The organism is Microbulbifer regidiadema (SeqCode) (assembly GCF_052466995.1).
The window spans coordinates 4,795,001-4,852,671 of the sequence record NZ_CP174297.1 but is presented as its reverse complement, the minus strand read 5'-3'; the positions used below and the strand labels follow the sequence as shown (position 1 = coordinate 4,852,671).

At 51.3% G+C, this 57,671-nt stretch carries 39 protein-coding genes, 1 tRNA gene, 2 rRNA genes and 1 riboswitch (2 of these 43 running past the window's edge); of the genes, 19 read left to right on the top strand and 23 right to left on the bottom strand.

Annotation, left to right across the window (positions count from 1 at the left end; all coding sequences use genetic code 11):
- Both guaA and guaB read right to left on the bottom strand, forming a co-directional pair.
- Nucleotides 1–1,387, bottom strand: the 5' portion of a protein-coding gene (gene guaA, locus ACJJIK_RS21245) for a glutamine-hydrolyzing GMP synthase (RefSeq protein ID WP_444943790.1). Its footprint begins 191 nt before the window's first position; the window shows 1,387 of its 1,578 coding nt (coding positions 1–1,387); it begins with the start codon at nt 1,385–1,387; its stop codon lies beyond the left edge, outside the window.
- A 100-nt stretch (nt 1,388–1,487) separates the two neighbouring features.
- Nucleotides 1,488–2,975, bottom strand: a complete 1,488-nt coding sequence (gene guaB, locus ACJJIK_RS21240) for an IMP dehydrogenase (RefSeq protein ID WP_444931859.1) — start codon at nt 2,973–2,975, stop codon at nt 1,488–1,490.
- A gap of 175 nt (nt 2,976–3,150) precedes the next feature.
- Here guaB and xseA point away from each other — a divergent pair, with 175 nt between their 5' ends.
- Nucleotides 3,151–4,503, top strand: coding sequence for an exodeoxyribonuclease VII large subunit (gene xseA / locus ACJJIK_RS21235; RefSeq protein WP_444943789.1), 1,353 nt, complete (start codon nt 3,151–3,153; stop codon nt 4,501–4,503).
- A 90-nt stretch (nt 4,504–4,593) separates the two neighbouring features.
- Nucleotides 4,594–6,894 carry a transporter substrate-binding domain-containing protein gene (locus ACJJIK_RS21230; protein ID WP_444943788.1) on the top strand — a complete coding sequence of 767 codons (2,301 nt, stop codon included), beginning with the start codon at nt 4,594–4,596 and terminating at the stop codon, nt 6,892–6,894.
- 47 nt (nt 6,895–6,941) lie between these two features.
- Here the strand turns inward: ACJJIK_RS21230 and ACJJIK_RS21225 are convergent, their stop codons facing one another.
- The 3 genes from ACJJIK_RS21225 to ftsH all read right to left on the bottom strand — a co-directional run bounded on the left by ACJJIK_RS21225 (nt 6,942) and on the right by ftsH (nt 13,116).
- A complete protein-coding gene (locus ACJJIK_RS21225) occupies nt 6,942–7,934 on the bottom strand; it encodes an NAD(P)H-quinone oxidoreductase (RefSeq protein ID WP_444943787.1) in 993 nt (330 codons plus the stop codon).
- A 204-nt stretch (nt 7,935–8,138) separates the two neighbouring features.
- Nucleotides 8,139–10,433 (bottom strand): TonB-dependent receptor, encoded by a 2,295-nt coding sequence (locus tag ACJJIK_RS21220; protein ID WP_444943786.1) that lies wholly within the window; start codon nt 10,431–10,433, stop codon nt 8,139–8,141.
- A gap of 691 nt (nt 10,434–11,124) precedes the next feature.
- On the bottom strand, nt 11,125–13,116 hold the full coding sequence (ftsH, locus tag ACJJIK_RS21215; protein ID WP_444943785.1) for an ATP-dependent zinc metalloprotease FtsH: 1,992 nt from the start codon (nt 13,114–13,116) through the stop codon (nt 11,125–11,127).
- Nucleotides 13,117–13,462: 346 nt separating this feature from the next.
- On the opposite strand from ftsH, the gene ACJJIK_RS21210 reads away from it, so the two are divergent.
- Nucleotides 13,463–13,539: transfer RNA gene (locus tag ACJJIK_RS21210), tRNA-Arg, on the top strand.
- A gap of 392 nt (nt 13,540–13,931) precedes the next feature.
- Here ACJJIK_RS21210 and ACJJIK_RS21205 read toward each other — a convergent pair.
- Nucleotides 13,932–14,960, bottom strand: a complete 1,029-nt coding sequence (locus tag ACJJIK_RS21205) for a methionine synthase (RefSeq protein WP_444943784.1) — start codon at nt 14,958–14,960, stop codon at nt 13,932–13,934.
- A gap of 28 nt (nt 14,961–14,988) precedes the next feature.
- Nucleotides 14,989–16,047: a DUF1852 domain-containing protein gene (locus tag ACJJIK_RS21200; protein WP_444943783.1), complete on the bottom strand. Its 1,059-nt coding sequence runs from the start codon at nt 16,045–16,047 to the stop codon at nt 14,989–14,991.
- A 73-nt stretch (nt 16,048–16,120) separates the two neighbouring features.
- Between ACJJIK_RS21200 and ACJJIK_RS21195 the strand changes: the two genes are divergently transcribed.
- The 4 genes from ACJJIK_RS21195 (at nt 16,121) to ACJJIK_RS21180 (ending at nt 19,222) form a co-directional block, all read left to right on the top strand.
- Nucleotides 16,121–17,023 (top strand): LysR family transcriptional regulator, encoded by a 903-nt coding sequence (locus tag ACJJIK_RS21195; protein WP_444943782.1) that lies wholly within the window; start codon nt 16,121–16,123, stop codon nt 17,021–17,023.
- A gap of 98 nt (nt 17,024–17,121) precedes the next feature.
- Nucleotides 17,122–17,541: a nuclear transport factor 2 family protein gene (locus ACJJIK_RS21190; RefSeq protein WP_444943781.1), complete on the top strand. Its 420-nt coding sequence runs from the start codon at nt 17,122–17,124 to the stop codon at nt 17,539–17,541.
- Complete coding sequence (locus ACJJIK_RS21185; protein WP_444943780.1) at nt 17,538–18,389, top strand: M90 family metallopeptidase; 852 nt, start codon at nt 17,538–17,540, stop codon at nt 18,387–18,389. Before ACJJIK_RS21190 ends, ACJJIK_RS21185 begins: the two co-directional genes overlap by 4 nt.
- Before the next feature lie 71 nt (nt 18,390–18,460).
- Nucleotides 18,461–19,222, top strand: coding sequence for a hypothetical protein (locus ACJJIK_RS21180; RefSeq protein WP_444943779.1), 762 nt, complete (start codon nt 18,461–18,463; stop codon nt 19,220–19,222).
- A 103-nt stretch (nt 19,223–19,325) separates the two neighbouring features.
- On the opposite strand, the gene ACJJIK_RS21175 is transcribed toward ACJJIK_RS21180, so the two are convergent.
- Nucleotides 19,326–19,652, bottom strand: coding sequence for a hypothetical protein (locus ACJJIK_RS21175; protein WP_444931871.1), 327 nt, complete (start codon nt 19,650–19,652; stop codon nt 19,326–19,328).
- A 1,244-nt stretch (nt 19,653–20,896) separates the two neighbouring features.
- Between ACJJIK_RS21175 and ACJJIK_RS21170 the strand changes: the two genes are divergently transcribed.
- The 4 genes from ACJJIK_RS21170 to ACJJIK_RS21155 all read left to right on the top strand — a co-directional run bounded on the left by ACJJIK_RS21170 (nt 20,897) and on the right by ACJJIK_RS21155 (nt 26,534).
- Complete coding sequence (locus ACJJIK_RS21170) at nt 20,897–25,048, top strand: RHS repeat-associated core domain-containing protein (protein WP_444943778.1); 4,152 nt, start codon at nt 20,897–20,899, stop codon at nt 25,046–25,048.
- A 32-nt stretch (nt 25,049–25,080) separates the two neighbouring features.
- Nucleotides 25,081–25,458, top strand: coding sequence for a hypothetical protein (locus tag ACJJIK_RS21165; protein ID WP_444943777.1), 378 nt, complete (start codon nt 25,081–25,083; stop codon nt 25,456–25,458).
- 340 nt (nt 25,459–25,798) lie between these two features.
- Nucleotides 25,799–25,981, top strand: a complete 183-nt coding sequence (locus ACJJIK_RS21160) for a transposase (RefSeq protein WP_444943776.1) — start codon at nt 25,799–25,801, stop codon at nt 25,979–25,981.
- A 379-nt stretch (nt 25,982–26,360) separates the two neighbouring features.
- On the top strand, nt 26,361–26,534 hold the full coding sequence (locus tag ACJJIK_RS21155; RefSeq protein WP_444943775.1) for a hypothetical protein: 174 nt from the start codon (nt 26,361–26,363) through the stop codon (nt 26,532–26,534).
- Nucleotides 26,535–27,154: 620 nt separating this feature from the next.
- Here ACJJIK_RS21155 and ACJJIK_RS21150 read toward each other — a convergent pair.
- Nucleotides 27,155–28,141: a transposase gene (locus ACJJIK_RS21150; RefSeq protein WP_444943774.1), complete on the bottom strand. Its 987-nt coding sequence runs from the start codon at nt 28,139–28,141 to the stop codon at nt 27,155–27,157.
- Between the two features lie 317 nt (nt 28,142–28,458).
- Here ACJJIK_RS21150 and ACJJIK_RS21145 point away from each other — a divergent pair, with 317 nt between their 5' ends.
- The 4 genes from ACJJIK_RS21145 to ACJJIK_RS21130 all read left to right on the top strand — a co-directional run bounded on the left by ACJJIK_RS21145 (nt 28,459) and on the right by ACJJIK_RS21130 (nt 31,829).
- On the top strand, nt 28,459–28,788 hold the full coding sequence (locus ACJJIK_RS21145; protein ID WP_444943773.1) for a YceK/YidQ family lipoprotein: 330 nt from the start codon (nt 28,459–28,461) through the stop codon (nt 28,786–28,788).
- A 446-nt stretch (nt 28,789–29,234) separates the two neighbouring features.
- Nucleotides 29,235–29,666 (top strand): DUF6892 domain-containing protein, encoded by a 432-nt coding sequence (locus tag ACJJIK_RS21140; protein ID WP_444930185.1) that lies wholly within the window; start codon nt 29,235–29,237, stop codon nt 29,664–29,666.
- A 392-nt stretch (nt 29,667–30,058) separates the two neighbouring features.
- Nucleotides 30,059–31,270 carry a DUF1624 domain-containing protein gene (locus ACJJIK_RS21135; RefSeq protein WP_444943772.1) on the top strand — a complete coding sequence of 404 codons (1,212 nt, stop codon included), beginning with the start codon at nt 30,059–30,061 and terminating at the stop codon, nt 31,268–31,270.
- A gap of 85 nt (nt 31,271–31,355) precedes the next feature.
- On the top strand, nt 31,356–31,829 hold the full coding sequence (locus ACJJIK_RS21130) for a hypothetical protein (protein ID WP_444943771.1): 474 nt from the start codon (nt 31,356–31,358) through the stop codon (nt 31,827–31,829).
- 60 nt (nt 31,830–31,889) lie between these two features.
- Here ACJJIK_RS21130 and ACJJIK_RS21125 read toward each other — a convergent pair whose 3' ends face one another.
- The 4 genes from ACJJIK_RS21125 to ACJJIK_RS21110 form a co-directional block, all read right to left on the bottom strand.
- Nucleotides 31,890–35,897 carry a translocation/assembly module TamB domain-containing protein gene (locus ACJJIK_RS21125; protein WP_444943770.1) on the bottom strand — a complete coding sequence of 1,336 codons (4,008 nt, stop codon included), beginning with the start codon at nt 35,895–35,897 and terminating at the stop codon, nt 31,890–31,892.
- Nucleotides 35,897–37,696: an autotransporter assembly complex protein TamA gene (locus tag ACJJIK_RS21120; RefSeq protein WP_444943769.1), complete on the bottom strand. Its 1,800-nt coding sequence runs from the start codon at nt 37,694–37,696 to the stop codon at nt 35,897–35,899. Before ACJJIK_RS21120 ends, ACJJIK_RS21125 begins: the two co-directional genes overlap by 1 nt.
- Nucleotides 37,697–37,837: 141 nt before the next feature.
- Entirely contained in the window at nt 37,838–38,215 is a 378-nt protein-coding gene (locus ACJJIK_RS21115) for a hypothetical protein (protein WP_444943768.1), read from the bottom strand.
- A 110-nt stretch (nt 38,216–38,325) separates the two neighbouring features.
- Nucleotides 38,326–40,305 carry an acetoacetate--CoA ligase gene (locus ACJJIK_RS21110; RefSeq protein WP_444943767.1) on the bottom strand — a complete coding sequence of 660 codons (1,980 nt, stop codon included), beginning with the start codon at nt 40,303–40,305 and terminating at the stop codon, nt 38,326–38,328.
- A gap of 165 nt (nt 40,306–40,470) precedes the next feature.
- Here ACJJIK_RS21110 and ACJJIK_RS21105 point away from each other — a divergent pair, with 165 nt between their 5' ends.
- Nucleotides 40,471–41,349, top strand: a complete 879-nt coding sequence (locus tag ACJJIK_RS21105) for a LysR substrate-binding domain-containing protein (RefSeq protein WP_444943766.1) — start codon at nt 40,471–40,473, stop codon at nt 41,347–41,349.
- Nucleotides 41,350–41,383: 34 nt separating this feature from the next.
- Here ACJJIK_RS21105 and ACJJIK_RS21100 read toward each other — a convergent pair whose 3' ends face one another.
- The 7 genes from ACJJIK_RS21100 to thiC form a co-directional block, all read right to left on the bottom strand.
- Nucleotides 41,384–41,857 carry a Dps family protein gene (locus tag ACJJIK_RS21100; RefSeq protein ID WP_444930177.1) on the bottom strand — a complete coding sequence of 158 codons (474 nt, stop codon included), beginning with the start codon at nt 41,855–41,857 and terminating at the stop codon, nt 41,384–41,386.
- Nucleotides 41,858–42,106: 249 nt separating this feature from the next.
- Entirely contained in the window at nt 42,107–42,856 is a 750-nt protein-coding gene (locus ACJJIK_RS21095) for a HesA/MoeB/ThiF family protein (protein ID WP_444943765.1), read from the bottom strand.
- The gene (thiE, locus tag ACJJIK_RS21090) at nt 42,850–44,403 is read right to left on the bottom strand and encodes a thiamine phosphate synthase (RefSeq protein WP_444943764.1); all 1,554 of its coding nucleotides are present in this window, start codon (nt 44,401–44,403) and stop codon (nt 42,850–42,852) included. Before thiE ends, ACJJIK_RS21095 begins: the two co-directional genes overlap by 7 nt.
- Before the next feature lie 7 nt (nt 44,404–44,410).
- A complete protein-coding gene (locus tag ACJJIK_RS21085; protein WP_444943763.1) occupies nt 44,411–45,217 on the bottom strand; it encodes a thiazole synthase in 807 nt (268 codons plus the stop codon).
- Nucleotides 45,218–45,219: 2 nt separating this feature from the next.
- Complete coding sequence (thiS, locus tag ACJJIK_RS21080; RefSeq protein ID WP_444930173.1) at nt 45,220–45,420, bottom strand: sulfur carrier protein ThiS; 201 nt, start codon at nt 45,418–45,420, stop codon at nt 45,220–45,222.
- Nucleotides 45,420–46,496 carry a glycine oxidase ThiO gene (gene thiO, locus ACJJIK_RS21075; protein WP_444943762.1) on the bottom strand — a complete coding sequence of 359 codons (1,077 nt, stop codon included), beginning with the start codon at nt 46,494–46,496 and terminating at the stop codon, nt 45,420–45,422. Before thiO ends, thiS begins: the two co-directional genes overlap by 1 nt.
- A 111-nt stretch (nt 46,497–46,607) precedes the next feature.
- A complete protein-coding gene (gene thiC / locus ACJJIK_RS21070; RefSeq protein WP_444943761.1) occupies nt 46,608–48,518 on the bottom strand; it encodes a phosphomethylpyrimidine synthase ThiC in 1,911 nt (636 codons plus the stop codon).
- Between the two features lie 84 nt (nt 48,519–48,602).
- Nucleotides 48,603–48,701, bottom strand: a riboswitch (TPP riboswitch).
- 329 nt (nt 48,702–49,030) lie between these two features.
- Between thiC and ACJJIK_RS21065 the strand changes: the two genes are divergently transcribed.
- A complete protein-coding gene (locus ACJJIK_RS21065; protein ID WP_444930170.1) occupies nt 49,031–49,894 on the top strand; it encodes an SGNH/GDSL hydrolase family protein in 864 nt (287 codons plus the stop codon).
- A gap of 61 nt (nt 49,895–49,955) precedes the next feature.
- Here ACJJIK_RS21065 and ACJJIK_RS21060 read toward each other — a convergent pair whose 3' ends face one another.
- On the bottom strand, nt 49,956–51,428 hold the full coding sequence (locus ACJJIK_RS21060; protein WP_444943760.1) for a thioredoxin domain-containing protein: 1,473 nt from the start codon (nt 51,426–51,428) through the stop codon (nt 49,956–49,958).
- 877 nt (nt 51,429–52,305) lie between these two features.
- Between ACJJIK_RS21060 and ACJJIK_RS21055 the strand changes: the two genes are divergently transcribed.
- Both ACJJIK_RS21055 and ACJJIK_RS21050 read left to right on the top strand, forming a co-directional pair.
- Nucleotides 52,306–53,451, top strand: coding sequence for an SDR family oxidoreductase (locus ACJJIK_RS21055; protein WP_444943759.1), 1,146 nt, complete (start codon nt 52,306–52,308; stop codon nt 53,449–53,451).
- Between the two features lie 28 nt (nt 53,452–53,479).
- Nucleotides 53,480–54,604 carry a DUF3419 family protein gene (locus ACJJIK_RS21050; protein WP_444943758.1) on the top strand — a complete coding sequence of 375 codons (1,125 nt, stop codon included), beginning with the start codon at nt 53,480–53,482 and terminating at the stop codon, nt 54,602–54,604.
- Nucleotides 54,605–55,082: 478 nt separating this feature from the next.
- Here ACJJIK_RS21050 and rrf read toward each other — a convergent pair.
- Nucleotides 55,083–55,198: ribosomal RNA gene (gene rrf, locus ACJJIK_RS21045) — 5S ribosomal RNA — on the bottom strand.
- 206 nt (nt 55,199–55,404) lie between these two features.
- A 23S ribosomal RNA gene (locus ACJJIK_RS21040) occupies nt 55,405–57,671 on the bottom strand (it continues 629 nt past the right edge of the window).

Here is a 57,671-nt window from a genome sequence, read left to right as displayed (position 1 = left end):
CGTCGCCGACAACACCCACCGACTTCACCGGCAGGAATACAGCAAAGGCCTGGCTGGTTTTGTGGTACCAGTCGGCGTTGTGCAACTCTTCGATAAAGATCGCATCCGCCTCTCTCAGGATATCGGCATACTCCTGTTTGACCTCACCGAGAATCCGCACGCCCAGGCCCGGGCCCGGGAAGGGGTGGCGGTAAACCATATCGTAAGGCAGACCCAGTTCCAGACCGATCTTGCGCACCTCGTCTTTAAACAGCTCGCGCAGGGGCTCCACCAACTCAAACTGCATATCTTCCGGCAGGCCGCCCACATTGTGGTGAGACTTGATCACATGCGCCTTGCCGGTTTTGGCGGCGGCGGACTCAATAACGTCGGGATAGATAGTGCCCTGGGCCAGGAATTTAACTTCCTGTAATTTGGACGCCTCACGATCGAAGATCTCGATAAAGGTGTTGCCGATAATTTTGCGCTTGGCCTCCGGGTCCTTTTCACCTTCGAGGCGCCCGAGGAAATCCTCCTCCGCATCGGCGCGAATAACCCGCACCCCCATATTGTCGGCGAACATCTGCATCACCTGATCGCCTTCGTTTTTACGCAGGAGACCGTTATCCACAAATACACAAGTCAGCTGATCGCCAATGGCCTTGTGTAACAGGGCCGCCACCACAGAGCTGTCGACACCGCCGGACAAGCCGAGCAGCACCTTATCCTCACCCACCTGGGCGCGCACCTTGGCGATAGAATCTTCAATAATATTGGCGGGGGTCCAGAGTTTTTCACACCCGCAAATATCGATCACAAAGCGCTCATAAATACGCATGCCCTGCAGGGTGTGAGTCACTTCCGGGTGGAACTGCACACCGAAGAAATTCTTCTCCGCGCTGTACATACCGGCAATCGGGCAGGAGTCTGTCGATGCCAGCAACTCAAAGCCCTCTGGCATCGCCACAACCTTGTCGCCGTGGCTCATCCACACATCCAACAGGGCGCTGCCATCCTCAGCGACATGATCTTTGATATCGCTCAGCAGCTTGGATTGGCCCTCCACCTTTACCTGGGCGTAGCCGAACTCGCGGACATCGCTGCCCTGCACAGAGCCGCCCAGCTGGTGGGCCATAGTCTGCATGCCGTAGCAAATACCCAATACCGGCACGCCCAGGTTGTAAACGATTTCCGGCGCGCGCGGCGAGCCCTCTTCCGGCACCGACTCGGGGCCGCCGGCGAGAATAATCCCCTTGGGTTGATATGCGCGAATTTCCTCTTCGCTCATATCGAAAGCGCGAATTTCAGAGAATACGCCCAACTCGCGGACACGGCGGGCGATCAATTGAGTGTACTGGGACCCGAAGTCGAGAATGAGTATTCGGCTGGAATGGATATCTTGGCTCATAACTTACTCGATAACTGGATTAAATAACGGCAAACGGACCTTAAAGGTCCGTTTGCTGCTTGCTCTGTTTATGTTTTTTCACCCGGGAAAGGTCGAGGGCTTAGCGGCGGCCCACCGGATAGTTGGGCGCTTCTTTGGTGATCTGTACATCGTGGACATGGGACTCACCCATACCGGCCGCAGTGACCCGTACAAACTCGGGGCGGGTGCGCATAATGTCGATATCGACACTGCCGGTATAGCCCATCGCCGAGCGCAGGCCGCCCATCATCTGGTGGACGATGGCGGACAGCGGGCCTTTATACGGTACGCGACCCTCGATGCCCTCCGGTACCAGCTTTTCAGCGCCCTTGCTCGCATCCTGGAAGTAGCGATCGGAAGAGCCCTGGGTACGGGACATAGCGCCGAGAGAACCCATCCCCCGGTAAGACTTGTAGGTACGGCCCTGGTAGAGTTCGACTTCACCGGGCGCCTCTTCGGTACCGGCGAACATGGAGCCCATCATGACCGATGAAGCGCCGGCAACGATCGCCTTGGAAATATCGCCGGAGTAACGAATACCGCCATCGGCAATCATCGGCACGCCGAATTCTTTAAGGGCTGAGGCAACCTCGGCAATTGCGGTCACCTGGGGTACACCGATGCCTGTTACGATACGGGTGGTACAGATAGAACCGGGACCAATACCCACTTTGACCGCATCCGCACCGGCCTCAACCAGTGCCCGCGCCGCTTCCGCCGTGGCGATATTGCCACCGATCACATCGACGCGGGGATGCATTTCCTTAATGCGGCGCACGCGCTCGATCACATTGCGGGAGTGGCCGTGAGCGGTATCCACAACCAGTACATCAACGCCGGCTTCTACCAGTGCCGCCACGCGATCGTCGGTATCCGGGCTGGTGCCTACAGAGGCGCCAACGCGCAGACGGCCATCGGAATCCTTACAGGAGTTCGGGTACTGCTCCGCTTTGTTAAAGTCTTTAACCGTGATCAGGCCGCGCAGCTCAAAGTTGTCGTTAACAACTAATACTTTTTCGATGCGATGCTTGTGCAGTAGCTCGCGCACCTCATCGGGGCAGGCATCTTCATGGGCCGTTACCAAACGCTCTTTCGGCGTCATAATACTGGCGACACTGACATCGAGATCCGTTAAAAAGCGAACATCGCGACTGGTAACGATACCGACCAGATCTCCACGATTCATTACCGGTACACCGGAAATATTGTGGTGGCTGGTCAGCGCGATCAACTCGCGTACCGTGGCGTCGGACTCAATCGTAATCGGGTCTTTTACCACACCGGCTTCAAACTTCTTCACCGCGCGAACGGCGAGAGCCTGAGCCTCTATCGACATACTTTTGTGAATAATGCCGATACCCCCTTCCTGGGCCAGGGCAATGGCCAGGCGAGCTTCCGTCACCGTATCCATAGCGGCGGACACAATGGGGATGTTCAGGGTAATGTTGCGGGAGAGTTGGGTTTTTAAACTCACATCCTTGGCCGTGACCTCGGAATATCCGGGCACAAGTAGGACGTCGTCAAAAGTGAGGGCTTCGCGCGCGATGCGCAGATTGGATTCAGACATTGTTGACACTCAAACCTCGAAATAGGCGGGATTGGGTATCGGCGCGATTATACCTCTACGCGCCCAAAGCGCAAACACCAATTTACAGAAAAACCAATTTGTAGTGCAAAACGCTTTACCTAAACAGGCGATACTGCAATATTGCTCCGCCAAAATTGCCCGACGAGATTCAGTGATGCAGACAATTCCCCCAAGTCAAAATGCCAAGCGCAGCGTGCTGTCGGTAAGCGACCTGAATCGGGAAGTTAAACATCTCCTGGAAAGCAGTGTGCCACTGCTGTGGATTAGCGGAGAGATTTCCAATTTTTCTGTCCCCAGTTCCGGGCACTGGTATTTTAGTCTCAAAGATGCCCGCGCCCAGGTGCGCTGCGCGATGTTTCGCGGACGCAATCGCAGCGTTGCCTTTCGACCGCAAAACGGCCGCGAGGTTTTAATTCGGGCCAGGGTGAGCCTGTACGAAGGGCGCGGAGAATTTCAGCTGATCGTGGAGCATATGGAGGAGGCCGGCTTTGGCGCTCTGATGCGCCAACTGGAACAGCTCAAAGCAAAATTAAACGCCGAGGGCCTGTTTGACGCCAGCAAAAAACGCCCCCTGCCTTTTTTGCCAACCAATATCGGTATTGTCACCTCGCCCACCGGAGCGGCAATACGGGATATGATCCACGTATTGGGCAGAAGACACCCCTCGGCCACCATTGAACTTTGGCCGGTGGCGGTTCAAGGTCAGGGCGCCGCCGAGCAAATTGCGGCGGCCATTGAAAAAGCCGGCCGCAGTGGCCGCCACGATTTATTAATTGTCGGTCGCGGCGGCGGTTCCCTGGAAGACCTGTGGTCTTTTAATGAGGAAATTGTCGCCCGCGCACTGGCCGCCAGTCCTATTCCCACTATTTCTGCCGTCGGCCACGAGACCGACACCACGATTGCCGATTTAGCCGCCGACCTGCGCGCACCCACTCCCTCTGCCGCAGCGGAAATAGCCAGCGCCAATGCCGCAGAGATTCTACAGCGGCTCGAACAGGCCCAGCGCAGACTCCAGCGCGCGATAGACAATCAATTAAAACACCTGTCCCAACAGGTCCAATTGCGACGCAACCGCTTGCGCCACCCCCGGGAGCAGCTCCTCAACCAGACCCAGCGCCTGGACCACCTGGAAATGCGCCTGACTGCGGCGAGCCAACAGCAGATTCACAAACGCAAAACCCAACTGACCTCTGCCGTGCGGGCCTTTAGCCACAGTCAACCGGCGCGCCGGCTCGATGAGAGCCAGAAAAAATTAATACAGCTACAGGCAAATTTACAGCGCGCCATGCAATTAATTTTACAGCGTAGTGGCGACACACTGGCTCACCGCGCACAGATGTTGCAAAACATCAGCCCACTGGCCGTTTTACAGCGGGGCTACGCCATTGTGCTGGACTCCGACAAACGCGCGGTGCGCGACAGTGCAGACCTGCGTACCGACCAGCAGGTCCAAGTCAGGTTGGCCAGGGGAAGTTTCAGCGCAACAGTTGACGCCGTTTCTGACTAGAAAACCAACTCACTCCCCAGTCGCCAAAGAGTCAAGAGCGCAATTCCCACGACACTATACTTTGCCAGGAAAATGTCAGCGGAGCGCTCTATGGGTAGTGAAGCTACTGCCGTCCACCTAAACCTGTGGGGCTGGCTATTACTTTCTGCACTATTTCTTGCCGCAAGCGCCTGCTCCGAACAAAAGCGCGAGTCCGGTGTGGCCGAGTCAGTCACTATGTCGGCGGCCGAGGCAGGCGACGCGAATAAAGCGGCCAGAGAGCAGCCCGAAATTGCCCCCGCCAAAGAAACGCCGGTTAATTATCTCGAAACCGGTGACCTGCAAGCAATTAAAAAGCACGACACCATCCGCTTTGTTAATCTATCCGGCGCCTCGGAGGATTTACTCCCCCGCGACGGAGTCGTCAGCCTGCGCCACTTTGAACTCGCCAACAAACTGGCCAAACAATTAAAACTGGAGCCCAAGTGGATTAAAGCGGAAACGCCAGACCAAGCGATACAAATGCTAATCGATGGCGAGGCCGATATTATCGCCTACAACTTAACCGTCACCGATGCCCGTGAAAAGGTCATCGAATTTACCGTGCCCGTACGTCACGCACGCCTTATTTTGGTTACCGGCCCAGAGGGACCAGACATTTCAGATGCCCGCCAATTAAAGAATATTGAAATTATTATTCCCGCCGGCTCTGCCATCCGGGAAACCGCCGAAAAAATTGTGGCCGAAAACCCCGACGCCAACCTGACCATCCGCGAACTGGATATTCACGGCAACCGCGATAACCTGATGGACCTTATCAACGCGCAGAAAAATCGCGTGGCCATACTGGAGGACTTTGCCGCAGAAGACCTGCGCAATTATCGCGACGACTTACGCCTGGGTGCCGACGTATCCACAATGCAAAATATTGCCTGGGGCCTACGCAAAAACGCCAAGCGTCTCAATACCACCGTCAATCATTTCCTCACCCGCAATTTGGTCAAAGCCCAAGTGGAGCGCATTACCGACTGGAAGGGCATTAAAAAATCCGGGGTGATCCGCCTGCTGACTTATAACGGCCCCACAACCTACTTTCTGTGGAAAGGGGTATTAATGGGATTTGACTACGACCTGGCACAAGCCTTTGCCAACAAACACAACCTGCAATTACAGGTGATTGTGGTCCCCTATGAGGAGAGCTTGGCCGATTGGCTGAGAGCCGGGCGCGGCGACTTTGCCGGCGCCGAACTCAATATTACCTCCGCCCTTGAGGCCCAGGGCATGGTGTTTACCAAACCCTATGTGGAATCCTCGGACCAGGTTGTCAGCGACAAGGGGCGCCCGCCGATCAAGCAAATCCAGGATCTCAATGGTCGCAAACTCACCCTGCGGGCCTATTCCTCTTTTATCGAGGTAGCAGAGTCCTTAAAAAATGCCGGTATAGATGTCGATATTCGTGTCGCACCACCGGATATTTCCCAGTCGCAAATTTTTTCAATGATTGCCGACGGCCTGATCGATGCCACCATTGCCCACTCGGGCCGCGCCAAAATCGAGACCTCGGTAGAACCCGATCTCACCCTCGGCACCCTGATCGGCGACCCGCGCCCACAGGGATGGCTGGTGCTGCGCAAAAACTGGCACCTGCTACAAAATTTAAATAAATTCTTGCAAAGTTACAAAAAAACCAGCCAGTACAAACAACAGTATCAGGCCTATTTTGAGCCGAATAAACGCTTTATGCGCCGTGTCAGTTCGAGGGTTATACCGGGAGAAAAGCTCTCCCCTTTCGACAAGCTGGTCAAGGAGTCGGCCTTTAAATACGATTTTGACTGGCGCATGATCGTCGCGCAAATGTGGCAGGAGAGCAATTTCAACCCCAAGGCCGTGTCCCCGGTTGGCGCCCAGGGCCTGATGCAGGTGATGCCCGCTACCGCAGAGGAAATGGGGTTCCCCCCGCCACTGTTTGAACCTGAAAGAGGAATAAAAGCGGGCGTAAAATATATGGACTGGGTGCGCGATCGCTTTAATCCCGCCCTGCCCACCGTGAATAAACTCTGGTTTACCCTGGCCTCCTACAATGCTGGATACGGCCACTTGCTCGATGCCCAGCGCCTGGCCAAAGAACTGGGGCTGGACCCCAATGTGTGGTTCGACAATGTAGAGGTGGCCATGCTAAAGCTGGCCCAGCCGCAGTATTTTAAGCGGGCCCGCTACGGCTATGTGCGGGGCTCTGAGCCCGTACAGTATGTGCGCAATATCAGCAAACTGTACAAGGCCTACGTCGAAGTGATGAGCGATACCGTGGCGTTTTACCCCCCGATACAGAGACTCCCCCCCAAAGTCCACTGTGAACCCGGGGACGTGCCAGAGGGGATGGTACACTGGGCGCCCGCTTACTCTTCCCCCTAGACGGCCACAGGGGCCCAATAGGGTTGAGGAGCCCCTGAATAATTCCGTCACGCCCCAGACTTGCAGAGGCTCAACACAATTTTGCCGGTGATACTGCGTGATTCCAGCAGTTTATGTGCCTCCACCACCTGCTCCAGGGGAAACTGGGCGGCAATTTGCGGGCGAACTTTTCCCGCTTCAATCAACGGCCACACCTTCGCCTCCAGCGCTTGTGCAATGCCGGATTTCACCTGCGGCGAGCGGGCCCGCAGGGTTGACCCGCTTAACGTGAGTCGCTTCAACATCACCGGCAGCATATTCACCTCCACTTTGGCGCCAGCCAGGTAGGCAATATTCACGATCCGACCATCATTAGCGGCTACACGAATATTATTATTGATATAACTGCCACCGACCATATCCAAAACAACATCGGCGCCGCGCTCCGCTGTCGCCTCGCGCACAACGGAGACAAAGTCTTCCTCCCGGTAATTAATCGCCCGCTCCGCTCCCAGTGCCACACAGGCTGCACACTTTTCTGCGCTTCCCGCAGTGACAAAAACCCGGGCTGCCAAACTGTGGGCCAACTGGATAGCCGTAGTACCAATACCCGAGGCGCCGCCGTGAATTAAGATCACCTCGCCCGCTTTTAAAGCGGCGCGATCAAAAACATTGCTCCATACGGTAAAGAAGGTTTCCGGCAGGGCCGCCGCCTCAACTGGGGTTAGGTTTGCCGGAATCGGCAGGCACTGCCCCTCTGGGGCGACGGCATACTCGGCGTAGCCCCCGCCATTGGTCAGCGCGCAGACCTTATCTCCCACCTGCCAGCGCGCAACCTTGCCCCCAATCGCGACAACCTCACCGGCAACCTCCAACCCCAGCACTGCCGATGCCCCAGCAGGTGGTGGATAGTGGCCCTGGCGCTGCACAATATCCGGGCGATTGACCCCGGCCGCCGCCACGCGGATAAGGACTTCGTCCGGCCCCGGAGTTGGCCGTTCCATCTCCTGCAACTGCATTACTTCGGGCCCACCAAAGGCAGGCAGATCAATAAACCGCATCGACTTTCCCTTTATTGACTTTCACTTTATGGCCACGCCAGCCACACAAGGTTACCAGAGATTTCCACCCTGTTTTTAATTGCCCTAGCGCCAATAAAAACGGCCAGGACCTCCCGACAAATTTAGATTGCGAGAGGCCCTGGCCGTATCTAGGCCTGGTCAGCTAAAACATCATTCTCCAGACCAATAGTTTATTCGCCGCGCTTAAAGCTCGTAAATAAACTCAACACCCATTACGCGACCTTTATTCAGCGGGGTAAAGCTGGCACCGATACCACCGAGATTGACCGGTAGCTGGGTATCATTGCCCTCGGTAACTTCATCCAGCATATTTTTACCGAATACAGAGAGCGTGTATTGGCCGCTATCGGAGGTATAGCCAATACTGAAGTCCAACATTTCCACTTCAGACAACATACCCCGGTTATCATCACTGTAAGGTGCTTCATCGCGGTGGTTAAAGTTAATGCGGGAAGTCAGGTTTCCGTAGGAGCCCAGGGATAGGTCGTGTACCACGCCAACGCCATAGGTCCAGGGCGCCAGGCGGGGAATCTCAAGACCCAGGTCTACATCATCTACGACACCATCACCGTTCAGGTCGCCGAGTACCTTGTCGTAGTCGCCATCCACATAGCCCACATTGAAGGTCAACAGCAGGTTTTCACTCAGCGCGGCCATAGCCTCAAGCTCGGCACCGCGAATGGTGGCATCAGCGGTGTTGCGAATAATCTGCGCCACGCCGCTCGCCGCATCGGGCATATTCTCCTCCCGCTGCATATCGTCAATCGAGTTGTGGAACACCGCCATATTGGTGCGCAGGCGGCCATTGAACCAATCTACCTTGGCGCCGATTTCGAAGCTGTTCTGCTCCTCCTGATCTGTTGCCTGTGGTTCATAGGGAGTGAGAGGGGGCTGGGTGGGATCTAGACCGGCGTTGCGCAAGTTGTAGCCGCCACTGCGAAAGCCCTTGGTCCAGAAGGTATAGAGCTGGGTCTCGTCGGAAACCGTCCACTGCAAGCCGACTTTGGGCGTAAAGGCATTCCAGCTTTCGCTATCCGTGAAGTCGTATTGAGAGCAGCCATCCAGGGTGCAGGTATTCAGAGGAATAGAGGCAATCTTGACGTCTTTTTCCTCTTGCGAGTAGCGCCCTCCCAAGGTCAGCACCCAGGCCTCATTCAGGTCGATGTCCGCCTGGGTAAAAATGCCATAGGTACTGTGATCCTGCTCACCGCCACCGGTCCAATCGAACAGACCACCGGCCAGCAAGCGATTTTCCAGATAGGTCACATCCTGAGAGAACCAGTAAACACCGCTAGTGATCGCCGTGCGACCGAAGCGACCGGCATAGCGCAGCTCGTTGCTAAGCTGGCTCTGTTCTACATTGGAGTCGGCATGGAAGCCCACTATCGGCAGGGAATCTACATCGGCGAGGCCCTGCGCCTCATAGGTGCGCCAGGCCAGGATATTGGTAATGGTACCGTTACCAAATTCAACGTCTTTATTGAATTCAGTAATAATCTGGCTCCACTCGTCTTTTTGGTAGCCCTCTTCATCCTGGGCAACCTCAAAGGAGTCCTCACTATTGTCCCAGTTAAGAATACCGTACGCCTCAGCAATCTGAGTTGCACTGGGGTATATGTCATAGCCAGTTCCGGTATCAACGACTAAGGCTTCGCTACCACGGTTTTGCGCAACAACCCCATCGGAGTCCATGCGCCCGTGTTCCATTCGCACAATAAGCTCAGCGGTTTCATTGAGTTGAACACTAAAACTCGGGCGAATAAACCAGCTGTCTGAGGCACCGGCATTATCATTGCCGGTGGCGACGTTTTCGAACCAGCCGCGATCATCGTTGTAGTACACCGTCAGGCGGCCGTTGACATCCTCAGAGATGGCACCGTTGATTGAACCTGCGGCTACCATATCCAGATTGTCGGTGGTGGATACCTTAAAGCGGGTAGAGAATTCATCGGTGGGGCGCGCGGTTTTAACCACAACAGCACCACCGGTAACATTGCGGCCGAACAGCAGTCCCTGCGGACCGCGGAGTACTTCGATACCCTCCAGGTCAAACAGGTCGGTGACAACACCCGCATTCACACCGAGGTACATACCATCGACAAAGACCCCTACCGTGGGATCAATCGACGGAATAGAGCTATTGACTCCGAGACCGCGCACCGTAAAGTTTGCCGTGTTTTTTACCGTGCCTACATCCTCCAACTGGACGTTCGGCATTTTGAAAGAAAGACTCTGCAAATCTCGGGTTTGCAGTGCTTCCAGTTGATCGCCAGAATAGGCGGTAGCCGCTACTGGAACATCCTGAAGTAATTCCGCGTCTGCACGCTTGCGGGCGGTAACCTGCACTTCTTCCATAAGGGTGCCGACAGCGCCCTCTGCGGCATAACTGGGGCTGATACCACTGGCTAACCAAAGCGTTGCTACGGAACAGGCGGAAAGCAGAGCAGAGTGCTGCCTGGATTTTGACGGACTTTCCATGTTTTCTCTCCATTGTTTTATTTTTTTTATGTACAACAACGGACTTATCGCAACCGGTACTGCCTGGCCCCACCGCTCCACCTCTAAAAAGAGGTTCCGACTAAGTGAAGCTCCGATTCAAGACCGTGCTGATAAAGAGGCACAAATTTCGCAGTGAATCTGTGACATGGACAGGTTACAGGCTCACAACCCGGTGTGGAAGTCCATTTGCCACAAATGCCGGCAAAATAACCCAATTAGTCGGAAAAGTTCTTTCAAATTGAATAAAAAATTAAAGGAATCTAAAGAAATAAAACCATGCACTGTTTAAGGGCGACCTATTTAAGGCGCCCCCCAACAGCATAAATTGATTACTTTTCAAAAATCCAATGACAATATGTATCTAATCCACCAGAAAAACACAAAATTTTTTGTCTACTTTAAAAGGGATATGCTATTAGGACTTTAGCCGAGCCTCGAAACTTCTAGCGCTCGGCTCGAAGGAAAGAATACCCTGTATTCGATACTCGCTTTGACCGCTCCCCGACAAATTCGCAACCGGCAACCTGCCTAATATAATCCCTCCACCGCCCTTTTTAGCCGCTAACATTTAGATCGGCAGAGACTAAAAAGCAAAAAACTTCATTAACCTGGTACGTTTAACCCTATTCAGTTTGGCCAACCAGCCCAACTTAAAAGTAAACTTCATCGTTTATTGGCAATCATTTTTTGTAGTGGATGTGTCATCACTACCAGTGGTGAAAGCGGAGAGTATTTGATGAATTTCCCCCGCTTCGAGTGTTTCTTTTTCCAAAAGCGCTCCGGCCAATGCATCCAATTTAGTGCGGTTTTTTGTCAGCAACCGGTCTACTTTCATCTCAATGCCACTGATCAAGGCAATAATTTCATCATCAATAATCTCTGAGGTGTGCTCACTAAAGTCTTTCTGCTGAGCCATCTCACGTCCCAGAAATATATGCTCCTCTCCCCGGCGGAAGGCCACCGGCCCCAACTTTTCACTCATGCCCCAGTGGGTAACCATATGGCGAGCGAGTCGCGTCGCCTGCTTTAAGTCTGCCTCGGCACCAGTGCTCACCTCTTTAAACACTACTCGCTCAGCCACCCTTCCCCCGAGCATGACACCGATACGATCGCGCAGATAGCTGGCCTGTATACTGTGATGCTCTTCGCTGGGTATCTGTTCGGTGGCACCGAGGCTGTGCCCCCTGGGGATAATAGTCGCCTTCTCCAGGGGATCGGCATTTGGCAGCAGGGTTGCCACCAGCGCATGCCCCGCCTCGTGGTAGGCAATAATCCGCTTGTCCTCTTCACTGATCATCATTTCGCGCTCACCGCCGAGGACCACCTTGTCGCGGGCGCGCAGTAAACAATCCATATCCACCGCCGACTGATCTTCCCGCCCCGCCAGCAGCGCAGCTTCATTGATCAGGTTTTCCAAATCCGCACCGGCAAAGCCCGCAGTCAGAGCTGCGAGTCGCTCCAGATCCACCTTGCCGTGCAAAGGGACCTCTCGTGAATGGATCTCCAGAATCTCTCTGCGCGCGGCCTTATCGGGCAAATCCAGGGTCACCTTGCGATCAAAGCGGCCCGGCCGCAGCAGGGCCGCATCGAGTACATCCGGTCGATTGGTTGCCGCCACTACAACGACCGCCTCCTGGGGATCAAAACCGTCCATTTCCCCCAGAATCTGGTTGAGCGTCTGCTCCCGCTCATCGTGCCCACCGCCAACACCGGTGCCCCGAGCCCGGCCGACAGAGTCGATCTCATCGATAAAAATAATGGCGGGAGCCTCTTTCTTGGCCCCGGCGAACATATCCCGCACTCGCGAAGCACCCACCCCCACAAACATCTCGATAAACTCAGAACCGCTGATACTGAAAAATGGCGCCTCGCTCTCACCGGCCAAAGCCTTAGCCATCAGGGTTTTTCCCGTACCGGGAGGGCCCATCAACAGAATACCTCGGGGGATTTTTGCGCCAAGCTTGCGGTAATGCTCTGGGTTCTTTAGATAACCCGCCACTTCCTGTAGGTCCCGCTTCGCATTCGCCAGCCCCGCCACATCGGCGAAAGTCACCGCTGACTCACTGCGCTCAAAGCGCTTTGCCGGGGAGCGGGCAAAACCGAAGGGGCTGCCGGGAGCACCTCCGGCCATCTTTTCCTGCATTCGCCGCCCCAGCCAGACCAGCAGCCCGACAATTAATATCCAGGGCAACAGCAGGATCAGAGTCCGCTGTAGAAAGCTGCCTCCGGGGGATTCAGCCAGGATTTCCACCTTCTCCCGCTCCAGCAGGGGCAGCAACTCCGGGTCCTGAACCGGTGGCAAAACCGTAGCAAAATGCTCTGGGGTTGGGGGCTTCTCCCCTTTTTTAGCGGCGGGTTGCGCTGGCGACCTTGCCGGTTCCGACTTATCCAGCTTAAAGGTGCCGCTGACTCGATCGCCCTCAATAACCACACTGGCAACCCGGCCCTCGGCGACCGCACTCTTAAAATCGCTGTAAGCTAATTCAGTCCGCTTGCCGGAAAGCTGCCCGCTAGTGCAAAACTGTACGGTCAGTATCAGCAGGAAAATCCACAGAAAATACTGCAACCAGTTCAGCGGCCCCTGCTGTAGCGGCTTGCCGGATAGCGGTGAAGGTGGCTCCTCCTGCGGCGGCTTTTGCTGTTGGTCCTGCTCGTCCGCCATATTTTCTCGCTGTATCTGGAGAGGCCCACCACCCGACGAAAGATCGGGTCCGGCAGTGGAAGGTGCGAATTATCGCAATCCCACTGGAGTCATCAGTATAGTTCCCCGCCATTCCCAGCGGGAATTTCCCACACCTCCAGCCCCAACACCCGATCCAATCGCACTATTTTCAAAGTAAGGCTTGCAAAGCGAAAGCGGACACGGCAGAATTCGCGCCCTGTCGAGACTGGTCGACTGTTCCCACAGGGGTCCAGAAACTCGATAAGTTGCGGATTTTTAAGGAATTTTTTCCAAAAAGAGGTTGACGGCAACGAATCAACTCTCTATAGTACGCACCCATAACGACGCGCTCGTAGCTCAGCTGGATAGAGTACCTGGCTACGAACCAGGCGGTCGGAGGTTCGAATCCTCCCGAGCGCGCCATACGATAGGCTGAAAGGCCAGAAAAAAGGGTTACCTTCGGGTAGCCCTTTTTTTGTTGCCGAATGGTCAGTGCGAGATTTCTTTTCTCGCCTGCAATTGGCTCCACCCTGGAGCAGAGTGGCGCATCGCGATATCACCACTACAGCATCCCCCTAGAATCTTTGCCGCTCCCTGAGGGGCATCACTCCAGCGCACGCTTTAGACCGCTATACACAAACACCCATTTAGCCGCCGCCCAACGATTGGGAACGCCTTGATCGTTTTGCACAGGCACTCCAGTACCGAGTCAATAAAAGTGAAGACAGTAGCGGACAGCGAGGTGCCCGCGACCAGGCGGGCTAATCTATGCGGGCGCCCAAGCAGAGGCACGCCCCTTTAAAGAGCGGAGACAGCTAGACCGAGAGCTCTCTGCGGACAATTTCTGCACCTGCACTCAAAGCATTGAGCTTGCCCCTTGCCACCTGACGGGATAGCGGCGCCATACCGCAGTTGGTACAGGGGTAGAGATTTTCGGCATCCACATGCTTCAGCGCTTTGCGCAGGGTGTTGGCCACCTCTTCCGGAGTCTCAATAGTGTTGCTTGCCACATCAATAGCGCCCACCATCACTTTTTTGCCTCGAATAAGCTCAAGCAAATCTATTGGAACATGGGAGTTGTGACACTCCAGTGAGATCAGGTCGACGTTAGATTTTTGCAGTTTTGGAAACGCCTCTTCATACTGCCTCCACTCTGAACCCAGAGTCTTCTTCCAGTCGGTATTGGCTTTGATGCCATAGCCATAGCAAATATGTACGGCAGTTTGGCATTTCAGCCCCTCAATGGCTTTTTCTAAAGTGGCAATACCCCAGTCATTCACTTCATCAAAAAATACATTAAATGCAGGCTCATCAAACTGAATAATATCGACACCAGCGGCCTCCAGCTCCCGAGCCTCCTGGTTGAGAATTTTGGCAAATTCCCAGGCGAGCTTTTCGCGGCTCTTATAGTGGCTATCGTAGAGCGTATCAATCATTGTCATGGGGCCAGGCAGCGCCCACTTAATAGCCTGACCAGTTTGCTGACGTAAAAACTTGGCGTCTTCAATAAACACTGGCTTTTGCCGCGATACTTCGCCAACAACTGTCGGCACACTCGCATCATAGCGATCTCGAATTTTAACGGTTTCACGCTTTTCAAAGTCAACACCATTGAGGTGTTCGATAAAGGTCGTGACAAAATGCTGGCGAGTTTGCTCACCATCGCTAACGATATCGATACCGGCTTGCTGCTGCTCTTTTAGCACCAGGCGCAAGGCGTCTTGCTTGCCTTCGATTAATTGGTCGCCCTGTAGTTTCCAGGGCGACCACAGTTTTTCCGGCTCTGCAAGCCAAGACGGTTTTGGCAAGCTGCCGGCAGTTGAGGTTGGCAATAAACGACTCATAATAAATAATCTTGTCTATCTCGGTTAATTAAAGCGCGTAATTGGCCGCCCACTGGTCGAGGACACTCCTATACGGCTTAATAAATTGCTCTTCTGTAAGCTTCCCCTGCTTAATAGCCAGCTGGCTGCGCTCTTCCCGATCATAAACAATTTTGGTGAGTGAATAATCTTGATGTTTCAAGCTGGGCTGATAGCAGTTACCCGCCACGGAGTTTGCATTGTAAATCTCAGGCCGATAAATTTTTTGGAAGGTTTCCATCGTACTTATAGTGCTAATAAGCTCAAGGTTTGTATAGTCACCGAGCAGGTCACCACGGAAATAAAAAGCCAGAGGCGCAACACTATTTGGCGGCATAAAATAGCGGACCTGTAAACCCATTTTCTCGAAGTAGTCATCAGTCAAGGAGTACTCATCCTGCCGGTACTCAACCCCCAGCACAGGGTGCTGATTTTCAGTTCGATGATAGGTCTTACTGCTCGATACACTCAGACAAATAACAGGGGGTTTACTAAAATTATCCCTGTAGGTGCTTGAATTCAGGAAGGACTGGAAAATTTTCCCGTGGAGATCGCCATAACCTTGCGGAAGGCTAAACTCAACTTGATTCTTGTTATGTTCCAGCAATAGAACACTGAAATCATAGTCTCGCACATAAGAAGAAAAATTGTTGCCCACAATCCCTTCGATACGTTGATTGTTTTTATGATCAACAATATTCGTTTTCAACACTTCGATGGTAGGGAAAGTCTCTCCGTTACCCTCAATATCAATATCAACGGAAATAATATCCAGCTCTACCGAATAACGATCTGCATTAGGATTATCCCAGTGCGCCAGGGCATTAAAGCGGCTGTCAATCATTCTGAGGGTGTTGCGCAAGTTATCCCGGCGGCTCTCCCCTCTAGCCAGATTCGCAAAGTTGGTCGTAATGCGCGTATTGTCCGATGGACGATAATCTTCATCAAAACACAAGCTCTTGATGCTGAAGGTAAACTCTTTATTCATTGCGATCTGACCACCCTGGTTTCTGAGGCAAAAACCGAACGCTCTGTTCAGTGATTGAAATTGCCACGCAGGATAAGCCACTTTATAAATGAGCAGAAATGGTATATTTTCAACAGTCCATTAATTTCATTCATGCTTTGTTCGAGTAAAGCCCATGCTAGAGCGCTCACACCTAACAATAATCCAAGCTGTGGACCAGCAGGGCTCGCTCACTGCCGCAGCCAAACACCTCTGTCTAACCCAGTCAGCGCTGAGCCACACCGTGCGCAAGCTGGAGCAGAATCTGGGTACCCCCATCTGGTTGCGCGAGGGCCGCAGTCTGCGCCTGACTCAGGCCGGTGAGTATCTGCTGGGCCTTGCCAATCGCGTCCTGCCACAACTAGAGCACGCCGAGAGCAAACTGAAGCAAATGGCGCAAGGCGAGCGCGGCACCTTGCGCATTGGTATGGAGTGCCACCCCTGCTATCAGTGGCTACTGAAAGTCGTATCACCGTTTCTGGAAGATTGGCCGGACGTGGATGTAGATGTTAAGCAAAAATTTCAGTTTGGAGGCCTCGGCGCTCTACTTGGCTATGAGATAGACCTGCTAGTCACGCCAGACCCATTCTATAAAGCCGGATTGCGCTTCGACCCGGTGTTTGACTATGAGCAGGTACTGGTCGTCCCTCGGGCTCACCCCATGGCAAAGCGGAAATACCTGATAGCGGAAGATCTCCGCGATCAAGTGCTGCTGACTTACCCCGTGCCGCCAGACCGCCTGGATATCTACACCCAATTTCTCAACCCCGCAGGTGTAGTACCTAAGCGCCACAAAACCAGTGACACCACCGACATCATGCTACAGATGGTAGCCAGCGGCCGCGGGGTTGCAGCTCTACCGCGCTGGCTGGCGGAGGAGTACTCTACCAAGCTGGCGCTAGCGACGGTGCGCCTGGGGCAAAAAGGCATTGCCAAACAGATCTATCTGGGAACTCGTGAAAGTGATAGCGATGTTGAATACCTGAGTGCTTTTATCAAGCTGGCGAGAGGCTACGAACACTTAGACACAGAAGCCTAGGACAAATTAGGTTTAGTCTTAAGTCACGGCAGACGGAGAACCCTAAACACACCCCCCCATACAGGCGACCCCAATTACTCTAGCGGAGTAAAATAGAGATGCGTGATATTGCGGATATTCTGATTGAATATGAAACAAAACTGCATCAGTTTGAGATGCGCAAGAGCCCAGAGGTTATAAAAAAACTGTTAAGCCCTGACTTTAAGGAGGTGGGAAAATCCGGGCAGACCTTTGACTGCCAGAGCATAGCTGTGGCAATGCAGCGAGAAGAGGATGGCGATTGGGAAATACACAGCCAAAACTATGAGTGTATCCCCCTATCAGATACCGTCATTATGCTGCTGTATCAATCCGCACAGCGTAATCACCGAGGGGGATACACAGGGTTCTGTAAGCGCTCATCTATTTGGGTGAGAAGCAAAGGGCAGTGGCAAATGCAGTACCACCAGGGAACCCCCTGCGAAGCATTTAAGCTGGAGGGCAATATCTCTTCTACAGCGCCGGCACCGAAATCGTGAGTGCTTTTATCGCAACGATCCTACTGGCCCTGGCCGTATGGCTGGTACCCCACTTTTATCGCCAGTGGCGTATTCACTACCGGCGCTCACAGCCCCTAACTCGAGAGCAGTTGCAACTCCTTAGAGAAAACCTCCCGCTCTATCGCCACCTAAGCCCCGGCCGTCAGCGGGAACTGCGCAGTAATATTGCCCTGTTTCTCCACGACAAAGCGTTTATCGGTTGCGAGGGACTTCAAGTCAGCGAGCGCATGAGGGTGACTATCGCCGCCCACGCCTGTCTGCTATTGCTGGGCCGCAAAAATGAATGCTATCCCAACCTTTACAGCTTACTGCTTTACCCCGATACCTATGTAGCTTATGAGACCCGTCGAGAGGGCTATTTGGAAACAGCCAGACACAGTGCCCGCGAAGGGGAGGCCCACTATCGCGGCCCCGTAGTTCTCTCCTGGGGAGATCTGGAAAAAGATCTACAATTCCCCCAGCGCGGCCACAATGTTGCCCTGCACGAATTTGCCCACAAGGTCGATGAAGAGGACGGCTATTTTGATGGCCGCCCACTATTTGAGAACAGTGATGAGGGGGCCACCTGGGCCGACGTTATGAGCCGGGAATTCCTGCGCCTAAGGCGCAGAGCTGAATTCGGTGAATTTGCCGGCGACAACCCATCGATACTGGATTTATACGGCGCCCAGTCTCCCGCTGAATTCTTCGCCGTGGCCACTGAGAGCTTTTTTACCATTTCATCCGCTACGCGCGCCTTACACCCGGAACTCTATCGGGAATTAAGCCAGTTCTATCGCATTGACCCCGCCGAATTAATAGCGGAAAGAAACAGCGCAACTCGCTAGAGAGGGCGCTTATTCGCCCCGGCATCCCTGCGGCTGCTATGCTTGAGTCGAGCATCAGTGGAGTTGGAATAGTGGCCAATTGGCACCGGTTGAGACTTGGCATCGCGGGACTGGTCATTCTATTAAGTATGGCTCAGCTGGGCACAGCGGAGATTGCCACAGGCCAGCAAGATGCAAAAGCCCTGATTCAGCGCCTTGAGCAGCAATACCTCAATATCCCCACACCCGTATTTGTACAACAACTGGAAAAAAACACACTGCCGGACTCGAAATTACAGGCTTTTATTATGGAGCAGCGCCTGATTAATTTATCCGACTTAAGAAGCAATGCGCTGTCATTACACCGCTTTGGCGGCCTACCCGGAAAGAGCACAAGGACATTTTTTGCTCAAATAACCACAGCAGAAATCCAAGCTAACGACCTGCTGCCCACCCTTATTCAAGCACTGGGAGTCTCCCCCGAGCAAATTGCCCAGCACCAACCGCTCGCAGGTGCGCAAATATATCCCGCTTACACCGCCTGGCTTGCCAGCTATGCAGAACCCGCTGAAATTGCCGCAGCCCTACTGGTCAACTTTCAAAGCTTTGGTAAAAATGCGGCGCGTATTGCAAAAGCTTTAAAACAGCACAAAAGGCTAACCAACGAACAGCTCCGCTTCCTGGTCTCTTTTAGCCAGCTGCCAGAGGGGTTCCGGGAGCAGGCTACCGAGATAGTCGCAAAAGGCTTGGCCTCAGGTGTTCGAGAAAGCGACATCGAAATTCGGGTACGATTAATCCAAGCCTATGAGCAGGAGTTTTGGCGGGCATTTGAGGCTAAAATCAACACCAATTAGAACCACCTATATTACTTCTTACTTTCTTAATGCAGCAAAAATCCACCGCCGCCTTAACTGTACACTAACAGTTGTACACCCATTTGACGGCCAGAGTAATTTCCTAGTCCGGATTACTTAACTCTTTGACCGCTTTCCTTGCATTAAAGAGTAGGCTACAGAAGCTCTCATCAAAAGAATTTTTCAATTGATCATCTGAAAATTCTATTAGAATACCTGCAATATACTTGCCCCCAAGATTCCGATCACTTCTATTGAGATATCCTTGAATCTTCCTCAAAGATATCTCAAGGTCTTTTATCCAAATCCATTCACCCTCCAACCAAAATAAGCCCTTCTCTCTTGCTGCCATCTGCCTACGTGACACACAAACCAAATCACCATCTATTGCCCCCCAAAGAAGTTCAATCAAATCAGATTTTCTGATCATAACACCTTATTCCAGCCCCTAAGACTTACTGCTTTTTTGCCATTAACTTAACTTTAGTAGGCACACCCTGGAGAACTTCCGTGCTCCCAAGTATACATTTCAATCGACCGAAAGGATAACAATGCAGAATACGGTTGTGAGCGCGCTATACATCCGGGGGTTAAAGACCCCTACAATGATATCCAGCCTTGGAATTACCATCTTCTTCCCGAGGCTTTTGGTGGTAATAAAGCGCTAAATGGCTACGAGGTTCGTACCGAGCAAGATTTCGGTGACACCTTAAAGGCCTTCTCTAGATTTGACAGACCGCTGATTCTCAATGTTCACTTAGAACAATCTGAGCCGGCAGCATTTTTTAAAAAACTTAGCCAAGCGATGCGGCATTGATGGGATTACCCAATAAAAAACCATCAATATGGTCTTTTAGATATTACCAAGCTTCATTAAGCTCGGAGTAAAACATCAAATAGGTTATTAAAACTTTCGTGAAGACCATCCCCACAGTAGTCGCAGAGATTCGCTATTCACTTGACTGTATCAATCTCAGTGGTCGTTGTCAGTATTTTACTCCGCGACATTCGATTAACTACCGATATCTATACGTCAACCAATAAGCTTAACCCTTATCTAGAACCCTTTGCACATACCCCCTCTACAGAATCTTTTAACGTCAATAGAGTCATCTGGCTCAGAAATCTACTCAGATTTCGCTATATGCGCGCCAGTGCAGGATTCGAATACAAGCTTGTCGATCACACCTTATACTTCATTATTGCTAGCTACACTAACTTCTAGCGGCTTACAAATCCCATATAGACAAAAAAATTCGGCAATATATTTTAGTTAACATATACAATTTTGATTGCACCTTCGATATCCCTACCCCAGCCTATTACTTTTATAGAATTTACGATAATCTCATCTAATCGGCTTCAGAACCCGGTACCACCCGACGACACTGGGCTCGCAGCTTTAAAAATTTAAACAAAGAGGGAAGTCTAAACGTTAGAATTCCACCAGCTTTAATAGAAAATCACTCACAAATCTAAAAATCGAATTTGATCGGCACCAATACTTACCTAAAAAAATCACATACTTACGGTCAACTGAATCATGTTTTTAGAAGCCCTTATAAAAATAAGTTAAATCAACAGGTGCCCAAGTCATTTATAGTTGCCCAGCACCCTAAGTTTGTCATGTATTTAGCCAGGTTATCCCAGAACGTGAACACTTAAGGAAATACAATGCTGCTAAATATTGAGAATAAAGACGGTATCCAGTACGAAGTCCGTATGGGCTGGGCATCTCAAGCTGGTACTCCCATCCAAGCCGATGCCGGCCATTTGCTTTCGATGTTTGACGATGCAGCGATCGAGAAAATTTACCAGCACTTTTTCGACCCGGGATCTAATTCCTATAACCTGCTCAATGCAAGTACCCCAGCTGACACCTCGGGCGCTCTTTCTCTGGGCCCCGCATCTGAGCCCCCGAGCCATTTATCCATCTATGGACGGGAAATTCACCGCGCCCTAATACAGAATCGGCTGATTATCGAGCAGGTGTCCAACGTGGCGGCAGCCAGAGGCGGCCAGCAACAACAGGCATCCAACAGTGATGGCGCCAATTTCTCCGACTTTAGTTCCCTTGAGGTTGATATACAAGAGAGTTTAAGGAACGACGCTACCTCTTCAAGTAGCCTCGATATTTCGAATATTACTACCTCAAACTCCAATGAACACAGCAGCGACTCAAATGAAGCGCAAAATAACCCGGCGGACAATACTAACGAACCAGACAACGCCACTGGCGCACTGGGACAGACACCTGAAGGTGACGCCACACAGAGTGCTGAAGACTCCTATCACAGCGGTGACCCAATTAACTTAAAAACCGGGGAGGAGTTTTTATCCCTGGTGGATGCGGTGCTGGATGGCCCGCTGCCATTAACTCTGACTCGATCTTATCGCAGTAGTAATAGCGAAGATTTTGGTCTGGGCCACGGCTGGGCGCACACCTTAAACGAGCGCTTGGTTCCAGGTAATAAAACCGTAAAGTTTTACGATGCCGAGGGCCGGGTAATTAGTTTACCGGCACCGGGCAACAGTGGACGCAGCCACAATGTGGTGGAAAAGCTTTCCCTCACCCGGGTGAGCGATGAGCACTGGGTGATCAGCCCCTACGGCGCCTTAAATGGCGTACAAAAACATTTCAAGGCGATAGGCGAGAGTGGCACTCTAAAGCTTTCTGAAATTCGCGATGGCTACGGCAACTACTACCTGTTCCACTATATCGGCGAACGCCTGATTTGTATCGAGAGCAGTCTCGGCGAAGCCCTGCATATCAGCCCACCGGAAGGGCAGCGCAACAGCCTACGCATGGGTGAGCTAAAAAAAGAAACTCGCGATGGCCATATTAAAATACTGGCTCAGTACGAATACAGTGACGAAGGCGACCTGATAAAAGCCACCGATGCGGATGGCTACAGTGAGCGCTATGAATACCAGCAACATGTCATCTCTAAGCGCACCTTAAAAACCGGTTACCGCTTTTACTTCGAATGGGATAGAGAAGGTCCCTCGGCCCGCTGTATACGCCAGTGGGGCGACCCCATCGATGGGCAGGCCACCTACAACTACGCGTTTGCCTGGGACGAGGATGGTCACGGAGTTACCGTGACCGATACTCGTGGTGGCGAGGAGCGCTACCGCTTTAATGAGCGCGCCCTGCCGATTTATCACCGCGACCCCGAAGGCGCAGAGACCCTCTACAGCTACAACGAACTGGGCCAGGTGACCAAGGTCCAGCTGCCCAGCGATGATGGCAGCCTGCGTGAAGAGGTCTATCAGTACGACGATCAGGGGCGTCTGACCCAAAAGACCGATGCCGCCGGCAATAGCCACCGCATCGAATACAACAGCGAAGGTTTGCCAGGCAAAGTCACCGACCCATCTGGCAATACCTGGCAGCGGGAATACAACAAAAACGGCCAGATCGTTGCCACCACCGACGCCCTCGGCAACAGCACCCGCTACAGCTATAACCCGGTCGGCCTGATCGGCAGTGTTACCGACCCCCTCGGCAATGCCACCCGCTACCTGTGGAACCCGGAAGGTCGGCTCGCAGCAATCCAAGACCCCATGGGGCGCAGCCAGCACTATCGCTATGATATGGCTCGCCGCCTGCAAGAAGTACAACACGCCCCCGGCCAAGTCACCCGCTACGAATACGACAGCCAAGATCGTATCCATGCGGTTATTACCCCAGATGGTGCCCGCACCCAGTACAGCTACAACGCCCAAGGGCTGCTCTCGGAGGTTATGGACTCCGAAGGCCGCAGCACCTGCTACGCCTATGACGGCCTCAGCCAGGTTAAGGTGCGCACCAATCCAGATGGCAGCCGCCTGGAATACCACTACGATGGCGAGCGCAACTTGGTTGGCCTCACCAATGAAAATGGCGAGCGCTACCAGCTTAAATACGACCTCAACGAACGCCTGATTGAAGAGGTAGGCTTCGACGGCCGCGTAACCCGCTACGCCTATAACCGCGCCGGCCATCTGATCGCTTCAAGAGCGGTAACTGATCCTGATACCGGCAAGGGTATCGATACGATCTTTGAACGCGACCCCTTCGGGCGTATGTTGGAAGAAGTGACTCCAGATGGGATTACCAACTTCCGTTACAACCGCAGCGGCCAGCTAATCGAAGCGGAAAATAGCCACCGCAAGCTGCGCTGGGAATACGATGCCAATGGCCGCGTCACTGCGGATTGGCAGGGCAAAGATAAACTCAGCCATAACTATGATGCCGCCGGCAACCGTATCGCCACAACCTTGCCTGATGGCGAAGTCCTCAACTTCGCCTTTAACCCCGCCGGCCAATTCCAAAGCCTGCACCGCCGTCCAGTCGGTGGTGACACCGATCAGCTGATCACCAGCATCAGTCACGATGAACAGGGCCGGGAGAGTCAGCGCCAACACGGCAATGGACTGGAAAGCCAGCGGGACTATGATCCTCAAGGGCGACTGCAAAAGCTGCGGCTAAACAAAACTAACAGTCCTATATCAGATCCGACTCAGGTATCAAACGCAATTCTGGAGCGTGGCTACCAGTACAACAAAGCCGGCCAGATTGCCAAGATTGAGGATAGCCTGCGTGGCACGCGCAGCTACCACTATGACGCCCTGGATCGCCTCACCCAGGTAGATGGCCCCAACCCCGAGTATTTTGTGCACGACCCCGCACACAATATTCTTGCCGCCGCCAACTCAAAGGATGAAGCCAAACAGCAAGCCAATGCCACTCAAATCAAAGGCAATCGCTTAGCTTTCCGTGGTGATACCCACTACCGCTACGATATCCACGGCAACCGCATCGCTGAGCTGCGCGGCAAAGGGCAGAAGCTGCAAACCCGCTACCACTATAACTGTCGCCAACAGTTGGTGCGGATAGAAAAGCTCAAACTGGAAGAAGGGGCAGAACAGCTTCAGCAGGAGATTCACTACCAGTACGACCCACTGGGCCGTCGTATTGGTAAGAGCAGTAATAGTGAATACACCAATTTCCTCTGGGATGGGGATGTCCTACTTCGTGAAAATAAAGCTGATATCCACACTCGGCAGGACCTGAATACTCGGACCTACTACTTTGAACCGGGCACTTTCAAGCCGGTTGCACTAAAGGATGGTAACCAAGAGAAAGAACAGGTTTACCACTACCATCTGGATCATCTGGGCACGCCTGATACCCTTACCAACCAGGAGGGTGAAGTGGTATGGAGTGTTGCCTATAAGAGTTATGGCAATATTGCGTTAGCTCATGAGAATCAGATAGAGCAGCCTATCCGCTTCCAGGGGCAGTATTTTGATGAAGAGACTGGGCTGCATTACAACCGGTTTAGGTACTATGATCCGCAGGTTGGACAGTTCATTATACAAGATCCGATTGGGCTTTTAGGTGGATCGAATAATTATCGATATGCACCGAACCCAATAGAGTGGGTGGACCCTTTTGGGTTGATGGCCAAAGAACTTGGTTGTTCAAAAAAAGTAAGGGATGTAGATGCAATTGCTGAAAAGCATGGTGGGGTAAAAATTGGAGAAAATCGTTATAAAATGCCCAACAGAAAGTCTGCACAAAAAGCTGCAGCAGAAATATCAGGTGATTTAGGTTCGAACCCAATAACTATAAGGCGTAAAGAATATATTGATGCTAATAACACATATCAACAAAACCAATCTAATCGTGTTATTGGTAAGCATTCAGCCAGTGGTAATGCAGGTTATCACGATCACAGCATAGGACATTCCAGACTTGGAGAAACTCGTCCACATTTTAACGCTTGGAGTGAGTCTACAGGGACTACGTCCAAGGATAACGTACACCTCTATTATTAATGGCTTTTAAGATGAAAGAATGGCGGCAATACATGTCGGAAACAGATGGCGCTTGGCTAGTTTTGAAAGATAAGGACGAACCTGAATTACCGGTTGAAAGTATCTCTTCAAATGGACAAGAGGCTGTAATGTTGAAGAAGTGTGAGCCTGGTGATTATGTTTCAGTTAATATTTTACCTGCGGCTAGGATTATGGATGATGTAAAAAAAACTGTTAATTATGAAAAAGATTTTTATGTTCAACTTTATTGTTTGAATGACGATTGGTCTGTAATTAGTGGGAAAAGTTATTCTTCGGATGAAGCTTTAAAATTAGCTGCTAAATTTGTTGGCCTCACAAAGAAGAGAGCTCTTAAATTATGGGGTATGCGCAAGCTTGGCCCAGAGGGTAATAGAGTAGAGTTGTCATGATTGTTGTAGCGGAATTATTTTGTGGCATCGGACACATTGGACCTCCGCTGCGATGAGGCTCCGGGCAGCGCTGCACTTCGTTGTGCACTGTATAGTAGATAATACTGCTCTGACGGATGTCATACCGTTTGCACATCTGCCTGGTATTGGCCTGATGGCCGGACAGAAGCCTGGGGAATAACTCCTGACGATAATATTGATTACAATCTAATGCAGTTCTGGACACCCATAGACTGGGGAAATCGAGATAAAATGCCAAGGCTCTTTATGGATTCCGGGGAGCTCTAGATTTGAGACATCATCAATGGAATCAGTAGCCGAATGTCTGTAAAACAGACTCATGATGAAATTTCATGATCTCCTCGATAATGCAAAATGCTACGGACAGATACGGCAGTATCGCTGGCCCGATGGTGTGTGCTGTCCTCATTGTTTGAGCCAGGATGTTACCCGACAAGGAAAGGATGATACACAACCTGAGAAGCAGCGCTATCGCTGTAAACAAACAGTTCTGGAAGATTGAAACAAACAGTTCTGGACACCAACAAACAGTTCTGGACACCAACAAACAGTTCTGGACACCAACAAACAGTTCTGAACAAACAGTTCTGGACACCCATACAAACAGTTCTGGACACCCATAGATTGAGAAAAAAATCCTGAAAAAATCCTGGACATCCAAAGAATGAAGAGCCGGAATCTAGGAAAAAATTTTTGCACCACTACTTGGTAGCCGGTATATCTTTCTCAAAATAGATGGCAGTTTGGCGTTAAAAGATCTTTTGGGGCGCTCGTAAGGAATTAGGGGAGAGTAGAGTCGGGAGCGATGGAATCTAGTGTAGTGTATTAAATAGATTACTGACATATAATGTGAGCTTAATTTAGCGATTAAGTGAAGACCAATGCCAGCCCAAGTTGAAATCAATTTATCACCGGAAGAAAAAAAGCAGTTAGAAAAGAATATAAAAAGTCGAAAAATATCGGTGAGATTGGCTGAGCGGTCAAAGATTATTTTGCTCGCTGCCAAGCAGGTTCCCAACTACCAAATTGCGAAAAAGTTAAGCATTGACATTTAGTTCTGGACACCCATAGATTGAGAAAACAATCCTGGACATCCAAAGCAGAACAAAACAGGACATCCAAAGAATGGAGAGTCGGAATCGGACGGACACAAAACTGGACACCCACTGGACACAAAACTGGACACCCACAGATTTGGACACTCTTCTGGATTAATGGACACGAAACTGGACACCCACAGATGGACACGAAACTGGACACCCACAGATTGGAAAGCGAAACTGGACGGAAAGCGTGGAGACAGTTCTGGACACCCACGGAGACGCCCACGGAGACGGAGACAGTTCTGCGGAGACAGTTCTGCGGAGACAGTTCTGCGGAGACAGTTCTGCGGAGACAGTTCTGGACACCCACAGTTTGGAAAAGGGTTCTGACTTTCCACGAAACGGCAATAACATTTCTGGACACCCATAGATCAGGATCTCATAGATCAGGATCTTTCTGGACACCCATAGATCAGGATCACCCATAGATCAGGATCACGAAACTGGACACCCAAAGATTGGCACCCAAAGATTGGCAATCCTTGGACACTCTTCTGGAGAACAACAAAACAGGACATCCAAAGAATGGAGAATCGAAATCTAGGGGCAGCTGATAAGCGGATTTCTGTAATTTAGCAAGGGGTGGGGCTAAGAAAGCGCTGGCAATCGCGCAGCCCGTGCACCCAGCGTTTATTTTGCTGCGCACAGACCTGGCGTACCGCTTCCGCCGAGCCCACCAAGCGTTTAAAGCGGCTTTCAAAATTGCGGTTTAGATAGAGCCAGTGTTTTGGCGAAATACCCAGCCGATTTAAAATAGGTGGGATGTTTTCGGAAATAGCGCCGCGCTTTTTAGGATGAAGCTGCCGGCCACTCCAGTCTACCAGCTCTAAATAGTGATCCAGCTGAAAAGGCAAGCCTTTAGGCATATCCTGGCGCTCCCCGCCCACCAGTGGCAGTAGGCTTTTGGGCTGCTGGCCTGAGATGGCTGTGTGTATGCGTTGCTGGATCGAAGTGTAATCGGATTCTTCTGGAGTTTTAGCGATACCGGCACGGATAGGGTTGAGGTCCACGTAAGCGAGGCAGGCGGCAAGGGCTCTTTCATCCAGCAAGGCCTGAGATTTGAAACGCCCTTCCCAGAAACGACCGGTGCAGTTGTCCTCGGCATTGGCCTGGCGGGCGATGGACTCGTTCAAGCAGCGCATAAACCAGCTGATATCGGTCAGGCGCTCGCGCCAAAGGGTTGTCACCTCCTGCAGTTTTTCCAGCTCGGCGGCATCCAGGGCTTCACCGCGAAGATAACGTTGGCTCAGCGCAGAACCTTTGAAAAGTTGTTGCCAGCGTTCAATTATCTCGATAGTGGACCAGGAGTTTGCTGTGTAGGTATCGATATAGAGCACAATATGGGTGTGGTTACTCATTACCGCATAGGCAGCGATATCGAGAGCAAAGATTGAGGCCAGCTTATGCATCCTGGCCTCAATCCACCGGCGCCGGTGCTCATAGTCTTTTCCGGATTTAGCATCCCTACCGCAAAGGAACGCTCTACGCACACAGCGGGAGACACAGTGATAATAGGGTGTCGCATCGAGAGAGATTTGCGTGCTGCGCGGAAGAGTCATGGATTTCCATCCTTAACTGTACTTATATCCAGTATTTTGATCATTCTGCCTGTGTTGTGTCAATTGGCTTGACGCTTTAAGCTTCTACTTTGGTGGATATCCAGAATTACTAAAAATTACTACTGCCCATTTGACGGCCAGACTTACTCCAATTTGCTCAATTCAATGTAGAAGAAATGGATTAAGGGCTCCTTGTGCAACACATCCCCCAAACTTGAAGCATTAACAATATAAGCCGCGCACTTAAAAACTTGGAACCAATTAAGAAGCTGTTACTCTATTGCTCTGCAACAAATCACATCATCAAGGATTAATGAGTGAAACGTACAATCTCTTTAATATTAACTTCCCTGCTCTGCGCCTCATGTGCCACCGTCAAGACAGTTAACCCAAGGGACAATCAGGTAGATATCGCCCATAGAGGCCACAAAAGCTATTGTGAAAGTATTCCAAGAGTTTACAGCGGCACGTCTTATTCCTTCTGTCTGCTAAATAGCGAACCCAGCAAAACTACAAATACTGGATCAACACTCAATCGTGTTCCCCTAGTCGCCATCGACGCTGCCTTTTCTGTGGCAGCAGATACAATTATTTTACCCTATACCGTAGTGACTCAGGCACAACACGGCAACATCAAAGTAAATTGATAAAGCCCAGCTGTGAATTTAGGGCTCTGGAGCAGCTGTCGACAAAGCCTCCCTGAACACAACCCCTTTATTTACAAACAATCTATACATTAATAACAGGCCGGGATCACCGCCCCATGGCTCGGCCTTCAGTAGAGCCTCAAAGGAAAAATCAAATAATATCGCATACTGAACAGTAAAAATAACCTTGAGTACCCCACCTGTACCACCGTTCCAACAAGATTCAACCCGAGCCATTAGAAAGCAATTGCCACCTGCGGAATATAGATACAATATAGAGGGAAGCCAGCCCCCAGTAACAAGAGATAATGATCGAGAGAGATAGTATTAACAGCGCGCAATCGCCATACATGGCTCATACAGCCCAGAACGCTGTGTACTCTTTCCCTCTCCCTTCTCGGCACCCCCGATGCAAAATAAAAAACTCTCTATAAGGACACTTGAATATGAGCGAGTACGCTGAATTTAGAGACAAAAATTTTAGACTGTTAGTACTGGAAAAATTGATCTACGACTACAAAATAATACAACCTGAATTCGATATTTTTCAATTTACTGAAACTTACACGGAAAGAGAGATAGATATCGAAGAGGAGGGTTACGACCCCATCCCTGAAGCCCTACACTATTTCAACTCCATTCAAATCAGAAAAGAATGGCTAACGGACATCACCAACCTCCATCAGGAAGGCGGCAACCCTATTTGGCTACAAATCATTCCCTTCTGGTGTGGCACTACCGACGACTTTGACATTCAATCCAGCGATGACGCCGACCTCCTACCCAATCTGGAAGAGTTAACTATTTTTTATAATGAGAAAAACCCAGAAATCTTAGAAGAGTTCAAAGCAAAAGGCATTAAAGCCAAGTGGCCCTAGCTCAAGAAAAGCCTTATTGAAGGGGATGTTCAGGGCCCACGCCCAGATAGGGCTGTATGTAATAGCCGCCACTAAGTTGGGGCGACATACTCAAGATGCACCAAAAGAAACTACAAATTTCAATCGGAAGGGCGCAGCTTGAGCGCCGTATATTCTCTCCCTGCGGTATTCCATAGAAGAACCTCTCTCCAAAGGCTAGCTTTCTGTAACCCGTACTATGGAAAAACAAAACTAGCTTACTTGCACCATCGTTCCTTCATTACTCAGCCATACCCGTAAAAACCCATTGGTCACCTACACAATATAGGTACAATACAGAGGGACGCCAGCTTCTTTATCCTCAAGCAACAATAAACAACGGCCGAGAGAGATAATATTTATAGCTCGCCTTCTTGTTCCACCAAGCCAATTTCAAGGCGGTCAAACCCTATAGAGGGGCAAGCCCTATAAAGTTCACTTACTGTGGAGATACCAACTTGCGATATCCGGCAATAGACATCACTAGAGGTATATTGGTGATCATTATGGCTCTCGACCATACTCGAGATTTTTGGACTTCAACTCAGTTTGACCCTTTAGATTTATCCCAATCATCCCTCGCTTTATTTTTAACCCGCTGGATTACACATATATGTGCCCCGGGCTTTATCTTCCTGACGGGATTAAGCGCATACTTCCACGGCAAGAAACTTAATTCCAAATCCGAGCTGGCAAAATTTCTGCTACTTCGCGGGATAGTACTCGTTATCTTCGAGCTAACCCTGGTCAATATCTCTTGGCAATTTGCCTATAATTTCGCTTTTGTGCAGGTCATTTGGGCTCTTGGAGTATCCATGATCATACTCGCAGGCCTAATCTATCTGCCAATGATAGGGACCACTATCGCCTGCCTAGCCATAGTCTCCTTGCACGGCTACCTAAATGACGACTTCATACGTCAACTACTCGGGGGCTATGAATGGCTTTGGATTCTTGCGCATGTGCGCACTGGTTTTAGGGTTTTTAACTTCGATATAGAGATCTTTGCTATTTACAGTATCATTCCTCTCTTTGCACTTATGTACCTGGGTTACGCCTTTGGACTGCTCTATGAGATGGCAAATAAGCAAAGAGAGCGTCTGCTTATGCTAACGGCGGCCGTCTTATCTTTGATATTTATTGCAGTCAGAATGATCGGCTTTGGAGATCCCAATGATTGGAACCCGCAGCAGGGATTCCTGGGCTTTATCAATACCGCCAAATACCCCATGTCATTCAGTTACATCTTGATGACCATGAGTATCGTTCTGCTGATTATGGCGATCGTTGAAAAGCGGCAAAATCGAATGTTGGATATCTTACTTCTTTTTGGCCAGGCCTCTTTATTCTTTTATTTACTACACATACCGCTTATCAATCTGTCCGCGCACTTATGGAGCTACTTGGAGTTCGGTGTTGCAACCAATTTCTTCAACGGCTCCAAAGTATGGCCTGAAGGCTATGAGCCTAATTTACTAAGAACTTATGCCTATTGGGTTGTTCTGATTGCGATACTCTACTACCCCTGTAAAAAATATCTTAAAAAGAAGAAAGAGAGCAGTTCAGTGATCTACTCCTACGTCTAGGGAGCGATACTTCTTTACTATATAGAATGGTCACCATCAGCCTGGAGGGGGCGCCCTCCAGGTTAATCGAAAGGAAATATAATAGATGTTAGAAAAGATAAACCAATGGATCGATCAGACACTTATTGACTTCAAGGACAAAAGGCAATCCTGCGATCGGTTCAGAGGAGAGTTTGCCGGGTATTACAGTGAAAGTTTTCTCTGCCGCAGCTACTTTGTTGTAGTTAATGATATCCCAAAACCAAAGTTCCCCGAATTGTACCAAATGGGCCTGGGTGATTTTGTCGATATGCAAGCAGCGGGTATCACCTATAAAGATACCTACTTTGTTAAAGCGCCCTATGCAGGGGATAGCTCCCTCCATTTTCACGAGCTGGTTCATGTCCACCAGTGGTCGCTATTGGGGGCAGAGGCTTTTATCCAGCGCTATATCACTGAAATCCAGACTCATGGCTACAATGATGCCCCCCTGGAACAAATGGCCTATAGACTGCAAGATAGATTTGAAGAGAGCACTGCGCCCACCGATGTTTTAAATTATGTGCAGAAGCACTTGTAAATAGTTTAGAGCCGCAGAGTTACTGTGTTCTAAAGTTAACTACCCTTAAAGCCACTTAGGTTAGTAGTCTTTCTTCCACTGTAACTCTACACTGCCGGAACCGCTATCACCGTCATCGGCACTTTGGAACTCCAGATTGAGTTTATCCCGCAGCTCTATTTGCATTTCCGCTTGCCAGGGGCTGAGGGGATCGGTACTTCTCTGCAATTCGATATAAATTCGATTGGTAATATATTTACCCAAACTCAATGCGTACTCATCGCCTTCATCCCCCTCCTCCTGCTCGATATTGAGCGTATCCAAGTGCAATAATTCGCGCGTCTTGGCAATGGGGTCCAACACTGCGCGGCCTGACTGCAAACTGCGCACAACGCTGACTAGGCGAACAGCCTGTAGTGGTGAAATATCGGATAGCGACTTACCAAATAGCAGCTGCGCCAGTATCTCATCTTGGGAAGCCGAGGGATCAGAGCTAAATGTAATATCGAGGTCGGCAGCAGTACCGGATATCTCAGCCGTTATCTCACCATCGCTATATTCATAGATGCCCTTTACCAGAATTGCGACTTCATTATTTTCGAAACGCACTTCTCCATCGTCTAAATCGAACTTCTTACCGAACAAATCAAAACTGCCACGCACGATGGTCAATTCACCAGAGGCTTTTGGCTTGGCAGCAGTGCCCCGAATATCGATTTGCCCGTGCAATTGCGAATTTAACCCAAGCCCTCGCACATAGGATTGCTGGTCCAGTACAACCTCGACATCCAGTTCAATTGCACTGAACAGCGGGGGAGATTGCTGTACTTGCACGCCATCGGTTTGAACTTCCACTACCTGGATTTCCGGCACACTACTGCCAATCCACTGCTCGATCTGTACCGCCAGTGGCTGCAAAGTGAAGCGCCCGGTAATTTTACTATCCCGGGCAGAGCCCGACAGGCGGGCATCACCGGATATGGCACCGCGCACACCTGGGGAGTTAAGCAAGTGGGCCTTGCTGAGGCTTAACACCAGATCAAGACTGGGGGCGCTGTCTGGGGGCAAGAAAACGGCGCCCTCCAAATTGATGCTACCCCCATCACCGTCCGTAGCGCTCCCCTGTACAATTCGCCACTCCTGCGGAGATAGCTGTGCAGAGAAATTAATATCGTCGATACGAGTGTGGCTGGGGCGGTGTTCATAACTGCCATCACTCAATTCGATCCCCCCCACTAAAAGGGGGCGCTGCCAGTTGCCGCTACCTTTGACATTAAAACTGAGCAAGCCGCGCATTCGGTGGACACGGGGATCGATATATTCCGCAATCACTGACAAATCGGCAGTGCCATGACCCTGCAACTGTAAGGGCACATTTTGCAGGCCGCCCTTGCGCTTACTGTCGGCAAATAACTGTGTGAGCAGTGGCGCGATCAATAGATTAATCTGGCTATTCACCGCATTGCTGCCACCGTGCTGGGCAAGCAGGGAGGTACGCAATTCCCCCTTGTCGGTTTGCCAGTCGAGCACTATCGATAGCGGTTGAACCTGAATCCCCCCCTGTCCTCGCCCCAGGGCTTCCCCGCTAATCCGCAGCTCACCGTCGAGTTCAGGCTGTTTTGGGCTACCGCCAATGCTCGCATAGAGGCTGACATCGCCATTGCTCGCCCTACCGCTGGAAAAATGCTTGGCCAGATCCGACAGATCCCCCTGACCGCGCAACTCTAAATCCAGACGCTCGGCATTCAGACTACCCAGTATCGACAACTGATTGCGACCGGCCCAGAGTAGTTCAATACTATCGGTTACCAGGCTCTTATCGCTGTAATCTACACTGCCCTGCAACTGCCAGGGTTCCTGGCGAAAATTGCCCTTGGCGACCAGATTGGCTTTGATTTGTGGATTTGAAATTGCGCCATCAACCCTGCCATCCAGGCTCAATTCCCCCTCCAGCGAGTCGGGCAGTGAAACACCGGCGAGGTCCGCCAGAAACAGCGGCAGGTTGCGCGCCCCCATATCGATTTGCAATCGATCCTGTCGCGGCTCAATCGAGCCGTCGGCCTGTAGCAGTGCCACCCCCACCCGACCCAACTGTTGGGCATCTTCGGCGAGGGCTGTCAGGCGGCTCTGGCTTTGCAGGGGTTTTGTCTCCCCTTTATCAAAACCCGAAGCAATCAGCGGAGACTGGGGGCCCCGATTAACGGGGGGGCCAAATAGATTGCCGTGACCATTGGTAAACAATTCCAGACGCAGATCGCTGACGGTAATTAGATCCATATCCCCACTGGCCTCCCCTTTCAAGTTAAAGGGGTAATCCTGCGCGACGCCGTCGGACTCCAGGTGAATCTTGAGCTGGGGGTTACTCCACGCCCCCTGCGCCGTTACTACGGACGATAAGCCCAGGCTCACCCCCTCAGCATCGGTCATTCCCAGATCATCCCGCAAGCTGATATCTCTGCCATCAAGCTGCCCGCGTACATCCAGCTGCTTCTGCTCAATATCGAGCTGACCGGCGATATCCAGCTTGAGTTTTTCCCCGCTAAGCTGCATCTCATCGATTGTCAGCGTATGCAGATCTCCACTGAGTGCTGCCGTCAACTCACCCTGCAAGTCGTGGTAAGCGCCCTCTGCACTCAAAGACAGCTTGAGATTGGGATTTTTCCAAGGGCCGCTAGCCTGCAAATGCAACTGGTGCAGGCTGCCGGACAGGGCGGTGGGAATCACCACGCTATCGCCCTCGGATAGTGCAGCCGTTAGCCGGCGAATCTCTTCAATATCCAGCTCGTCAATCTTGCCGCGCAAATCCAGAGCCTTCAAATGGGTATCTACAGTGCCGAGCACCTCGACCCGAGCAGCGGCAAAGTGCAAAGATAGGGCTTGCAGATCGATCACCCCCGCCCGGGTAGCTACCCGCCCCTCCAGTTGCAGGGGCTGCTGCCGATAACGGCTCTCCGCTTGTAAGCGGCCATTGATACTGGGCTGTTGCAGGGTACCCTGCACGGTAAGGTCGGCACTGAGCCAACCGCTGTCGAGAACCTCCTGCCAGGGGCGGGAGAGGCTTAGCGGGATCTGATTGAGGTTAGCCGTCACATTAACGCCGTCAGCGCTAACACTGCCTTTGAGGGTACTGCGCCGCTCATCCACCCGCAGCCCAATCCCTGTTGAAGAGAGGCGCCAGGGATTGATATCCACTTCGATACGCCCGCTGAGATCCAGTTGATGCTCCGCCAGTGGCGCCGCGATCGAATCGATATCCAGCAGTAGTTGCTGTCCCTGCCGGTACAAGGATACTGTACCGCGAGCATCCAGCAGCTGATTTTCCGGCAGCTGCAACCAGCGGCTGGCAAAACCCTGGCTCAGCTCACTGGTGGAGAAGGCGATCACAAAACGCTCACCCTGTGTCTCTCCATTGACGACGAAATTAAACCCGGAATCGTCCAGCTCACTAATATCGATAAATAATTGTGCCGGTTTATTCTGCCAGCGGTATAGAGCATTGGCTTGAATGGAGAGCGGGGGAATATTCCCCAGCTGGCTATCCACTAATTGCAGACGCGCTATATCCAGTTCCATCAACTGAAAAGCAGGTATGAGCAACTCCCACTGAGTCGGTGCCCGCCCTTCAGCGACAACTTCACTTCCCTCTGCGCTGGACTCTGCCAGTGCAGCGATAAGCTCATTGAGAGTATCCAGGTTGAGCAGTAGATCCCGGACCCCTACTCTCTCGATATCAATGGGATCGCGGGACAGGCTGTTGAACCTGATCTCCAGGTCCCGGGCTCTGGCCAGCGTATTGTCTCGATAATCAATTCTCAGGTGCTCAAAAAACCAAGCCCCTAACTTTTCACTGCGAATTCCATCCGCTTCAATATCGAGGTCCGCCACCCATTGCTCAGCGAGATAAAAAGCCCCTCGGGTAAGACTCTCACGCCCCGCCTCAGTGCTGAGAAAATAAATAGCAGACATCAGGAGCAACAGGCAGATGCCCGTTAGCAGGGAACCCCTGGCACCGAGGGAATGCCAAAACCCGCGCAGGAAAACCGCAAACCAATGGGCAAAGCCCTGTGCCAATAGGCTCAATCTGCGCATCAAAATGCCTGCCCCAAGCTCACATATACCTGATAGCGGTCGTCGATGTCCTCACGGCGATCGAGGGGAAAGGCGATATCCATGCGAATGGGCGCAAAGGAAGTGATATAGCGCACGCCAAAGCCCGCTCCCCAAAACAGGTCGGAAAACTTCGGCGATGGGTCCTCATAAGCATTGCCGCCATCGAAAAAAATCACCCCACCCCAGGTATCGGTAAAGCGAAACCGGCCCTCCAGGGAAATTTCACTGAGCCCTCGGCCACCGATGGCGTCGGAAAGGGACTCCTCACCATCATCATCAATTTCCACCAGTCGCGGCCCCAACTCCTGGTAGCCATAACCCCGTACAGAACCACCACCACCGGCATAAAAGCGTTCATCTGCGGGCAGCTCAAGATTCGACTCCCCAATAATTGCCCCCGCCCTTAATCTGAGCGCCAAGGTGGGCTGGTAGCGCCACTCACTAGCGGTCTTGTACGCGGTGAGCTGTAGGGTATTTTTGATAAAGGTGGTATTGGTATTTCTCAGGTCAATATAGGGTTTTACTTCCAGTGCAGAAGTTGCCCCGCGACGGGCGTCCAGGGGTTTGTCGGTTGTATTTAATTTAAAACCCAGGGGGAAAGCCAGCAGGGTGTAGTTTTCATCGGGGTCATCTTCATCAACCGCCCCTTCCACCTTCTCATCCACCTCACTGAACTTCAGTTCAATACCGCCACTCAGTGTGCGATGCGTGCTAATTTTTCGCGAGACCAGAGCGCTAAATGTCAGGGACTCTGAACTATAGGAATCGACATCTTCCCCCTCCAGAGCAATACTCCCGGTTAGGCGCTGCTTGTCATGGAAGAAACGCGGGATCGTCAGCTTGCCCTCCAGAGTTTGTTTCACCTCGTTCAGCTTGCTTTCAACCTCAATTTTCTCCCCGCGATGAAAAGCATTGCGATGTTCCCACGCGGCCGAAATACCCGCCCCCTCATCGGAGGTATATCCCACCCCCAAAGTGATTGTGCGGTGATTGCGCTCCTGAATAACAAAGGTGACATCCACCAAGCCATTGTAGGGCTCAGAAACCTCAGTATTCACATTGGCAACCAAGTTGGTGCGCAGCAGACGCAGCTGGGCCGCATCCAGTTGCGTGCGCCTGAAGCAATCCCCGGGTTTGACCTTCACCTTGTCCAATAGGTAATCCGCCTCAATGGAACTGGCTCCCTCAATGCGAACTTCGCCAATATGAACTTCAGGGCTGGGGGCCACCCGATACTCCAATCGCGCGGCGGCCTCCCGGTGAATCACGGTTGCCTGGTAACTGACATCAACGTTCAGCAGGCAGGCATTTTCATTGAGGTACTGGGTGATCTTCTCCGAACCCTCAAGCACTTTGCTGGCAATCAGAGGGTTTCCCATATGAATAGGCAAGCCGCTAAAACCCGCTCGCAAGCCGCTGGGCATTTCAATATCCAAACTCTTGATATGGTATTGAGGGCCGGGGGTTACTTTATAAGAGATCTGGTTATCGGCGACAGATTCATACACAGTGGCATCGTAATATCCCTGTGCACGCAGTAGTTTTTCCAGGTTGCCCCGCTCATAGTGGGCAATATCGGCCGGCTCTTCGTAGCTTTCCAGCACACTACTGTTTTTGCGCAGCTCATTGAGTTCGGTGGTCAATTTTTGTTGTAGCTGGGGGTCGCCCTGTAGCGACAGGGTAAAATCCGGTAGGCGATCCCAAAACGGGATAGCCGCTGCCAGGTGAGTTGGCAGTGCGCTCAGGGTAACAAGTAGGGAGACAAGGAGAATTCGCAAAGTCTTTATCCAGTGTCAGTAGCGGCTATTCCATAAAAATCCGGGCATCCCTCCCTTTCGCAAGCTTGTGTACCCAGCTGATCGCTACAGCTGGGATCGATCAATCGGCCTATTAAACGCCCAATAAGCCGATTGAGATATTTAGGGCTGGGCCGCTGTTTGGCTGGGCAGCAGTGGGTTACAGTTTTGGATAATCACCCGCCCCTCCAGAATATTGCCCTTGGAATACTCGGTGAAAATACACTGGTTGGTTTTCGGGTTATAATTTTCGATCCACAAATTATCCTCCTTCCAGGTAGCGCCAATGTGCCGGTAACCATCGGGCACAGAGATACGCATAACCCCGCCGAAGCGCTTCACAAACACCTGCTCATAGTGAAAATAGTACGCAAGCCAGCCGCCCAAAAAGAAAACCGCAGCCACGATTGCGCCAACCTTAAGGCTGCCCATACGGCTGCCGACAAAAAGGGCGATGATAACCAGGGAAATAATCGCTGCCCAGTAAAGATAAGTAACCATAAATCTCTTTCTACCGTGAATTGTTACTGTTGTTTATAGGGGCAAGGGTAGCGCAGAACCGCAGCAAACAAAATGGTGCCGGGTTACACCCCCTTACCGCTCACTCCACTTCAGTTCTGTGCCAACTCCGGCAATTTTTCAAACAGCGCCAGGGCCTCAGGGTTGGCCAGGGCCTCCTTATTTTTTACCGGCTTACCCTCCACTACATTGCGCACAGCCAGTTCCACAATTTTACCGCTGATGGTTCTGGGAATATCCGCCACCTGGACCACCTTGGCCGGCACATGTCGCGGGGTGGTATTAGCGCGAATAGTGGTGCGAATTTTCTGGGTCAGCGCTTCATCCAGCTCAATCCCCTCGCGCAGCACCACAAACAGTACTACCCGCACATCGTCCTGCCAGGGCTGGCCGATACAGATACTATCGAGCACTTCCTCGACCTTCTCCACCTGGCGGTAAATCTCTGCGGTGCCAATGCGCACACCACCGGGATTCAGTACCGCATCGGAGCGACCATAAATCACCACGCCGCCGTGTGCGGTAATCTCGGCATAGTCGCCATGGGCCCAGACACCGGGCCAATTTTCAAAGTAGGCCCCGCGATACTTGGCTCCATCGGGGTCATTCCAGAAGCCTATCGGCATACAGGGGAAGGATTTAGAGCAGACCAGCTCACCTTTCTCTGCGAGCACGGCACTGCCCGCATCACTCCAAACCTCTACCGCCATACCCAGACCGCGACACTGTAACTCACCAGCGTAGACCGGCAGTGTAGGGTTGCCCAGGGCGAAACAGGACACGATATCGGTGCCGCCGGAAATGGAGGACAGACAGAGATCCGCTTTTATATCCCGGTAGACATAGCGGAAGCCCTCGTGGGCCAGCGGGGAGCCGGTGGAGAGCACCGCGCGCAGTCTTTCCAGCTTGTGGCTCTCACGCGGCTTACAGCCACTCTTTTCCAGCGCGGCAATATATTTGGCACTGGTACCAAACACACTGATGCCCTCTTCATCGGCCATATCCCAGAGACTTTGCGATGCGGGATAAAACGGTGAGCCATCAAACAACACCAATGTCGCGCCACAAGCCAAGCCGCTCACCAGCCAGTTCCACATCATCCAGCCGCAGGTGGTGAAGTAAAACAGGGTGTCTTCGCGGCGCAGATCGCAGTGCAGGCGGTGCTCCTTCAGGTGCTGGAGCAAAGTGCCCCCCGCGCCATGCACGATACACTTGGGCACACCGGTAGTGCCGGAGGAGTACATGATATACAGCGGGTGATTAAACGCCGTTGGTACAAAGGAGAGCTCGCGAGCGGGCGCCGCAGCTTCGAAAGCTGGCAGTAGTACCGCTTTATCCAGCGGTTCTGCCGCTAGTACCTGAGCGGTTTCCTCCTCCGAACGCGCAACCGGCACCACCACCAGGGCCTCTATCGACTCGATGCGCTGCACGATCTCACGCAGGCGCGGCAGTGAATCGATAACCTTGCCGTTATAGAAATAACCCTCACAGGCAAATAATACTTTCGGCTGCACCTGACCAAAGCGGTCAAAGACCCCGTTGATACCGAAGTCCGGCGAGCAGGAGGTCCAGATAGCACCGAGACTGGTGGTGGCCAACATGGCCACGACGGTGTCGATCACATTGGGCATAAAGCCCGCTACCCGGTCTCCCTCAACAACGCCCTGGGCAACAAGGGCCGCTGACAGGCGCTCCACCCGATCGTACAGCTCCCTGTAGCTCAGCTCGCGGCGGCTGCCGTTTTCCAGGCGCTCGACCAGAGCCGCTTTGTCATCGCGATAGCGCAGCAGGTTCTCGGCAAAGTTCAGGCGTGCCTGTGGGAACCACTGGGCCCCCGGCATAGTATCGCCACTGAGAGTCGTATCGCCCCTATCTGCGGCAATCACCCCGGTGTAATCCCACAACTCCGCCCAGAAAGCTTCCCGGTTATCGACGGACCACTGGTACAGGGCCGCATAATCAGTGAGACCCAGCGAGTACTGCTGATTGACCCTGCGACGAAATTCATCCATCTGGGTGGTGGCAATGGCCTCTGCGCTGGGCTGCCAGAGCGGTTGGGGATTGTCTTTCATTTCAACAGACCTTGTGGCTCATTATTGTGTTGTCGAATCGCCCTCGCGGGCGCAAGGAGAGCAATCATGCCCTGCTCCACGACTTAAAACTATTTTAATCTTCTTTAGGTTTATTAAATAAAAGTTAATATAGCGCGACCGAGCCATCCCCAGGAGCCAGCCGCTGTGAGTGCCACAATTAAACAACTGCGCGCCTTTGTCACCGTGGCCCGCAGCCGCAGTCTGGCCCAGGCCAGCGCCCAGTTGCACACGTCTCAGCCAGCCCTGTCGATTGCCATCCGCAATCTGGAGGATGCCACTGGCGGCCCGCTTTTCAGTCGCGAAGCCCGCCAGCTCACACTCACGCCAGAGGGCAGCGAATTCCTCACCCGCGCCGAACAACTATTGCACAGCTGGGATCAATCCCTGGATGCGGTACAGCAAGCCTTTCGCCTGGAGCGGGGGCAGCTGCGCCTGGCGGTGATTCCCGCCTATGCACTCAACCAACTGCCGCAGTTGTTAGCCGATTTCCACCGCCAGCACCCGCAAATCAATATTCTGTTGGAAGATGTGGTAATGGAGCGGGTAACCCAAGCCGTACAGGATGGCAGGGCGGAGCTGGGTATCAGTTTTCGTCCGGACGATTTGGGCGGACTGGAATTTGTGCCCCTGCACCGGGATCGTTTTATCGCAGTTATGCCACCTCGGCACCCACTGGCGGATAAAGCCAAGGTGCGCTGGAGCGATCTGGCCGACTTTCCGTTTATTGCGATGAATCGCGGCTCAGCGGTAAGGCGCTGGACCGATGAGGCCTTTCAACAAAGCGGTAAAGCTGTCCACTATACCTGCGAAGCCAACCAGCTCAGTACAATCGGCCAGCTGGTGCGCACGGGCATGGGAATCAGCGCGCTACCCAGCTTGTGCGAAGTCCAAGTGCAAGAATATAGACTGGAATGCCGACCACTATCCGCGCCCGTAGTCAGTCAGGAGGTGGGGGTGTTATTAAAGAGCCGTGGCGCCTTGTCCGCACCGGCAACCGCGTTTTTATCTGCGCTCGCCGGCTGAGACTGCCGGGCAGCCGCACTCCTTGTTAGAGTGGTTACTGACCGCTGGTTGCGCGCAACATCCAGGCCGTTTTTTCGTGAACCCGCATACGGTCAGATACCAGGGCAACGGTGGACTCATCTTCACCCGCCTGGGCATCCTTTAAAACATCACGACAGGTTTTGATAACCTGCTCATGCCCTGCGGTAAGGATTTTTACCATTTCTTCCGCCGGTGGCACCTCAACAATTTCCTTAATAGAACTGAGCTGGGCAAAAGCCTGATAAGTACCGGGCGCGGAAACTCCGAGGGTACGAATACGCTCGGCAATATCATCCACCGCAGTGGCCAACTCGTTGTAATGCTCTTCAAACATCAGGTGCAATTCACGGAACAGAGGCCCAGTGACATTCCAGTGGAAATTGTGGGTTTGCAGGTACAAGGTGTAGCTATCTGCCAGCAAGTGCTTTAAACCGGCAGCAATTTTTTCCCGATCATTTTCACTGATACCAATATCAATTTTTTGCATAGTACAAATCCCTCGTCCAAAACTGTTGTCACCGAAATGGTTATAGGGTCATTTTGGTGGCTTTATACGCTTCTCACAAGCTATCGAGTCAATAGCCTATCTATATAGACAAGCCAGGTTTGCAGGGCACGAAAATGGCATAAAAATTTACCTGATCATTGCAGGGGAGGTTTATGGCAGTTTTTTGCCGATAAGAGAGAGGCTGCCAAAATAAAATTATTTATCACCCCCCAATTGAAAGCAGCAATCTCAGACGCCACAAACTGAGCAATGGCTGTGGCTCGGCAGCTGTAAAGCTTGCAAAGCAAAGGCTTCCGTTTCTATTAAGTGCAATTTATTCAAACTCGATACCGGCATATCCAGTAGGTATTTAATTGCCTCTAGGGCCTGCATACTGCCCACCACCCCCAGGGCTGGGCCAATCACACCTGTAGTAGAGCAGTTTTGGACTTCCGCCTCTCCCTGCGGGGGGAATAGGCAGGCATAACAGGGGCCCTTGCCCTCAGAGAAATCAAAACTAATCAGCTGGCCGGAAAACCCCTGCACCGAGGCCATTACCACCGGGCGCCCGGCCCGATAGCAGACCCGGTTAATTGTGTGGCGAATCTCCAGGTTATCAGTGCAGTCCAACACCAAATCCACCTGTTTTACCCGCTCACGCAACCAGGGCTCGCTCGCCATTTGACAGTGGGGGTAAATACGAATGGCGGGGTTGGCCGCGGCCAGTTGCTGAGCCGCCACCACGGCTTTAGATTTGCCCTGATGATTGGTTTTGTACAGCACCTGGCGCTGTAAGTTGGAGAGATCAATATGGTCACCATCCACCAAGTGCAACTCGCCAATACCGGCAGCAGCTAAATACAGTGCGGCCGGGCTGCCGAGCCCGCCCAAGCCAACAATCATGATACGTGCAGACGCCAGTTTTTGCTGCCCCTCCTCACCCACTTGGGGCAGCATAACCTGGCGACTGTAACGCTGTAATTCCTTACTACTTAACACGGCTCTACTTCCGCATGCTTACCTTTCAACAGGACATTAAATTCAGCAATTGCCTGCTTGTAATCTTCCGCTTTAGTAATAGCGCTGACCACGGCAATACTGCCCACGCCGGTAGCGATAACCTCAGCGGCCCGCTGCACATTAATTCCGCCAATAGCCACAAGTGGATAATCGGGCAATAGTGCCGCCATCCGCGCGAGTTTTTGTACACCCTGCAACTGATCCGACATATCCTTGGTGCTGGTCGCATAAATGGCACCAATCGCCAGATAACTGGGGCGATAACGGTAGGCCAACAATAATTCGTAGAAACCGTGGGTACTGATACCCAGTTTCAACCCCGCCGCTTGAATTGCCTGCAAATCAGCAGTCTGTAAATCCTCCTGCCCCAAATGCACACCGTAAGCGCCACACTCGATCGCCAGCTGCCAGTAATCATTGATAAACAGGCGCAGATTATAAGTTCTGCCGATAGCCACTGCCCGCTCAATCTGCTCGCGCAGGTCCTCTCCCGGATTTTTTATCCGCAGCTGTAAAGTGCGCACTCCCCGCTCTGCCAGGCGCTGCAACCACTCCACAGTATCCACGACCGGATATAAACCCAATGCCCGAGAGTCTGTGGCAGCAAACCCCTGAACAGGGGCGCGAGCCGTATCCAGGCCATAATCCGCCGCCCGCTCTTCACCGGGTAGCAATACCTCCGGGAAGTCCATTAAATCCAAAGGCCAGCCGCAGTGGCCTACAGGGCCGGCGCCAGCGCCGATATGTGCATTATTGGCGAGGCGCAGACCGCGCTGTACATAGGCCTTGCCCACAACACAGGCATCCCGCAACGGATAGCCCAGAGCACGGCAGGCGGCAATAGCGGAAGACAGGGTGCAGCCAGTGCCATGTATATCGGTACTCGGTACTTCCCGGCCAATAAACCAGTCGGCCTTGTCGCCGTCCCACAGTAAATCGGCCACTTCGCCCGGCCGCAGCTGCCTGTGGCCACCGGTCACCAGCACCGCAGTATTAGCCCGGGCGTACAACTGGCGCACAGCCTGTACGATAGATTTCGCACCCGCGACACGGGTCCCGCTAAGCCACTCCAGTTCATGTAAATTGGGGGTGATCAGATCGCACTGTGGCAGCAACTGGGCCAACACGGTTGCGGTAATATCCCCTTCTGTAAGCCCCCCTCCGCTGCTGGCAACCGCAACCGGGTCGTAAATAACCGGAACCGGCTGTACCCTTTTCAGCTGGCACAGGAAATCTGCCACGGCCACAACTTGCTCGGCATTGGCCAGCAGCCCGATTTTTATTGCGGCGGGGAATAGGTCTCGCTGTAAAGCCTGTAATTGGGAGGCCAAAACCTCTAGGGCGACAGTGTTAATCGCAGCCACTTCCTGCGTATTCTGTGCGGTATTAGCCGTAATCGCACTGCAACCGTGGCAGCCGAGATCGGCAAAAGTCAGCAGGTCCGCTTGTATACCCGCACCGCCACCAGAGTCGCTGCCGGCAATGGTCCAGACAATCGGTTTTTCCATTTGAAATTGATCGCGCATAAAAATCCTAATCTTGCAGCATGGTCTCTGCCTGCTGCCAGAACGGCATATCCAGGGTGGGGGTGCTGGGGCTGGCTGTCTGACGCCTGAGCATCAAGCCGGCATTAAAGGCGGCGCGCCCGGACTCCACGGCCAGTTTAAAAGCATTAGCCATCAGTACCGGGTGCTGAGCTTTGGCAATAGCGGTATTTAATAACACGGCATCAAAACCCAGCTCCAGCGCTTCTGCCGCCTGTGATGGCGCACCGATGCCGGCGTCGATAATTAACGGTACATCGCTCAAGCGCTCGCGCAGTGTTTGCAGGTTGTATTTATTCAGCAGGCCCTGGCCGGTTCCGATAGGGGCACCCCAGGGCATTAATACCTCGCAGCCCACATCCAAAAGTTTGCGACACAGTACCAGATCATCAGTGCAGTAAGGTAAAACTTTGAAACCGAGTTGAATTAATTCCCGCGCGGCTTCCACCAAACCGAAGGGGTCTGGCTGCAAATTGTAGTCATCGCCGATCACTTCCAATTTGAGCCAATCGGTCTGGAAAATTTCCCGGGACATTTTTGCCAGCTCCACCGCTTCTCGCGGCGATTTGCAGCCGGCGGTATTGGGCAGTAACTGACAACCGGACGCGCGAATATAATCCCAAAATCGATTATCCTGCTGCTGTGCGGGATTTTGCCGGCGCAGGGACAGGGTAATAATTTCCGATGCTGAGGCCTGTATCGATTCGCGCATAATCGCAGGGGATGGGTACAGAGCCGTACCCACTAAAAGCCGGCTGTTAAAGGTTTTTCCGTAAAGCGTTAAAAGATCGCTCACGTTTAACCTCCCACTACTGGGGCAACAATGTCGAGACTATCGCCATTATTGATCTCGGTATTGCGGTATTCTGTCCGGGCGACAAATCCACCATTGAGCGCAACGGCAAACGCCTCTCCGCAATAGCCCAGCTGCTGTAAAAGCGCGGCAAGCTTTATTGGGGACTCATAATTTTGAGTTTCACCATTAATTAATATCTGCATCAAACCACCTGTAACAGTTGTTGTGCCACTTGATTCTCCACCTGCGCCACCACTGCCGGAGCTAAAAGGTAGCCGTGACGGTAGAGGCCATTTACCCGAATTAGCCCATCTTCTCCGTGGATATAAGGCATATTATCCATAGTGGCGGGGCGACAATTTACCCGGGTCTCAATAATACGCGCCTCGGCAAAAGCCGGATTGAGGGAGTAAAGCGCCGAGGAGAGTTCCATACTGGAGCGCACGGAAATGGGCGACAGGTCTTCGCTCTCAATTTCCGTGGCACCAATCACCGTGCGACCATCGCTGCGGGGCACCGCGTAGAGCTTATAGCGCGGGTGGAGCAGACGCACCGGGCGCTGCAAAGCCACCTCCTGGGATTCCACCACCATCACCTCGCCGCGAACACCGCGCAAACCTTCAATCTGCCCCTTGGCGCCGAGACCACGACAGTCGATCACGCAATCAAATTGTTCGCGCTGCGGGGGTAGAGAAATCTGCCCAACTTCGCAACTTACCCTGCTGTTCTCCCGCAAGGTGACGCCACCTCGGCGCAATGCGCTGAGTAACGCGGGCAACAGGCGCTGGTTATCGATATCCGCCTCACCGCGCAGGTAAAGCCCCTGCTCAAAGCTGTGCAGGGCAGGTTCTAAGTTCGCCAGTGCACGGCTATCCAACGGCTGCACCTGCTCCCTAACGGACTCGCCCAATTTCCCCTGTAGCTCCCGCAGGAACTGCAATAGCTCACTTCTGTCCTTGCCGTGGGCCACCAGGATCGAACCCGCTCTGCGGTACTCCACTTGCTGCCCGCTCTGCTGCTCCAACTGCCGGGACCATTCAGACCAAAGCTCCAGGCTCTTCAGTCCCAGGGTGTAAACCTGTTTATCGCAGTGGACCAGTTCAGACAGTGGCGAGATCATACCTGCTGCCGTCCAACAGGCTCCCCCTCCCGCTGCCGACAAGTCACCAGCTTCAAACAGGGTGATATCCAGTTCCCGCTGGCAGAGCCGCCAGGCGAGCAAGCGCCCCAGCAGGCCGCCACCGGCAATCGCTATTTTGGCTTTGCTTGCGCTTGTCACAGACCACCTATCTTCGCAAATCCAAATCGGCACCGAGCGCTAAGCACTATTGACCCAGCGCAGCTGTGCTTCCCGACTTTTGGGGGAGGGCAATCTCCCCCAAAATACTTATCAGCCCTTGTGATAAATCTCACTGCCCATGTCTTTAAATTTAATCGACATTTCCTCCATGCCCTGTGCCGCTTCCTGCTTGGCGGCATAATCGCGCACGTCCTGGGTAATTTTCATCGAGCAGAATTTCGGGCCGCACATGGAACAGAAGTGGGCTACCTTGCCGGATTCCTTCGGCAGGGTTTCATCGTGATAGGCGCGCGCCCGCTCCGGGTCCAAACCGAGATTAAATTGGTCTTCCCAGCGGAATTCAAAGCGGGCCTTTGACAGGGCGTCATCGCGTTTCTGTGCCCGAGGATGCCCCTTGGCCAAGTCTGCTGCATGAGCCGCAATCTTATAGGCCATCAGCCCCTCTTTAACATCCTCTTTGTTGGGTAGACCCAGGTGCTCTTTCGGCGTGACATAGCAGAGCATGGCGCAACCGTAGGTGCCGATCAGCGCGGCACCGATACCGGAGGTAATATGGTCGTAACCGGGGGCGATATCTGTGGTCAATGGGCCGAGGGTGTAGAAAGGAGCGCCGTGGCAGTGCTTCAGCTGCTCATCCATATTCTCTTTAATCTTGTGAATCGCCACATGGCCGGGGCCTTCGATCATGGTCTGGACATCGTGCTTCCAGGCGATTTCGGTCAGTTCGCCAAGCGTGTGCAGTTCGCCAAACTGAGCTTCATCATTGGCGTCGGCAATAGAGCCCGGACGCAGGCCATCACCGAGACTAAAGCTCACATCATAGGCTTTCATAATTTCACAGATTTCCTCAAAGTGGGTGTAGAGGAAATTCTCTTTGTGGTGGGCGAGGCACCACTTGGCCATGATGGAACCACCGCGAGACACAATCCCGGTCATGCGTTTGGCGGTGAGCGGCACATAGCGCAACAGCACACCCGCATGGATGGTAAAGTAATCCACCCCCTGCTCCGCCTGCTCGATCAAGGTATCTCGGAAAACATCCCAGTTAAGATCTTCGGCAATTCCGTTGACCTTCTCCAGCGCTTGGTAAATTGGCACAGTACCGATGGGCACCGGTGAGTTGCGCAGAATCCATTCGCGGGTTTCATGGATATTGGCACCGGTAGACAGATCCATCACCGTATCCGCCCCCCACTTGGTAGACCAAACCAGCTTTTCCACTTCCTCTTCAATGGAAGAAGTCACAGCGGAATTACCAATATTTGCATTCACCTTGCACAGGAAGTTGCGCCCGATAATCATCGGCTCCACTTCCGGGTGATTAATATTCGCAGGGATAATCGCCCGCCCTTCGGCCACTTCCCGGCGCACAAATTCCGGGGTGATTTGCTCGGGAATATAAATACCATCACGTGCCTTCTGGTATTCACTCTCACCCATTTCCGCCGCCACTTTGGCCCGCCCCATATTCTCGCGCACTGCGACAAATTCCATCTCTGGGGTGATAATGCCACGGCGGGCATAGTGCATCTGCGATACATTCTGCCCCTGCTTGGCCCGGCGAGGACTGGGTAGGTTTTCAAAGCGAATATGGTCCAGCCCCTGATCCGCCATGCGTTTCTGGCTGTAGGCCGCCTGGCGAGAGTCCAATTTCTCAGTATCTTCGCGAGCCTCTACCCAACCCTGGCGCAGCTTGGGCAGTCCCTCGCGGACATCCACGTTGAAATTGGGCTCGGAGTAAGGGCCCGAAGTATCGTAAATGGTGAGGGGCTCATTGGGTTCCAACAGCGGATTCTCTGCGTCCCCGCCAACCACACTGTCCCCCAGACAAATCTGGCGGGCACCCACCTGAATACCGGGTGTTTCACCGGGTAAATACACCTTACTCGAATTGGGGAAAGACTGAACAGTGAGGTTCTCAAGGAACTCTTTCGCGGAATCGCGACTGGCAGCGCGGGAAGATTTTCCGACTTTACTGGATTGTTCAATGATCTCGGACATGCGTAACCTTAAAGCTTGAAAATTTAAAGGTCGCAGCGTCCAGGGCGCACACAAAGAGAAAAGCCGCCAAACTGTAAAAAACAGGCGACTTCAGATCTTGTTCCCTACGCGGGGGTTACCCCGATCAGGTTCAACGGATCTCGCAACAGCGATCTCAGCCCACAGGCACTCCGACAAGCAGAGCGCAGTATAGTGGAAGCTTCAAAGGATGAACAGGCGGCGTAAAAGTCCTCTAAAAAATTAGGCCGTTGTGAGGCTACAAAAAATAGAGCGATGTTATTGACGTCAAAACTCCGACGGACTTCAATTTATTGAAATCTGACCAGGAAGTCTAAAGCATTCACTGCTCATAATTTCTGAGCGCGTCCTACACTCCCTCACGTTTACCGTAGCAGCGAAAAAAATGATAACAATTTACGGCGAAAGTCGGTGTGGGAGAAAATAGCGTGTGGAATAAATATAGAGTTTTAGTAACCTTAAGTTTTTTGTGTATTCTGCCAATACAGACAGTGATGGCGGGGCCCTCTAAGTCTGTCGCTGCTGGCGACAGTATTACCATGGCATTCGGTGCAGACTGTACCCGCAATAAGTATTTCTGGGATCTATTTTGCCTTCTCGGCGGCGACCAGCCCGAGCACTCCTGGTTTGATGGCGATGATGAGTCAGTGGAGAGTGTCTATGATAAATATATGATCAACTCCCTCAGTATGATTGCCAATAAAAATGCTGCGGAATCCGGTGCAGAAATGCGTGATGGAGGAGACAATTTCTCGGCCCAAGCCGATCGGATTCTCTCCCAGAAAAATTTGGCCGATCATGTCGAAGTGATACTGGGAGGCAATGATATCTGCAATCGGGAGTGCGTCGACCCAGCTAACTGTAAAGATCCACTCTATACCGATAGTGAGTGGCGATCGGCAGTTCGCGCGGGGCTGGATAAGCTGGTCGATGGGCTCCCCAACGGCTCAACCATTGTTCTCGGCTCGGTACCCCGTGTACACGATCTCCGTGCCGCTGGCCTGGATAAGCAGAGCGAGGATTCCCGGGTAGACTGCGAGAGCGTCTGGTCAACCTTCGGGATCTGTCGCATCGCAACTAACGGCGGCAGTATGAATGGGGAGAGTTACGCAACCCGCTATAACGCTATAGGCGCAGCCCAACAGCGCTATAACGAAATCCTTGCTGAGGAGGCGCATAGCTACAATGGCACAAATGGCGTCGAAGTTGTTGCTGAATATACCGGCGAAAATAAATTAAATGCTGGCACTTTCCAATTTAACAAAGATGATATCGACGGAGGCGACTGCTTCCATCCCAGTATTCAAGGGCAAAATATCGTTGCCGACCTGTTGTGGCAGGGAAACCCAGATAAATAATTAATTTTTTCTGCTCGGTAAATTGGGGCCCGCAATAAAATTATAGCGGGCCCAGCTTAAATTACTCCTCGGAGTTCTCTTCAAAGTAACCAAGCTCTTCAACCACATACTGCAATCGATGTGGCAAACCTTTTCTCATAAAAGCGACATCAATAACCTTACCACTGGTAAGGGCATTCCACAGCTCATTCTGACCACTGTGAACCCAGCTATCGTTAACTCTCAACAGTACATCATTTTCCTCAAAGCCAAGTGCAGTAAAGAACTCATTGTCAGCCACGCCCTCCAAGCGCATCAAGTGGTGACCCTCAACCTCCAGCTCCGCTTTAATAAACTTAGCCTCAAGGGCCTCACGCTGCTCCAGCTGCTGCGCTAACCACGCTTGCCCAAGGGTCAATACCCCATCTGGATCAATAAGCTTTTTACCCTGTGCACCTTGAGGCTGTTCAATACGCTGGCGCAGTGACTCATCGTGCTGGAGGGAAGAAGTTAAAGGAATAACATTTTGACCTTCACCCTTCAGAGGTAAACGTTCAACCGTGCCTCGATTATCAATAACGGCATACCCCTCCTGTAAACGCTTTAAACTAACCTCCTTAAGAAGTGCTTGTCCCGGGAAGAAATACTGAGCCCTCTGCCCCTCCACCTCAATTAAAGCCCTGGACTTACTCTCCACACTCGACTTGCTAATACCCACCAGAGCAAGGGGAAGATTTGTTACGGGCAACCTGTCTTTATTATTTTTTGTCTGTATCCATGCATGATCTTGTTTGGGGTCTATATCGAGTTTGACCAACTCCTTTTCTATCCAATAAGCATACTGCTTAAAAGGTCGCTTTCCTTTTAGATACAGTCCATTTATAAACACAATCGGTACATTTTGAAGGCCCAGCTGTAAGGCTATATCCTGATCTTGTAGTACTAAATCTCTGTAGCCGCCCTCTTCTATACAGCTCACAAAGCGATTGCCATCCATTAATAAATGCCTGGCTGTCTGAGAGTAGGTTTCAGCGCCCAAATCGGGAGTTTTTGTATATAGAGCATCATGATATTCCCAGAAAATACCCTGCTCAGCGGCACATCGCGCAGAAGTCGCAGCCCTGATACCCTCCCGATGAAATTTCAATGGAAAATCGAAATTTACCTGGCGTACCCAGCCGGGATATTTATTTAATAACTGTCTCAGCATAGGCTGAAAAGACTTGCAGTGGGGGGATTGGTAGGAGCAAAAAACCGCAATAGTTACCGGTGCTTCGGGGTTACCCCTGACACTCCTGCCCTCGTAGGGGAGCTCTATACGCGGTGGTTCAGGAACAGGCAAAAGAATCTCAATATCTTTACCTACCTCTGTGGTTTTCGCAATTATTTCCTGTAATTTGTTGAGACGCAGTTTATGCTCCATTTCCGCAATATCGTGTAAAACAAACTGAAGGTTGCCATCTAGCTCTCCTACAGTAATTTCCTCACCATCAATCCTTGCAGCAATACTTTTCTGAGTAACTTTTTCTGCCCCTACAGTAACTTTTCCTGCCACCCTAGTAACTTCCACATCCTTGGAGCAACCACTAATGACACCCAGGCTCCCAACAGCCATTAATATGATTAAAGTACGCCCTATCCCACTCACAGGTAATTCTCCTTTTACCGGTTTTGACCAATCTTACCCGCCATTTCTCATTTCAGTCGCTTACAGTACGCTTTGCCCAAGCTCCATTCAAAAAATGAGAACCAGGCAAGTTTTTTTGGCAGCTAAGCTAACCCCTATTCCAGAGAAGAAATCCCCCCCAGACTAACCGTGAATGATTTAGCAAATCCATTCAATCCTGAACTTACTGCCCCTCCCACATAGACTTACCTTTAGCCGCCCACGGACGAAGTTATAAAATCAAGCGAATGACTAGATCATATCGAAATATGTAAAAAGAGCTGTTGATAAAAAATACCCACACAAGAAACGACAAATCGCCTACAAGAAGCAGCTGGCTGGACAAAATCAAGCCGCTATCCGTGATGATTGGAAATACTTGTAGAAGCGACAGCAAGAGCAGGGAATCAACAGTCAACTTGTAGGTGATCGACTTAGCTGTACTACAATTAATCAATGGTGCTCGACTAGAAACTTATTGCTTGAGTTACTGATACAACTACGGCAATAGATGAGAACACCGCGATATCGCTACTGTTTAATACCGTTATCTGAATTTACCGCCAGCTTACTGGCCTTAGAAAATAGATGGACAGATTAAGCACACTAATTACAGGCATTCTCAACAAAAAACCCACACCAGGTCACTTTTTTACATTCCGCAACAAAAGATCTAACCAATTAAAAGTGACCCCGGAGAGGGTGTTGACTTTTACTTCCCGAAATACACCTCCATCTCATTGCCATAAATGTCTGCTGTGAATTAATGAAGCAAAACCAACATACCTTTAAAAAATTATCTGAAATACAAGAGCTACAACAAATACAACTCGTTGTTGGCGGCTTTGGCTTTATAGGCCAATACTTGACCTGGGGACTATTAAAAAAAGGGTTTAATGTAGTTTTGATCGCTCGCAATGAAACCTATAATCGAGTCGAGCAACTAAAGCAGAACAACAGCATAGTCAACCCCCTCTATAAGGTTTCAAAGAGTGATTTTGATCGACTCACAGTCATATTAGGTGATCTGAATAAGCCAAACTTTGGTTTATCTGCGAAACCTTATAGACAGCTATGTTCTCTGCATATTGGCGCCATATGGAATAGTGCCGCTGACATGCACTATAGCTATAGTAATTTGCAGAAAAGCATAAATACTAATGTTATCGGTGTAAATCGGTTAATCGACATTGCTACAACAGCTAAATGTCGGCTCAATCAAATATCGACCGCCTTTATTGCCGGCAAGGCTTATGCCAATGGAGTAGCTATAGAGGAAACCCTCTATCGACCGAACAAATTTTTTAATGCTTATGATTATACAAAAAACATCGCAGAGAATTTAATCGCAGAGTCAAAAGACCTGGAATACACCATCTACAGACCAACCATTGTCTTAGGGGATTCTGTGAGCGGTTACACAAATTCTCAGTTGGGCTACTATGAGTATGTGAGACTGCTAAATCAATTAAAAGAGCAAAACATACAAATTCCCATCCACCTAAAATATCTTTCAGGCAGTTTTATCAATGTCATACCTGTTGATATCTGCTGTGAAGCCATATTAAAAATTTCAGGTAATCATGAAAGCACAAAAAACCAGTACTTTAACATTGCCGACTCAAACCCGATGACAGTCGATAAATTCATTAAATTCAATCGTGATTACTTTAAACTAGACCTAAGACAATCTCAGCATGAGCGCAAAGTATTAAACAATCTATCTGAAAAGGAAAAAAATGTACTTGAGAGTATTAGCGCTGCGCAAAATGCACCCTTTCTAAACAGTGACTTCAGGTTTTGCAGCAGTAACAGTCAAAGAGTGTTAGGTCGCCCTATCCAGAACCAATGGCGCAATAGCAAGAGCTATCTAAGCAAAATTGTAGATTATTTTTTAACCCAAGCAAGCTAGCAGTAAAAGCAGTCCAACCAAACATATCATGAACAAACCCAATGACATATTACTTTCTGATTACGCAGAAAGGATTAGTTACTCAGGGCCAAATGAAGATTCCAGATCCGAATTGAAGGCCCTGAATATCAATGAGAACGATAGTGTTTTATGTATTACTGGCGGCGGAGATCGTGTCTTAAGCCTCCTATTGGGCAAACCCAAAAAAATAACCGCTATTGACTTAAACCCCTGCCAAAACTACCTTTTGGAACTAAAAATAGCCGGGATACAGGCACTAAATCATGAGGAATTTTTGAGCTTCTCAGGCATCCTCCCATGCCAGGAAAGGCAAAACACTTATAACGAAATAAAACACCTACTATCAAAAAAAGCAGAACTATTTTGGGCAGAGAACAAAGCCATCATTGAAAAAGGCTTTATCTATGAGGGCGCTTTCGAAAAGCACTTCAAACTAATCAGTGTAATTATTAAAGCTATCCGCCCCAACAAAATAAAAACCCTAACCAGCCTAAACAATATTGAAGATCAACGTGAATTTGTTAGGAGCCAGTGGAACACCCCTGCATGGAAAACATTTTTACAGTTTCTTACCAACAAGTATTTCTTTAAGTTTTTTCTTAAAGATCCGGGATTCTACCAACACATCCCTCAAGCAATATCGGTTTCCGAATACCTATTGGGCAGAATGGATCACTCCCTAATGAACCATCTAGTCCTTGATAATTTCTTTATGACATTTCTGCTAACCGGAAAATATAACCCCGAGCAAGGATTGCCCCTATACTTAGAAAAAAACAACTACCCCCTAATTAAGGGTGCGCTAGATAACACGACCATAGAAATGGTAACGTCGCCACTAGAACAACATTTATACAACTCAAAAAGCAAAATTGATAAATTTTCAATTTCTGATGTTTCCGCTTACCTCAATGAAGAGAGCTTTGTTTCGCTACTGGATTCAATATATTTAGCCGGCAGTGAGAATAGCATCTTATGCATGCGCCACTTCATCACGAAAAGAGAAATTCCAGATACTATAAGAAATAAATTTTCCTTCAATTCAGCTCTCGAAAAAGAGCTAAACCATAGCGATATATCCTTTGTTTATAGCTTTAATGTTGGGGTGAAATGTGAGCGCCCATTTACCTAACGTCTTATCGGTGAATCCCACTAAGGGAGCTAGTGTTGCTCCCCAGCCTATTCCCCAGCCTATAGAGCTCTTAAACGTAACAAGCTAATACCTAGGGGGCAGCGTATAACTCAGATAGCGACAAAGACCCTGTATGCTAGAAAAAGCATTTATCGATATTTTTCAGGTAGAAAAAAGGGCCACCCTATTAGATGAGCCTTTTGGGAATTGGAAGTCTGGTAAACCCCTGCACCGCTTTAGACTGTCACAGGCACAGCTATCCTACCTCCAACCCAACGAGTTATCGGCTACAGCGACCTACACTGTATGGCGAGCAGTGCTCGCCACCCTGCGGGCGCCTTCGGCGTACCAAGCTGGCACCTTCGGTGCACCGCTTGTCACATGGCAGCGCAGGCGCTGCGAGGTAGTAAAAATATTTCACCGTATCCAAAAAAACAAAACCCCCGCAGGTTTCCCTGCGGGGGTTTCTTTTTTAGAAGCCTGACGATGACCTACTCTCACATGGGGAAACCCCACACTACCATCGGCGATGTTGCGTTTCACTTCTGAGTTCGGCAAGGGATCAGGTGGTTCCACAACTCTATGGTCGTCAGGCAAACTGGCTTGGGTTGGCGTTGGTCTTATAAGCAATCTGCTTGGCCTGCCGCGTTATCGCTGTTTGCCTCGGTCATTATTGACCGGCGATAACCCCAAATAAGTCGGTAAAACAATCTGTAGTAATACACCGCAAGCGATTATTGTGTGTCTTTCATTCCACAATCCGCTAGCTTGCGCTAGTCGTTAGTAACCATCTCTGTTGTATGGTCAAGCCGCACGGGCAATTAGTACTGGTTAGCTCAACGCCTCACAACGCTTCCACACCCAGCCTATCAACGTGGTAGTCTTCCACGGCCCTTCAGGAGGCTCAAGGCCTCAGGGAGATCTTATCTTGAAGGAGGCTTCCCGCTTAGATGCTTTCAGCGGTTATCCCGTCCGAACATAGCTACCCGGCAATGCCACTGGCGTGACAACCGGAACACCAGAGGTTCGTTCACTCCGGTCCTCTCGTACTAGGAGCAACTCTTCTCAAATCTCCAACGCCCACGGCAGATAGGGACCGAACTGTCTCACGACGTTCTAAACCCAGCTCGCGTACCACTTTAAATGGCGAACAGCCATACCCTTGGGACCGGCTTCAGCCCCAGGATGTGATGAGCCGACATCGAGGTGCCAAACACCGCCGTCGATGTGAACTCTTGGGCGGTATCAGCCTGTTATCCCCGGAGTACCTTTTATCCGTTGAGCGATGGCCCTTCCATACAGAACCACCGGATCACTATGACCTACTTTCGTACCTGCTCGACATGTCTGTCTCGCAGTCAAGCGCACTTATACCATTATGCTCATTGCATGATTTCCGACCATGCTGAGTGCACCTTCGTACTCCTCCGTTACTCTTTGGGAGGAGACCGCCCCAGTCAAACTACCCACCATACACTGTCCTCGATCCGGATAACGGACCAGAGTTAGAACCTCAAACATACCAGGGTGGTATTTCAAGGACGGCTCCACAGTAACTAGCGTTACTGCTTCAAAGCCTCCCACCTATCCTACACAAGTAGGCTCAAAGTTCAGTGCAAAGCTGTAGTAAAGGTTCACGGGGTCTTTCCGTCTAGCCGCGGGTACACTGCATCTTAACAGCGATTTCAATTTCACTGAGTCTCTGGTGGAGACAGCGTGGCCATCGTTACGCCATTCGTGCAGGTCGGAACTTACCCGACAAGGAATTTCGCTACCTTAGGACCGTTATAGTTACGGCCGCCGTTTACCGGGGCTTCGATCAAGAGCTTCGCCGAAGCTAACCCCATCAATTAACCTTCCGGCACCGGGCAGGCGTCACACCGTATACGTCCTCTTACGAGTTTGCACAGTGCTATGTTTTTAATAAACAGTCGCAGCCACCTGGTCACTTCGACCGGCCTCAGCTTAGGGAGCAAGTCCCATCACCAAAACCGGCGTACCTTCTCCCGAAGTTACGGTACCATTTTGCCTAGTTCCTTCACCAGAGTTCTCTCAAGCGCCTTGGTATTCTCTACCTGACCACCTGTGTCGGTTTAGAGTACGATTCACTATTACCTGAAGCTTAGAAGTTTTTCCTGGAAGCAGGGCATCAACCACTTCACCCACTAAGTGGGCTTCGTCATCAGCTCTCAGCCTTCTCATTAAAGAGTATGACCCGGATTTGCCTAAGTCATAAGCCTACAACCTTAAACATGGACAACCAATCGCCATGCCGGCCTAGCCTTCTCCGTCACTCCGTCGCAGTAATAGCGAGTACAGGAATATTAACCTGTTTCCCATCGACTACGGCTTTCGCCCTCGCCTTAGGGGTCGACTAACCCTGTCCCGATTAGCGTTGGACAGGAACCCTTGGTCTTCCGGCGGGGGGGTTTTTCACCCCCCTTATCGTTACTCATGTCAGCATTCGCACTTGTGATACCTCCAGCAGACCTCCCGATCCACCTTCAACGGCTTACACAACGCTCCTCTACCATGCTAATAAATTAGCATCCGCAGCTTCGGTTATCAGTTTGAGCCCCGGTATATCTTCCGCGCAGGCCGACTCGACTAGTGAGCTATTACGCTTTCTTTAAAGGATGGCTGCTTCTAAGCCAACCTCCTAGCTGTCTGGGCCTTCCCACATCGTTTCCCACTTAACTGATATTTGGGACCTTAGCTGGCGGTCTGGGTTGTTTCCCTTTCCACGACGGACGTTAGCACCCGCCGTGTGTCTCCCGCGATTGCACTCCTCGGTATTCGGAGTTTGCATGGGGTTGGTAAGTCGGGATGACCCCCTAGCCCAAACAGTGCTCTACCCCCGAGGGTGAGACGCGAGGCGCTACCTAAATAGCTTTCGAGGAGAACCAGCTATCTCCCGGCTTGATTAGCCTTTCACTCCGATCCACAGGTCATCCCCTAATTTTTCAACATTAGTGGGTTCGGTCCTCCAGTTGATGTTACTCAACCTTCAACCTGCCCATGGATAGATCGCCGGGTTTCGGGTCTATTGCCTGCAACTAAACGCCCT

Excerpts from the sequence above, each read along its gene's own strand:
- ACJJIK_RS21165 (WP_444943777.1), top strand. The coding sequence starts at position 25,081 with ATGTCGGAAACAGATGGCGCTTGGCTAGTTTTGAAAGATAAGGACGAA.
- ACJJIK_RS21225 (WP_444943787.1), bottom strand. The coding sequence starts at position 7,934 with ATGCGGTTTATTGATCTGCCTGCCTTTGGTGGGCCCGAAGTAATGCAG.
- ACJJIK_RS21150 (WP_444943774.1), bottom strand. The coding sequence starts at position 28,141 with ATGACTCTTCCGCGCAGCACGCAAATCTCTCTCGATGCGACACCCTAT.
- ACJJIK_RS21115 (WP_444943768.1), bottom strand. The coding sequence starts at position 38,215 with ATGGTTACTTATCTTTACTGGGCAGCGATTATTTCCCTGGTTATCATC.
- ACJJIK_RS21130 (WP_444943771.1), top strand. The coding sequence starts at position 31,356 with ATGTTAGAAAAGATAAACCAATGGATCGATCAGACACTTATTGACTTC.
- ACJJIK_RS21195 (WP_444943782.1), top strand. The coding sequence starts at position 16,121 with ATGCTAGAGCGCTCACACCTAACAATAATCCAAGCTGTGGACCAGCAG.
- ACJJIK_RS21170 (WP_444943778.1), top strand. The coding sequence starts at position 20,897 with ATGCTGCTAAATATTGAGAATAAAGACGGTATCCAGTACGAAGTCCGT.
- ACJJIK_RS21175 (WP_444931871.1), bottom strand. The coding sequence starts at position 19,652 with ATGATCAGAAAATCTGATTTGATTGAACTTCTTTGGGGGGCAATAGAT.
- ACJJIK_RS21205 (WP_444943784.1), bottom strand. The coding sequence starts at position 14,960 with ATGAGTCGTTTATTGCCAACCTCAACTGCCGGCAGCTTGCCAAAACCG.
- ACJJIK_RS21055 (WP_444943759.1), top strand. The coding sequence starts at position 52,306 with ATGAAGCAAAACCAACATACCTTTAAAAAATTATCTGAAATACAAGAG.
- ACJJIK_RS21100 (WP_444930177.1), bottom strand. The coding sequence starts at position 41,857 with ATGCAAAAAATTGATATTGGTATCAGTGAAAATGATCGGGAAAAAATT.
- ftsH (WP_444943785.1), bottom strand. The coding sequence starts at position 13,116 with ATGGCGGACGAGCAGGACCAACAGCAAAAGCCGCCGCAGGAGGAGCCA.
- ACJJIK_RS21050 (WP_444943758.1), top strand. The coding sequence starts at position 53,480 with ATGAACAAACCCAATGACATATTACTTTCTGATTACGCAGAAAGGATT.
- ACJJIK_RS21230 (WP_444943788.1), top strand. The coding sequence starts at position 4,594 with ATGGGTAGTGAAGCTACTGCCGTCCACCTAAACCTGTGGGGCTGGCTA.
- ACJJIK_RS21065 (WP_444930170.1), top strand. The coding sequence starts at position 49,031 with ATGGCGGGGCCCTCTAAGTCTGTCGCTGCTGGCGACAGTATTACCATG.
- guaB (WP_444931859.1), bottom strand. The coding sequence starts at position 2,975 with ATGTCTGAATCCAATCTGCGCATCGCGCGCGAAGCCCTCACTTTTGAC.
- ACJJIK_RS21140 (WP_444930185.1), top strand. The coding sequence starts at position 29,235 with ATGAGCGAGTACGCTGAATTTAGAGACAAAAATTTTAGACTGTTAGTA.
- thiE (WP_444943764.1), bottom strand. The coding sequence starts at position 44,403 with ATGCGCGATCAATTTCAAATGGAAAAACCGATTGTCTGGACCATTGCC.
- xseA (WP_444943789.1), top strand. The coding sequence starts at position 3,151 with ATGCAGACAATTCCCCCAAGTCAAAATGCCAAGCGCAGCGTGCTGTCG.
- thiS (WP_444930173.1), bottom strand. The coding sequence starts at position 45,420 with ATGCAGATATTAATTAATGGTGAAACTCAAAATTATGAGTCCCCAATA.
- ACJJIK_RS21160 (WP_444943776.1), top strand. The coding sequence starts at position 25,799 with ATGATGAAATTTCATGATCTCCTCGATAATGCAAAATGCTACGGACAG.
- ACJJIK_RS21125 (WP_444943770.1), bottom strand. The coding sequence starts at position 35,897 with ATGCGCAGATTGAGCCTATTGGCACAGGGCTTTGCCCATTGGTTTGCG.
- ACJJIK_RS21110 (WP_444943767.1), bottom strand. The coding sequence starts at position 40,305 with ATGAAAGACAATCCCCAACCGCTCTGGCAGCCCAGCGCAGAGGCCATT.
- thiC (WP_444943761.1), bottom strand. The coding sequence starts at position 48,518 with ATGTCCGAGATCATTGAACAATCCAGTAAAGTCGGAAAATCTTCCCGC.
- ACJJIK_RS21220 (WP_444943786.1), bottom strand. The coding sequence starts at position 10,433 with ATGGAAAGTCCGTCAAAATCCAGGCAGCACTCTGCTCTGCTTTCCGCC.
- ACJJIK_RS21155 (WP_444943775.1), top strand. The coding sequence starts at position 26,361 with ATGCCAGCCCAAGTTGAAATCAATTTATCACCGGAAGAAAAAAAGCAG.
- ACJJIK_RS21190 (WP_444943781.1), top strand. The coding sequence starts at position 17,122 with ATGCGTGATATTGCGGATATTCTGATTGAATATGAAACAAAACTGCAT.